This is a genomic window from Oerskovia sp. USHLN155 (assembly GCF_037145535.1).
Taxonomy (GTDB): Bacteria; Actinomycetota; Actinomycetes; order Actinomycetales; family Cellulomonadaceae; genus Oerskovia; species Oerskovia rustica.
Window position 1 is genome coordinate 1 of the sequence record NZ_JBBCXG010000003.1, and the last position, 54,954, is coordinate 54,954.

Genomic DNA, 54,954 nt, shown 5'->3' on the forward strand with positions numbered 1-54,954 from the left:
CCCGCGCCCCCCCGCCGCGGCCCCCCCCCCCTCGTCCCCCCCCCCCCCCCCCCCCCCCCCCCCCGGGGCCCCCCCCCCACTTCTGGGCGGACGCGCTCGGCCGATGCGGCTCGGCAGAGGTATGACACGCGGTAACTCACTCTGGCCGGTAGTGCGGGTTGCGTAGTAGTGTCTGGCGCACAGGAGCAGGGCGAGCAGGGAGTCAGGGTGGACACCACACAGCTGTTGAAGGGCGTCCTCGACGCGGCGGTCCTCGCCGTCGTCGCGGACGAGGACGGGTACGGCTACGACGTCGTGCGACGCCTGCGGGCCGCAGGCCTCCAGGAGGTCGGCGACGCGTCGGTCTACGGCACGCTGCGCCGCCTGTACGCGGGCGGGATGCTCACGAGCTACGTCGTCCCCTCGGACGAGGGCCCGCACCGCAAGTACTACGGCATCAACGCTCAGGGCCGGGCCATGCTCGACACCCAGCGCAAGGAGTGGCAGGAGTTCTCCGGCACGCTGACCGGCCTCCTCATGACCTCGGAAGGAGCTGCGTGATGTCCACGACCCTGAGCCCCGAGGCCGTGATCCTCGACCAGGTCCGCCGCTACGCCGCGGACGTCCGCGCACACCTCGCCGACCTCTCGCCCGAGCAGGTCGACGACCTCACCGACGGCCTCGAGGCGGACCTCGCGGAGGCGCTCGCCGACATGCCGGGCACGCTGCGCCCCCTCCCGCAGGGAAGCGAGGTGCCCGACGGCGGTGCGACCGCCCTCCTCGACGTCGCCGCGCGCTTCGGTCCGGCCGGCGAGTACGCCGCCGAGCTCCGGTCGGCCGCGGGCCTGGACCCCGCAGCACCGGGGCCGCTCCCGCGGCGCAGCCTGGGGGACCGCCTGGCCGCGGACGGCAGGAGGTTCGTGTCGGAGTGGAGGTCCCTGTGGGCCCCCGTGACGTCCTCCCCGCAGTGGGCCGCGTTCCTCGAGTTCGCCGCGGTGCTGCAGCCGGTGTGGTGGGTGCTGCGGGCATGGGTCGTGGTGCTCGTCCTGTACGGCTGGTTCAACATGCCCCAGAACTTCGAGCTCGTGCCCCGGGCCCCGTTCTGGCGGTTCCTGCTGCTGGCCGCGATCGTCGTGAGCGTGCAGTGGGGTCGTGGCCGGTGGCTGCGCCGGCGCGGTCTTGGCACCCTGCGCACGGTCGTCGACGTCGTCGCGGTCCTCGTGACCGTGCCGTTCTTCGTGAGCGCAGCCTTCGGCACCAACGCGGAGCTCAACGGTCTCTCCACGAGTTCGTCGGGGTCGTACGAGCAGGGGTACCAGCAGGGCGTCAGCGATGCCTCGAACGGCTACGGCGCGAGCGGCGTGAGCGCGGGCGGGTCCGGGAGCGGTGTGTTCGTCGACGGCTCGCCGGTCAGCAACCTGTTCGTGTACGACGCGAGCGGCCGTGCCCTCCAGGACGTCCAGATCTTCGACGACCAGGGGCGCCCCGTCCGGACCATCACGGCCGAGGGCGCCACGCAGCCCTGGACGCTGCCGGACGTCGAGCAGGGGTGGTACTTCCAGCCGTCGTTCTCGACCGACGGTCGCGAGCGCTGGAACGTCTACCCGTTGCGCGGTCTGCCCGAGGACGCGGTCGAGTGGGACGGCTCCGAGCGTCCCGTCCCGCTCGAGGGCGAGCAGCCGCGGTCCATGCCGTCGCCCTTCCTCCAGGCGCAGCCGCTCCTGGTGCCCTCGACGACCGGCGGCACGCCGGCTCCCGCGCCCGACGCGGCACCGGACGCAGGAACGGCCCCGGCCGGCCCCGGGGCGCCGGCCACCCCGCAGGCTCCGACGAGCGACGAGCCACCCGCGGACCAGGCGGTCGACGGCACGACCGCACCCTCCGCGCGCGTCCCGGGGACGCCCTCCCCGGCCACCGCGACGCCGGTGCTCGAGGCCTCGACGGGAGCTGCGCCGTCGGGCGGCTGACCGTTTCTCCCAGAACCGAGGGGGGCCAGGCGCCCCGGCCCCCCTCGGGTCCAGCACCTCCCAAACCGCAGGAACACCCCAAAAAGGCGACCCACGGGGCGCTTGTGAAGGTTGTCACGCCCACCAATCGGACAGATTTTCACCAAGAAGTTGAAGACAGTAATACTCTGGTTTCATGCCTCTGAATGACCAGACCTCGGTCGCCCCTGCCCAGAACGCGGACAGCGCTGCGTCGCCGCGTCCCCGCAAGGTCCCCCGCATCATCGTCCTGGGTGGCGGCTCTGTCGGTCTCTACTCGGCTCGCCGCCTCCGCAAGAAGCTCGGCAAGCGCGAAGCGGCCATCGTGGTCGTCGACCCGCGCCCGTACATGACGTACGCGCCCTTCCTGCCGGAAGCCGCCGCGGGCTCGATCGACGCACGCGACGTCGTCGCCCCTCACCGTCGCGCCCTCAAGGGCGTCGACGTGCTGCAGGGCAAGGTCGTGGAGATCAACCACGCCGGCCGCAGCATCACGATCCGCCCCGAGGAGGGTGACGACTACTCGGTCTCCTACGACCACCTGATCGTCGGCCTCGGCTCGGTCTCGCGCACGCTGCCCATCCCGGGCCTGGCGGAGAACGCGATCGGCTTCAAGAACGTCGAAGAGGCCATCGCGGTCCGCAACCACGTCATCAACCGGATGGACGTCGCGTCGTCCACCTGGGACCAGGACCTGCGCAAGCGCATGCTCACGTTCGCGTTCATCGGCGGCGGCTTCGCCGGCATGGAGGCGATCGCCGAGATCGAGGACATGGCGCGCTACGCGGCCCGCAACTACCCGACGATCGAGCCCGAGGACCTGCGCTTCGTGATGATCGAGGGCTCCGGGCGCATCCTGCCCGAGGTCTCCGAGCCCATGGGCCAGTACGCGCTCGAGGAGCTCAAGAAGCGCGGCATCGAGTTCCACCTCAACACGTTCCTGTCGTCGTGCGTCGACGGCCACGTCGTGACCTCGACGGGCGTCGAGTTCGACACCGACACCATCGTGTGGACCGCGGGCGTCAAGGCGAACCCGGTCCTCAAGGAGAGCTCGGACCTGCCCGTCGACAAGCTCGGCCGCGTCATCGTGCTCCCGACGCTCCAGGTCGCGGACGAGGACGGCAACGTCGTCCCCGACGCCTGGGCCGCGGGCGACTGCGCCGCCGTCCCGGACCTGCTGAACCCCGGCAAGTTCTGCCCGCCGAACGCGCAGCACGCGATCCGTGAGGCCACGCGCCTCGCCGACAACCTGGTCGCGATCCTGCACAGCGACGAGCCCGTCGAGTACAAGCACAAGAGCGTCGGTACGGTCGCCTCGCTCGGCCTGTACAAGGGTGTCGCGGAGCTGTTCGGCATCTTCAAGCTCAAGGGCTTCCTCGCCTGGGCCATGCACCGCAGCTACCACGTGATGGCGATGCCTACGGGCAACCGCAAGATCCGCATCGCGATCGGCTGGATGGGCCAGTTCCTGATGGGCCGCGAGATCATCTCGCTCGGTTCGCTGCACGACCCGCGCGCGGAGTTCCGCCAGGCGTCCGTGCCGCCGGCCGCAGCGGGCGAGAAGGTCAAGCAGGAGGCCGTGTCCTCGGCCGCCGAGGCCGAGCACGGTGGTGCCGAGGCCGGTGCCGACAAGGCTGCTCCGGCTGAGGCCGCGGGCGCCGACGCGAACCACGGTCCTGCCAAGAAGACGACCAAGAAGGCCGCGACCAAGGCCTGAGCCTGATCGCAGCTCTGTGCACGCCGTGAGGGCGGTCCCAGACGGGGCCGCCCTCACGGCGTTCTGCTGTTCGCGGCGGGGCCGACGTGGCGTGACCCGCGAGAGGGCACCCCGTGACGACCACCCGTTTCACGTGAATCCTCCGCGGCGCACAATGGACGGATGAGCACTCGCGTGGTCGACGACCTGCGGTCCCGGGCGGGCCGAGCCCTGTTCGAGCGCGTCGCGGGCCCCGACGGCCCCGCCGAGCGGTCCCGCATCCACGACACCCCGGGTCCGCGCTGGTTCGCGCCCGACTCCGCGATCGCGCGCGTGCACGGCGACGCGTCGATGTTCGTCGGCGGCCTGCGCGCCCTGCTGCTCCAGTCGTTGCACCCGCTCGCGATGGCTGCGGTCGCGGCCCACTCGGGGTACCGCGGCGACCCGTGGGGGCGCCTGGCCCGCACGAGCACGTTCCTCGCGGTCACCACCTTCGGCACGGTCGAGCACGCGCAGCAGGCGATCGACGTCGTCCGTTCGGTGCACGTCCGCGTGCGCGGCACGGCCTCCGACGGGCGCCCGTACGCGGCCGACGACCCCTGGCTGCTGCGCTGGGTACACGTCGCCGAGGCCGACAGCTTCCTCGCCGCGCACCAGCGCTACGGCGAGCGACCGCTCGACGCCGCGGGCTGCGACGAGTACCTGGCCCAGGCCGCGACGATCGCGGACCGGCTCGGGGCGGTGGACCCGCCGCGGTCGCGTGCCGAGCTGGCGAGGGCTTTCGAGGAGTTCCGCCCGCAGCTCGCGAGGACCACCGAGTCCGACGACGTCGCTCGCTTCCTGCTGTCCGAGCCGCCTCTCCCGTTCCTGGCCCGGGGTCCCTACGCGGCGTTGGGGGCGGCGTCGGTCGCGTCGCTGCCGCCGTGGTCGCGGCGCATGATCCCGGTGCAGTGGCCGATGCGGGGCGAGTCGGTGCTGGTGCGGGCCGGCGGTCGGACGGTCACGAAGGCGATCCGCTGGGCGCTGGCGGGGTCGCGGTAGGGGCCCGGGGCACTACCCAGAGCGTCGAAGACAGGGACCGGCATCCTGGTCCCGCCTGTCGGCCCGACCTCGGCCGGGATATCCTCACCCCCGGCCCCCATAGCCCAATCGGCAGAGGCATCCGACTTAAAATCGGCGCAGTCTGGGTTCGAGTCCCAGTGGGGGCACCGCGACGTGGGGGCCCTACGACAACCCCGTCGGCCCGTCCGGCTCCGGGTCCTCGGCTGCTTCCTGCCCGAGCGACACCTGGTTCCCGTCGGGGTCGAGCACGCGGGCGACGCGCTCGCCCCACGGCTGGTCGGCGGGCGGCGACACCACGACGACCCCGGCTGCGGCCAGGTGGGAGACGGCCTGGTCGCAGTCGTCGACCGTGACCCACAGGTGCGCGTGCCCGACGTCGGGGCTCTCGCGGTCGACCCCGATCCCGAGCGACGCGTCGCCCACGGCGACCGAGACGTAGACGGGTGGGCCGTCGTCGGGGAACTGGTACGTCACGGTGCCGCGCAGGAGGTCGCGGTAGAAGACGAGCGACCGGTCGAGGTCGGTCGTGGTGAGGATGGGGAAGAGCGTGCGGAACATCGGTGGGCCGCCTCTCGCGAAGGTCTCCTCGGAGCCGTTCCCACGTTACGCCAGCAGCAGACGAGCCTCTTCCGCTGGCGTCCGTGGGCGCGGGCGGCGCTAGTTTGAGGGGACGGCGCACCCGCGCCCCACGACCCGCGACGAGGGAGCACGCGATGGCAGCCGCAGGCCAGGTGGTGCTCTTCGAGCGCCGGACCGCCGAGCCGTTGCTGCGCCACGTCGTCGGCGGGATCCTGCGTGCCGAACGCACCGTGCAGGCGCGCACGCTCCTCGACGTCGCCCTCGCGGCGCAGGTCTCGACGGCGTACCTCTCGGAGGTCGAGCGCGGTCGCAAGGAGGCGTCGTCCGAGGTCCTGGCCGCGATCTGCCGCGCTCTCGGCCTGCGCGTGGTCGATCTGCTGGCGCGCAGCCAGGACGAGTTCGACGCGGAGGCGAGCCGCCGGGCGGGTGCCGAGCGCCGCAGCCTCTCCTCGCAGCCGCGGGCGGTGCGCGAGCTGCATGCGCTCGCGGCGTCGCCGCGCCGGTCCGCTCCACCGGCCCGCTCCGTGACCAGCGGTACGCCCACGACGACGGTCCTGCTGCTCGCTGCCTGAGCGGCCGGTCGGCCCTGGGTTCCGCCCAGGGTGAATCCCTGCGCTCACGGCGGCGATCTGTCCGTTTCGCCGCGCGCCGCGCGCCCGTCGGTGGTGTGCTGTCAGGATGTCGCAGACGAACCCGGCGCCCACCCTCCAGGACCTCGTCGACCGCGCCGTGATCCTGTCCGCCGAGCACCAGGCGCACTTCGCCGACCTGGGCGGCGAGTCGGCGTGGGACGCGGACCTCGAGGCGGGCACGCTGACGTTCCACAGCGAGATCCCGCTCGTGTGCGGGGCGCACTTCCTGGGGACGGCAGCACCCGCGACGCAGAGCTGGCTGTGGGGCTGGCACAACGTGAACCACTTCCCGGAGGGCGTCGTCGCGGCGGCCGAGCACGTCCACCAGCGGGGGGTGACGGGCGGCATCTTCGAGCTGAGCACGCCGGAGATCCTCCTGACGGACGCCGTCCCGTACCGGCTCGCGCTCGCGGCCAAGGCCGTGACGGGGCACTTCACGCACTTCGCGGGTCCGACGGGCGGTGGCACGTGCGCGTGGTTCCTCGTGACGCACCCACGGTTCGAGCTGCCGCCCGCGACGGTCGCGCGGGTCGCGCGCGTGGTCCCGGAGGGGATCGGCAGCACGGCCGTGGCCGACCACCGCCGGGCCGTGCGGGCCTACGCGGTCCTGCGCGGGCTCGACATCCGGTGGCAGGACGAGCAGACCGCGCTCGTGGGCGCGAGCGACGGCGAGGTGACCGTGTCGTTCGACGAGCGCGGTCGCCTGAGGGACCTGTCGGTGTCGCTCGCGGCCGCGCCGGAGCCGGTCCCTGCGCCGCCGCCCGCGCCTGAGCAGCCCGAGCGCCGCGGCTGGTTCGGCCGCAAGAAGTAGGGCGCACCCGGGTACGGGAGGTGAGCGGCGCCGTCGGGCAGGAGAAGGCCCGACGGCGCCGCTCGCCTATGCGGCCACGGCCAGCTTGCGGGAGGTCACGACCGCGTCGGCGAGCCCGTACTCCACGGCCTGGTGCGCGGTGAAGATGCGGTCGCGGTCGGTGTCGGCGCGCAGCCGCTCGACGGTCTGGCCCGTGTGCCGGGCGAGGACGAGCTCGGTCTCCTCGCGCAGGCGCAGGATCTCCTGGGCCTGGAGCGTCAGGTCGGAGATGGTGCCCTCGGCGCCGCCCGACGGTTGGTGCAGCAGGACGCGCGAGTGCTCGAGCACGAAGCGCTTGCCGGGCGTGCCCGCGGCGAGCAGCACCGCGGCGGCCGACGCGGCCTGCCCCATGCAGATCGTCGAGACGTCGCAGCGGATGAACTGGAGCGTGTCGTAGATGGCCATGAGCGCGGTGATCGAGCCGCCGGGGGAGTTGATGTAGAGGCCGATCTCCTGGTCGGGGGCGTCCGACTCGAGGTGCAGGAGCTGGGCCATGACGACGTTCGCGACGCCGTCGTCGATCTCGGTGCCGAGGAAGACGATGCGCTCCGAGAGGAGGCGGCTGAAGACGTCGAACGCGCGCTCGCCGAGCGGGGTGCGTTCGACGACGGTGGGGATCGTGTAGCTGGACATCAGAGTCCGACCTTCCGGGAGCGGGCGGTGGGGCGGACGTCGTCGACCGACGTGACGATGTGGTCGACCATGCCGTAGGCGAGGGCCTGGGAGGCCGTGAACCAGCGGTCGCGGTCGCTGTCCGCGGTCACGGTCTCGGTGGTCTGGCCCGTGTGCTCGGCCGTGAGCCGGTGCATGAGTCCCTTGGTGTACTCGAGGTTCTCGGCCTGGATCGCGATGTCGACCGCGGTGCCACCGATCCCCGCCGACGGCTGGTGCATCATGATGCGCGCGTGGGGGAGCGAGTACCGCTTGCCGGCGGTGCCCGTGCAGAGCAGGAACTGCCCCATGCTCGCGGCGAAGCCCATCGCGAGCGTGCTGACGTCGTTGGGGACGAGGCGGATCGTGTCGTAGATCGCGAGGCCCGCGCTCACCGAGCCGCCGGGGGAGTTGATGTAGAGCGCGATGTCGGCGCGCGGGTCCTCCGCCGAGAGCAGGAGGAGCTGCGCGCACACGCGGTTCGCGACGGCGTCGTCGACGGCCGTGCCGAGGACGACGATGCGCTGGTGCAGCAGGCGGGACGCGAGCTGGTCGTCGAACGGGGAGGTGGGCGGCGGGGCCGCCTCGGACCGCAGGAGCGGTGGCTGGTTCGTCATCTCTCGACCCTGCCTCCGGGGAGGGGGCCGGGGCACCGGTATCTGCCCGGGGCGGATCTGCCGAGGGCAGACGGCTCCGCCGTGGTCGGGCGCGGCGACCGTGGTCGGGCGAGGCGACGGACCGCGGAAGCCGGTCAGGCGATCGGGCGGCCAGAGTGCAGGCGGGCGGCGAGGCGGGCGCGGTCCTCGGCGGCGGCGTCGAGCCCGGCGTGACGGGCGGTCCGCAGCGTGTGCGCGGCGGCCCGGCGCTCACCCCATGTCGTGAGCCGGGCGCCGGCGGCGACGAGGAACCGGTCGCTCGGCCGCAGGGCGCGCAGCGACGGTGAACGGAGGTCTGGACGGGTCGGGGCGTAGGTGCTCATGAGGGGTTCTCCTTGCCGTTGATCAGGGGGAACGCGTTGAAGTGGACCTGGACGGGGCGGGCCCCCGGGGTGTCCTGCTGGCCGGCGAACCGGTCGAGGACTGTCTCGCTGAAGCGCTGCCACTCGGCCTGCACCTCCGCGAGCTGTTCCTTGGTGAGCCACATGTTGATCGTGGCGAGCGTCGCGCCGGACTCGAGCCAGGCGTGGTCGAGGGAGCGGGCGCCGTCGAGGAAGTCCATGATCTTGCGCTGGCGCATGGCCTCGAACTCGCGGTTGACGGTGACCGTCGCGGTGAGGGTGCCGTCCCCGGCCTCCTCGTCGGGCAGCTCGATCGTGAACCCGCCAGGAGTCCTCTCCCACCAGCGCTCGCGCGCTGTGCCGCGGCCCGGGACCTCCTGGACGAACCCGTGGCGCTCGAGCTGGCGCAGGTGGTAGCTCGTGGCGCCGCTCGTCTCGCCGAGCAGCTCGGCGAGACCGCTCGCGGTCAGGGCGCTGTGGTGCCCCAGCAGATCGAGGATCTGGATCCGCAGCGGGTGCGAGAGCGCCTTGAGGGCCGCGGGTCCGACAGCCCGCTGGGTGCGGGGGTCGGGTGCCTGCTCGGGGTCGTGGTTCGTGGGCATGCCACCACCGTAGTGATGCAAAGGTCTCTTTGCAAGAGTTTCTTTGCAACGAGTTCTTTGGAAGTGGTGCCCGGTCTGGGGAGCGCCTCAGTCCGCCGCGCCGCGCCCCCTGCGCTTGTACGTGTCCAGGTCGTCGTTCAGTCGTTCGAGCAGCTCGCCCAGGAGCGCCCTGTCGAGGCGTGACCAGTCGGCCAGGACCTCGGCGTAGAGCTCGCTGCGCATCTCGCGATGGCGGGCGAGGTCCTCGAGCCCCTGCGGCGTGGCCTCGACCAGGACGGCGCGCCCGTCGGCGGGGTCCCGTGTGCGGCGCGCGTGCCCGGCCTTCTCCAGGGCGACGACCTGCCGGGTCACGGTCGAGGCGTCGAGACCCAGGTGGTCGGCCAGGGTGTTGACGTTCTCGGCGCCGTTGACGAGGAGGTCGTGGAGCAGGAGGTACGCCGAGCGGTCGAGCGTGCCGCTCGGGGGCCCGCCTGCACGGGCGGCCTTGGCTCGCCCGGCGGCCGTGGTGCGCTCGGCCCGGCGCAGGAGCTGGGCGAGCTCGAGCTCGATGGTCGACAGGACTTCTCGCGTGGCGGGGTCGGGCCCGTCGTCAGGGCCGTCCGTCGGTCGGTTCGCAGAACTGTTACCCCGAGCAACTGTCATAGGTGTATTCTACAGAGAGTTATCTGCATGATGCAGGTAAATCTCGAACCGGCCCGCAGGGCCCGGCGTCTCGCCGGCTGCGGCCCGTGCGCCAGCACCCATCAGCACCCATGACTACCTACGAGACCCGGGGGACGTGTGTCCAGAACCACCAGGAACGAGCCCAACAAGACCGCGATCTACGCGACCGCCCTCACCGCCTTCTTCGCCATCGCCGGCATCGCCGTGGTCGACCCGATCCTGCCGATCATCGGCCAGGAGATCGGCGCGAGCACCTGGCAGATCGAGCTCCTGTTCACGGCGTACATCGCGGTCATGGCGATCGGCATGATCCCGGCCGTCCTCGCGACGGGGAGGTTCGGCTACAAGAAGGTCCTCGGCGCGGGCGTGAGCCTCGTCGCGGTCGCGGCGATCCTCGCGGCGCTCTCGCAGAACATCGGGCAGCTCGCAGCGCTGCGCGGCCTGTGGGGGCTGGGCAACGCGATGTTCTTCGCCACCGCGATGGTCCTGCTCGTCTCGCTCGCCAACGACCGTGAGTGGGTCGTGGGACTGTTCGAGACGTGCGTGGGCCTGGGCTTCGCGGTCGGTCCGCTCATCGGAGGCCTGCTGGGGCAGTTCTCGTGGCGCATCCCGTTCCTCGCGTGCGGCCTGTTCATGATCGTGGCGCTCGCGCTGTCGATCACGCGCCTCAAGGACCCGGCCGAGAAGCCCGTGCCGCTCCGCGTGGGCCAGGTCTTCGCGCTCTTCCGCAAGCCGGGCTTCCGGGCGCTGTGCATCGTGACCGCGGCGTACAACTTCGTGTTCTTCATCATCCTCGGCTACACCCCGGTGTTCCTGGGGCTCGACGTCATCCCGCTCGGACTCGTCTTCACGGCCTGGGGCATCGGTCTCGCGTTCGGCATCCTGGTCGTGGGGCACAGGCTCGCGCACACGGTCGGTGCGGTCCAGACCATGGGGATCGCGGTCGTCGGGGTGCTCCTCGCCACGGTCGCGCTCGCGCTCGACCTCGGCACGGCCGGCTCGATCGTCGTCCTGGTCGTCGCGGGCGTGTTCATGGGGATCGCCAACGCGAACCTCACGGACCTCTCGCTCGCGCTCGGCAGCCCGGACCGCCGCGTGACGACGGGCGCCTTCAACCTGGTCCGGTGGGGCTTCGCGGCCCCGGCCCCCGTGATCGCGGGCCTGCTCCACCCGGTCGGCCTCACGGTCCCGTACTGGGTCGGTGCCGGAGTGCTGCTCGTCGGGGTGGTCGCGTTCCTCGCGACGGCGCACGGGATGGCGGGCGAGCTGGGGGAGTCGGTCCTGTGGTCGCGCTGGAACCGTCGGGCCCGGGCGGTCGAGGGGACGCCCGAGGAGGCGTTGGGCGAGGTCTGAGCGGGCGGTGAGCGGCGTCGTCGGGCAGGTGTGCGCAGGCCCGACGACGCCGCTCGCACCCCGCCTACGCCTCGCCCGAGGTCGCCGCGGCGGGGCCGCCCTCGGTGCTTGTGCTGCCCTCGATCTCGTCGCCGCTCTCGCGCACGACGCGCAGCAGCCCCGCGAGCCCGAGCCGGAGCCCTTCGAGCTCGTCGAGCGTGAGGCGTTCGAGCGTCTCGGGTCCGGCCGGTGCGTCGCTCGCGACGATGCTGCGCACGGCCTCCGCCCCGCGCTCGGTCGCGGCGACGAGCCGGACCCGACCGTCCTCGGGGTCGGGGCGCCGGGAGGCCATGCCCGCGGCCTCCAGTCGGTCGACGATCCCGGAGATCGTGGCGGGGCTGACGCCCAGGACGTCGCCCAGGTGGGCCGTGCTGCGTTCGCCGTCGATGAGCAGGATCCCCAGGGCGCGCATCTGCTGAGCGGTCAGGCGGGTGCGCATGAGCGGTTCGAGGCGCCGTGCGAGCACGAGCTCCTGGAGGGCGTGCTGCGCGTCGATCAGCTCGCGCTGGAGCCGGGCGCGATCGCCAGGGGGGTCCGATGTCACGGCGAGACTCTATCGGAGGGGTCCTCGGAGGCGGTCGACGGGCTGGGGGAGGCCAGACCGGTCCGCGAGACGTGGGAACTCTCCCGTTTTGCTTAGCGTTAGGCTAACGACTCTGCGACGACGACGTCGTGACCATCCACCGTGCCCTGGAGGCCCCGTGTTCCGTCTCGCCCGAACGTCGTTGGCGAACCGCGCCGTCGTCGCGCTCGCCACGATCGCGATAGCCGTGTTCGGCATCGTCAGCATGGGATCGCTCAAGCAGGAGCTCATCCCGAGCCTGCAGATCCCCACCGCTGCCGTCGTCGCCGTGTACCCCGGATCCGCCCCCGCGATCGTCGAGCAGCAGGTCACCGCACCGCTCGAGACCGCCGCGCGCGGGGTCGACGGCGTCGAGGACGTCACGTCGAGCTCGTCGACCGGCATGTCCGTGACGACCGTCCAGTTCACGTACGGCACCGACATGGACCTCGCCGCGCAGCAGCTCCAGACCGCGGTCACGCGTGTGAGCAGCCAGCTGCCCGCCGACGTCGACCCGACCGTCGTGACCGGTTCGGTCGACGACCTCCCCGTCGTCCAGCTCGCGGTCTCGGGCGGCGCCGACGAGACCGCGCTCGCGGACACCGTCAACAGCGTCGTCGTGCCCGCCCTCGAAGAGGTCACCGACGTGCGCAGCGTCGCGGTCAGCGGCATCGCCGACCAGCAGGTCACGATCGACCTCGACGTCGCGGCCCTCGCCGCGGCAGGGCTCAGCCCGGCCCAGGTCACCACGATCCTCCAGGACAACGGCGTCGTGATCCCCGCCGGCACGGTCGCCGCGGGCGACCGCACGCTGTCCGTCCAGGTCGGCACGGCCGTCACGAGCACCGACGACCTGATCAACCTCCCGCTCGTCGCGGCGCCGTCCGCTGGCGCGCCCGGTGCGGCACCCGTGACCCTCGGCGACGTCGCCACGGTCACCGTGGCCCCGCAGCCCGCGACCTCCTACTCGCGCCTCGACGGCGAGCCCGCGCTCGCGGTCGCGATCACCAAGACCCCGGCGGGCAACACGGTCGAGGTCTCGCACGCCGTCCAGAACGCGATCGAGGACATGAACGGCGCTCTCGAGGCCAAGGACGTGCGCGTCGAGGTCGTGTTCGACCAGGCGCCGTTCATCGAGGAGTCCATCGAGGGCCTCGCGACCGAGGGTCTGCTCGGCCTGGTCTTCGCGGTCGTCGTGATCCTGCTGTTCCTCACGTCGCTGCGCTCGACGCTCGTCTCCGCCGTCTCGATCCCGCTCTCGCTGTTCGTGACGTTCATCGTCATGAACGCGACCGGCTACACCCTGAACATCCTCACGCTCGGTGCCATGACCGTCGCGATCGGGCGCGTGGTCGACGACTCGATCGTCGTCATCGAGAACATCAAGCGGCACCTGTCCTACGGCGAGCAGAAGACCGCCGCGATCCTCAAGGCGGTCAAGGAGGTCGGCGGCGCGATCACGGCCTCGACGGTCTGCACCGTCGCGGTCTTCCTGCCCATCGCGCTGGTGGGCGGCATGGTCGGCGAGCTGTTCCGCCCGTTCGCCATGACCGTCGCGATCGCCATGGCCGCGTCGCTGTTCGTCGCCCTGACGATCGTGCCCGTGCTGGCCTACTGGTTCATCAAGGCGCCCGTCGTCCCGGCCGACCCCGAGCAGGCCAAGGTCCTCGCGGACCAGGCGCGCGAGGTCGCCGAGGCGAAGGAGCGTCGCGGGCTGTGGCAGCGGGGCTACCTGCCGACGCTGCGCGCCGCGCTGCGCCACCCCGCGATCACCCTCACCATCGCGGTCGCGGTCCTCGCTGGCACCGTCGCGCTCGTGCCGCGCCTCGAGACCAACTTCCTGGGCGACTCGGGCCAGGACACCCTGACGGTCACCGAGACCTTCGCCCCCGGCACGTCGCTCGCGACGCAGGACACCGCGGCCCGCGAGGTCGAGGAGACGCTCCTCGACCTCGACGTGGTCGACACGGTCCAGACGACCGTGGGCTCGGCGGGCGGTCCCGAGGCCGCGTTCTTCGGTGGCGGCGGCTCGCCCCAGGCCACCTTCTCGCTCACGCTCGACGCGGACGCCGACGGCGTGGCGGCGCAGCAGCAGGTCCGGGACGCGGTCGCGGACCTCGGCGGCGAGGACTCCGAGGGCATCACGGTCGCCGGGGCCGACGCCGCGTTCGGCAGCTCGACGGTCGACCTGGTCGTCCGCGCGCCCGACACCGAGACGCTCGCCGCCGCGGCCGACCAGGTCCAGCAGATCGCCGAGGACACCGAGGGTGCGTCCGAGGTCACCAACAACCTCGCGAGCGCCCAGTCCACGATCCAGGTGACGGTCGACCGGGACGCGGCAGCCGCCGTCGGGCTCACCGAGACCCAGGTCGCGGGCACCGTCGCGAGCCTCATGTCGCCCTCGCCCGTGGGCACCGTGAACCTCGGCGACGGGCCCGTGCAGGTGCGCGTCGCCGTCGGGCAGGCCCCGACCACGGTCGACGAGCTCCAGGCGCTCGTCGTGCCCACGGCCGCGGGCGTCGTCCCGCTCACGCAGATCGCGAGCATCGAGGAGGTCGACGTACCCACCTCGATCTCGCGGGTCAACGGCGAGCGCAGCGCGACCATCGCGGTGACGCCCGCGGGCCAGGACCTCGGCACGCTCACGACCGCGCTCACGGCCGCGATCGACGACCTCGAGCTGCCGGGCGGCGCGACCGTCGAGCTCGGCGGCGTCGCGACCCAGCAGGCCGACGCGTTCGCCGACCTGGGCCTCGCGCTCCTGGTCGCGATCGCGATCGTCTACCTCGTCATGGTCGCGACGTTCCGCAGCCTGCTGCAGCCGTTCATCCTGCTCGTGTCGATCCCGTTCGCCGCGACGGGCGCGCTGCTCCTGCTGCTCGCGACCGGCACACCGCTCGGGGTGCCCGCCCTGATCGGCATGCTCATGCTCGTCGGGATCGTGGTGTCGAACGCGATCGTCCTGATCGACCTCATCAACCAGTACCGCGCGCAGGGTCGCGGGCTGGACGAGGCCGTGACGGAGGGCTCGCGCAAGCGACTGCGGCCCATCGTCATGACGGCCGCGGCGACGATCTTCGCGCTCACGCCCATGGCGATCGGGATCACGGGCGGCGGCTCGTTCATCTCGCAGCCGCTCGCGCTCGTCGTCATCGGCGGCCTCCTGTCCTCGACACTGCTCACGCTCGTCGTCGTACCCGTGCTCTACACGCTCGCCGAGCGTGCGGGGGAGAAGCGGGCGGCCCGGCGCGAGGCGAAGCACGAGGCGAAGGCGGCCGAGCTCGTGGGCCGGCACGCTGCGGAGGAGCCGGCGGAGCCTGCCGCGCGCGGCTGACCCGACCCGCTCCGGGACGTGAGAGGCCCGCCCGTTCGTCGAACGGGCGGGCCTCTCGTCAGTCGTCCTCCCCGACGAGCCGGGGCGCGAGCGTCTCGTCGAGCCAGTCGAACACGCGCTGCTCGGTCAGGGCTCGCCCGAGGGGCTGGCAGTGGAGGTTCGCGCCCTCGGCGGCGGTGAACCGCACCAGGCTCGACACGTCGGGCGTGAGCCGGACGAGCTCCTCGGACTGGCCGGGCCAGAACTGCTCGCCCTCGGGCGAGGTGACGAGCAGGGGAGTGGTGACCTGTGCGACGACGTCCCGTGCGTCGTACCTCTGGACCTCGCGGAGCGTCGCGGCGTAGCCCTCGACGCCGTACGGGCGGGCGCGGAAGCGCCACGTGGCCGCGGTGGCCTTCGACAGACGCAGGCCCAGGTCCATGTCGCGGTCGAACGCGTGGTCCTTGCCCTCCTGCAGCAGCTTGAGCAGGCTCTTGGGCATGGAACTGGTCCACGAGGCCGAGACGTCGACGACTCCCGGGTCGACGACCGCCGCGGCCGGTCGGTGCTCGAACGCGAGCGCGCGAGGCACCCAGTACCCGGCCTGGCTCGACCCGTAGACCGCGACCCGTCCCTCGTCGACGTCGGGGCGGCCCACGAGCGCGTCGAGCACAGGGGTCAGGACGGCCTCGAAGTCGGGCCGGAAGGGTACGCCGTGCTCGAACAGCATCGACTGCTGCCCAGGGCCGTCGAACACGAACGCGTGGTATCCCCGGCGCAGCGCGCCCGCGACGCACGCGGTCCACATCGACGTCAGCGAGCCGTCCGACCCGTTGACGGCGACGAGCGTCGACCTCGGCCGGACCTGTCCCGGGTCCGCCGCGATCGCCGCGGTCGACGCGGCGTCGGACGCGCTGAAGAAGTACCCCGGCAGCGTCGTCCCCTCGTACGGGACCGCGAGGCGCTCGACGACGAGCCCGCTCGTGTCGACCCACCGGTCCCACGCGGCGCGGTGCTTGCGGAACGTGGGCAGGAGGTCGTCGTCGACCTCGAGCGCCGCGACCGCGTTGACCGCGGCCGCGTAGTACGCGGACGCCCGCAGGTACGCGGCCGCGGCGCTCGTCCCGTGCCCGGCCGCGGCGGCGTCGTCGGCGACCTGCGCGACGCGGTCGCCGAGCGTGTGCCACGCGTCGAACCAGCCCTGGTGGTCCCTGTCGCGCACGTGCGCGACGGCAGCGAGGACCTCGCCCACGTCCGCCGTGCCGCTGTACGCGCCACCCAGGACGCTGCGGATCTCGAAGTCGCGCCCGTGGTCGCCGGAGAAGCCGGCGGAGAACGGGTCGTGGTGGTCGGGCATGATGGCTGCCTCCCGCGTCGTGGACGACGGAGCCGAAACGCTCCCCTCCACGACCATGCCCGCGCGGGGCGGCCCGCACCACTCGAGGCCCGACGACGCCGCTCAGCTCGGGCGCGCGACGCCCGTCTCGTAGGCCAGCACCACGGCCTGGACCCGGTCGCGGAGGCCGAGCTTGCCGAGCACGCGCCCGACGTGCGTCTTGACCGTGGCCTCGGAGACCACGAACCGTCCCGCGATCTCGGCGTTGGACAGCCCCTCGCCGAGCGCCGCGAAGACCTCGAGCTCACGGGCCGTGAGCTCGCGCAGCCGTGGGTCGTCGACCCCGTGGCCGGGCGCCGCCGCCCCCTGCGACTGCGGGTCCTCCGGCAGGTAGCCCGCGAACATCTCGAGCATGCGGCGCGTGACGCGCGGGGAGACGGCCGCGTCGCCGCTCGCGACGTTGCGGATCGCGCCGACCAGGTCGGCCGGGCGGGCGTCCTTGAGCAGGAAACCGCTCGCGCCCACGCGCAGCGCAGCGAACGCGTACTCGTCGAGGTCGAACGTCGTGAGGATGATGACCCGGCTGGCGGGCAGCGCGGACACGATCCGTTCGGTCGCGTCGATCCCGTTGACGCCCGGCATGCGCACGTCCATGAGGATCACGTCGGGGCGCAGTGCCGTGGCCTGCGCGAACGCGGTCTCACCGTCGCTCGCCTCGCCCACGACCTCGATGTCGTCCTCGGCCGCGAGGATCATGCGGAAACCCATGCGCAGCAGGGACTGGTCGTCGACGAGCAGCACACGGATCGGGTGGGCGGGGCCGTGGGGCACGGCCTCGTGACCGGCCACACCGCCCGCCGTCTCGTCCGGGAAGGGGAGGGTCACAGCGCGACCCCGGCTCCGCCGTCGGGCCTGGGCTGCGTGGCGCCGTCGAGGCGCATCCGCGCCACGACCTCCCAGCCCGAGCTCGTGGGCCCGGCCGTGACCGTGCCCCCGTAGACGGCCGCACGTTCGCGCATCCCGATGATCCCTCTTCCTGTGCCGATGGGCTGGTCGCCCGTGATGCCCGGAGGCAGCGGGCGGGCGTCCGCCCCGTCGCGGGCCGTGCCGCCCGGGGCCCGACCCGCCTTGTTCGTGACCGTGATCTCGAGCCAGTCTCCACCGTCGGGCGTGCCCGCGTCACGCCGGGCGATCTCGACCACGACCACGGGGGTCAGCGGCGCGTACCGCAGGACGTTCGTCAGGGACTCCTGCACGATCCGGTGCGCCGCCTGACGCAGGCCCGGGTCCGGGTCGGGCTGGACGCCCACGCGCACCAGACGCACGGGCAGGCCCGCGTGCCGGAACCGCTCGGCGATGTCCTCCATGCTCGGCACGTCCGCGGTCGGGGTCAGCGGGGCGACCGTGCCGTCGGGGTCGCGCAGGACCCCCAGGACGCGGCGCATGTCGGCGAGGGCCGCGCGCCCCGTCTCGGTGAGCTCGTCGAGCGCCTGCCCCGCGAGCTCGGGGTCCTTCGCGCCCAGCGCCTTGGCGCCGTCCGCGAGCGCGACCATGACGGTCAGGGAGTGCGCGACGACGTCGTGCATCTCGCGCGAGATGCGCGCGCGCTCGGCCGCGGCCGCGAGCTGTGCCTGCTGGTCGCGGTCGCGCGCGATCGCGTTCGCGCGGCCCACGAGGTCGGCGACGTGCAGGCGTCGACCGCGCACGCTGGACCCGATCGCGATGCCCAGCAGGGCGAAGGTGATCGTGATCGCGATCGTGGCGACGCGCTGCCCCGTGAGCTCGCCGCTGCCGACCTCGGCACGCACCATCGCGCCCGTCTCGCTCACCGTGAAGTCGTACCAGAGCATCTCCGCGGTGCACACCGTCAGGACCAGGACACCCAGCACGCTCCATGCCACGGCCGGCCGGTAGGTCGTCGCGACGGCGTAGACGGCGAACGCGGTGGCCAGCTCGAAGCCCGCGGAGTCGCCCGTCAGTGCGAGCGTCAGGATCGCGAGGGCACCGATGGCCGCGGCGGTCCACAGCGGGTAGCGGCGGCGCCACAGCAGTGCCGCGCCGCCCGCGAGGGTCGCGACCGCGACGCCGTAGCGCGGCTCCGGGTACAGCAGCGCCACCAGCAGGCCGGGTACGGCGAACCAGGCCGCGACGAACCAGTCCATGACGACCGGGTGGCGCACGAAGTACCGGCGTACCGGCCCGAGCTTGCGCGCGTCGAGCTCGGTGAACACCGCGGCGCTGCCGGGCCGAGGTTTGAGGGTGACCCGGGGCGCTGTGGCCGCCCCCGTGGTGCCGCCGGCGCCACCCGGGGCGACGCCCCCCTCAGGACGCACAGCGCCCGACGCCGGACCACGGGTCTCGTGGTCCGGCGCCGGGCTGTGCGCGGTGCGAGGAATGGTCAGGCGTCCCGACGCTTGATGACCACGGCCGCCGCTGCCCAGACGACCGCGACCCAGGCGACGAGCACGCCGTAGCCCTGCCAGGGGCTCAGGTCGCCGCCACCGAAGTCGCCGAGGATCAGGACCTCACCCGCGGCGCTCGGCAGGTACTGCGCCAGGTTCTGCACCCACTCGACCGGGAGGGCGCCGAGGATGCTGGGGAGCACCAGGATGAGCGCGACGAGCGAGAAGATCGTCCCGGCGGAGTTGCGGATCAGCGCCCCGAGCGCGATCGCCAGCACGGCGATCGCCATGAGGTAGAGCGGGACGCCGATCAGCGAACGGAGCGTGCCGTCCGCCGACAGGTCGACCTCGAGCGAGGTGCCCGAGATGAAGGGCAGCGCCACCACGTACGACAGGGCGACACCGACCGCGGAGATCACGAACGTCACCACGGCCAGGACGATCGACTTCGCGGCCAGCGAGGGCACGCGCGTCGGGACCGCGCTGAACGTGGAACGGATCATGCCCGTCGAGTACTCACCCGTGATCGTCAGCGCGCCCAGGACGGCGACCGCGAGCTGGGCGAAGCTGTACCCGAACGTGACGATCATGACGCCGGGCAGCAGGCCGCCGTTCGCCTCGGCCTGGGCGTCGCCCAGGAGCGAGGACATCAGGGCCGCGAACATCAGGGCGATGCCGACCATGACCACGACCGTGATCGACACGGTCCAGACGGTCGAGCGCAAGGTGCGGAACTTGATCCACTCCGACCTGAGGATCCCGCCGAACGTGAGGCGGGCCGACGAGGCGCGCTGCGCCGTCGGGCGTGCGGCGGAGACGGTTGCGGCGGTCATCGCTTGGCTCCTTCGGAGATCTGGGCGCCGGACGCGGCGTCCACGCCGTGGCCGATGTGCTGGGCGGCGGACTCGGTCTGGTACTCGACCGAGTCGGCCGTGAGGAGCATGTACGCCTCCTCCAGGGTGGAGGTGACGGGCGTGAGCTCGTGCAGGACGATGCCCGAGGCGGCGGCCAGCTCGCCGATCCCGGCGGCCTCGGCCCCCGTGATCTGGAGCAGGCTCGGCTCGTCGGACGTGACGGTCGCGCCGTCACGCGTCAGCAGCTCGGCGAGCTGCGTGGCCTGCGGCGTCCGGACACGGACCGTGTGCTGCGCGCCGCCGTCGACGATGTCCTTGACGGGTGCGTTGGCGATGATGCGGCCCTTGCCGATCACGATGATGTGGTCCGCGGTCAGCGCGACCTCGCTCATGAGGTGGCTCGACAGGAAGACCGTGCGGCCCTCCGAGGCGAGGTAGCGCGCCAGGTTGCGGACCCACAGGACGCCCTCGGGGTCCAGACCGTTGACCGGCTCGTCGAGGATGAGCGTCTTGGGGTCGCCGAGCAGCGCGGACGCGATGCCCAGGCGCTGGCCCATGCCCAGCGAGAAGCCGCCGACGCGCTTCTTCGCGACCGACTGCAGGCCGGTCATCTCGATGACCTCGTGCACGCGCTTCGTCGGGATGTTGTGCGTCGCCGCCATCGCCAGAAGGTGGTTGTAGGCGCTGCGGCCCGTGTGCACGGCCTTCGCGTCGAGAAGGGCCCCGACCTCGGTCAGGGGCGAACGGTGCGCGGCGTACGGCTGGCCGTTCACGGTCACGGAACCGGCCGTCGGACGGTCCAGCCCCATGATCATGCGCATCGTGGTCGACTTGCCGGCGCCGTTCGGGCCCAGGAAGCCCGTCACCTGGCCGGGCTGGACGGTGAAGGAGATCCCGTCGACAGCGGTCTTGGGCCCGTACCGCTTGGTCAGGCCTCGTGCTTCGATCATGCTCGCCCCTCGGGTGGGTTGCGGATGGTGGCTGGGTACGTCCCCAGCCTAGAGAGGGGGCCGTCCGGGCGATGCCCCCTCATGGTCGATCTTCTCGGGGCGTCTCCGTACGCCGCAAGGATGACGCCCGTCGGCCGGTCGAGCGATCTTGGTCCGCGAGGGGCGGAAAAGTCGGATGAAACCCCCGGGAACACCGGCGCGAACCCGCTCGTTGCATAGGATGGAAACACGGCCAGCGACACCCGCCTCGACAGAGGGCACTGGACGCCGCGACCAGGAGGAAGCATGAGCAACCCCGTCTTCAACAACAGCGCCATCTTCGGCGAGCCGAAGCGCGCGCGCACCGGCCAGGGGGCTGCGGGCACCGTCCAGCAGAACCCCGCGTACGGCACCGCGCCCCAGCAGGCGCAGTACGGCAGCTACGGCGCGCAGACCGCCGACGCCGCGACGCTCGACGCCATGTACAACGCGCCGACCGCGACCACCGCGGACACCAAGCGCCTCACGTACGACGACGTCATCATCAAGACCGGCGGCCTGCTCGCCCTGCTCGTCGTCGTCGCGGCCGGCAGCTGGCAGCTCGTCGACACCATGCCGTTCATCTGGATCGGCGGCGCGATCGTCGGCCTGGTCCTGGGCCTGGTCAACGCGTTCAAGAAGAGCCCGAGCCCCGCGCTCATCGTGGCCTACACGATCGCGCAGGGTGCGTTCCTCGGCGGCATCAGCAAGTACTACGACTCCATGGTCATCAACGGCGTCCAGCTCAACGGCGTGGTCCTTCAGGCCGTGCTCGCGACCGTCGTGACCTTCGCGGCGGCGCTGTTCCTCTTCAAGTCCGGCAAGGTGCGTGTCACGCCCAAGTTCACGCGCTGGCTGCTCATCGCGATGGTCGGCTACCTCGCCTTCTCGCTCGTCAACATGGTCCTCATCATGACGGGCGTGCTGGACGGCTGGGGCGCCCGCGGGGGTGGCTGGGGCATCGCGATCGGCCTGATCGCCGTCGGTCTCGCGGCCGCGTCGCTCATCGTCGACTTCGACTCGATCAAGCGCGGCGTCGAGGCGGGCGTGCCCGCCAAGTTCGCCTGGTCCGCCGCGTTCGGGCTCATGGTCACGCTCATCTGGCTGTACCTCGAGTTCCTGCGCCTGTTCGCGATCCTGCAGAGCAGCGACTGACCTTGGCCGACGCCCGGAAGAAGTCCCCGGCACCCGCATCGGAACCCGTTCCGACGCGGGTGCCGGTCTTTGCCGCCGGCCTCGCGCTGGCCGCCTTCACGCTGCTCGTCCTCCAGGTCCCCTATGGGCTCCTCGTCGGTCGGAGCGTCCCCAACGCCGTCGCGTGGGTCACGGTCTCCGCGGTCGTCATCCTGCTCGTGACCCTCACGGCCGGAGCCGTGGTCGCCTGGCTGGGGCACCGCATCTCGCGCGAGTGGGACGACCGTAGGGCCACGACCCTGTTCTTCGCGCTCGGGTTCGTGGGCGTCGGGATCTGGAGCTTCCTGGTGCTGGGCTCGCTGCTGAGCGCGGCCACCGGCGACCCGACCACCGCGACGAGCGGGATCGCGCTGGCGTCGGTGCTCTACCTGGCCGTCGCGGGCGGGCTGAGCGCCGCCGTCGGGCGGTACTTCGCACGCGACGCCGCGGACCGTCCGCTGCTCGTCGTGATCCTCGGTGTGAGCGTCGCATTGTGCGCCGTGCTCGGCGGAATGGCCCTCGGCAGCGCATGATCGGTGCATGAAGTTCGCACACCACATCTCTGACCTCGTCGGCGGGACACCCCTGGTCCGGCTCGGATCGGTGACCGACGGCCTCTCTGCGACGATCCTCGCCAAGGTCGAGTACCTCAACCCTGGCGGGTCCGTGAAGGACCGCATCGCGCTCAAGATGATCGAGGCGGCCGAGGCCTCCGGGGAGCTCGCGCCCGGCGGCACGATCGTCGAGCCGACCTCGGGGAACACCGGGGTCGGCCTCGCGCTCGTGGCGCAGCGCAAGGGGTACGACTGCGTGTTCGTCTGCCCCGACAAGGTGAGCCAGGACAAGCGCGACGTCCTGACCGCCTACGGGGCGCGCGTCGTCGTGACCCCCACCGCCGTGGCCCCCGACCACCCCGACTCCTACTACTCGGTCTCGGACCGGCTCGTCGCCGAGATCCCCGGGGCGTGGAAGCCCAACCAGTACGCCAACCCCAACGGTCCCGCGTCCCACTACGAGAGCACGGGCCCCGAGATCTGGGACGACACCGACGGTCTCGTCACGCACCTCGTGGCCGGGGTCGGGACCGGTGGCACCATCACCGGGACCGGGCGGTACCTCAAGGACGTGTCGGCCTCGCGTCCGGCCGGTGGCCGGGTGCACGTCGTGGGCGCCGACCCCGCCGGGTCCGTCTACTCGGGCGGCGACGGTCGCCCGTACCTCGTCGAGGGCGTGGGCGAGGACTTCTGGCCCGCCGCCTACGACCCGACCGTGCCCGACGAGATCATCGCCGTGAGCGACGCCGACTCGTTCGAGATGACCCGCCGGCTCGCGCGCGAGGAGGGCCTGCTCGTCGGCGGCTCGTGCGGCATGGCGGTCGTCGCGGCACTGCGTCTGGCCCGCCGACTCCAGGACGAGGACCCCGAGGCCGCGGCGCGCGCCGTGATCGTCGTGATCCTGCCCGACGGCGGGCGGGGCTACCTGTCCAAGATCTTCAACGACTCCTGGATGCGGTCGTACGGGTTCCTCGACGCCGAGGAGGGCGTGACCGCGGGAGACATGCTGCGTTCCAAGAGCGGTCAGCTGCCCAGCCTCGTCCACACCCACCCGGGAGAGACCGTGCGCGACGCGATCGAGATCCTGCGCGAGTACGGCGTCTCCCAGATGCCGGTCGTCGGGGCCGAGCCGCCCGTCAAGATCGGCGAGGTCGCGGGGGCCGTGAGCGAGCGGGAGCTGCTCGACGCCGTGTTCTCCGGGCGCGCCTCCCTCGCCGACCGCGTGGACAAGCACATGGAGGCGCGGTTCCCCCTCATCGGGGCGGGCGAGGGGGTCGCGGCGATCCGGGCCGCGCTGCACGACGCCGACGCGCTGCTCGTGATCGACGACGGCGACCCGGTCGGGGTGCTCACGCGTCACGACCTGCTGGGCTTCCTGGCGCACTGACGCGGCTGGTACGCCGGCCCGCCGAGGGTGACGGACACGCCCGCCGAGGGTGACAGACACGCCCGCCGAGGGCGACATCGGATGTCACCCTCGGCGTTGGTGGCGGTCACCCTCGGCGGACGGGCGTCACCGGCCGATCCAGGTCACCCTCGGCGTCGGGGCGCACGGCCCACGCCACGAGCCAGCAGCCCACGGCCAGCAGCACGCCGTGCACGATCCGCCCCGCCGGCGGCGTGAAGAACTGCGGCAGGTACAGCACGAGGCCCGCGGCGAGCGGGATCCCGGTCCACCGTGGAACCAGCCCGCCGCGCCACACCGCCACGGAGGCGAGCACCCCGCTCGCGCCGACCGCGAGCAGCCCCAGACCGAACAGCGTCATCGCGACGGGCTGCATCCGGACCGCGTCGATCGTCGGCAGGAAGTCGAGGGACCCCGTCGTCACCGCGTCGCGCGCGATCGCGTGGACCCCGAAGATCTCCGCACCGAAGTACGGCAGGACGAGCCCGGCGCCGAGCCAGCCCGTGACGACCGCGCCCGACGCCGGAGCCCGGCCCCGCGTCCTGGCCAGCCGTCCGCGCAGCGCGACGAAGGCGGCGGGGAGCAGCCAGAACCCGGCCGCACCGCACAGGTGCGCCGCGATCCAGCGCCCCGAGGCGAACGCGGCCGCGAGCTCGGGGGTGGCGACGCCCTCGGGGACCCACGGGCGCAGGAGCGGGAAGGCGAGGAAGAGAACGCCCGCGACCGCGAGCAGGACGGCTCCGGTACGGGGACGGACGAGGCCCAGGTCTGGGCGGGTCCGGTCGATCGACGGTGCGTTCATGGCGGCTCTCCTTCGGTGGGTGGGACGGCGGTCGTGTCAGGACGGAGCAGGGTGGGCGAGGTCTTCGATCCCGGCCACGAGCAGACGGACGAGGACCTCGAAGCTGTGGTCGACGTCGTCGGGCAGGCCGAAGCCGCCCAGGAGCTCGAGCGAGACGAACCCGTGGACCGCGGACCGGACGGCGCGGATGGCGTCGACCGTGCGGGCCTCCGGGAGGTCGAAGCCGCGAAGCACCGCGACGATCACGGCGATCGTCTCGGCGCCCGCGAGCGAGAGCGGGTCGTCGTCGGCGGCGCCGAGGTCGGGCGAGAGCTGGATCGCGGCGTAGCGGCCCGGGTGCTCGCGCGCGAAGTCGCGGACGGCCCACGCGAGCGCTGACAGCGCGTCGGGGCCCGAGCGGCCGATCGTCGCGGCGGCGGTCGCGCGCGTCAGGTCGTTCACCGCCACGAGCGCGACGGACCGGCGCAGGTCCGCGAGCGAGCCCACGTGCTTGTAGAGGCTCGGGGTCGCGACCCCTGCCGCGGCCGCGACCTTCGCGAGGGTGAGGTCCGCGAACCCCTGCGCTCCGCCGTCGTCCACCACGCGCAGCGCGAGGGCCGTGACGCCCTCGCGGCTCAGCCCGGCCCTAGCCACGGGCGTTCCAGCCCTGGGCATCGGCGCGCAGGCCGGCGAGGAACGTGAGGGTCGCGGGCACGACGACGTCGGGCGCCTGGTGCTGCGGGTAGTGCCCGACGCCGGGGACCAGGTGCCCCTGGGCGCCGACGACCTCCTGGATCCAGGCGAGCTCGGCGCCCTGGTCGGCGAAGTCGGGGTCGAGCGAACCCATGAAGGCGATCGCGGGGGCGTCGACCTCGGGGAGGCGCGCCTCGACGGGTGCGTGCGTCAGGGTCAGGGCCAGGTCGCGAAAGCTCCGCAGACGGCCGGGCTCGCGCATCGAGGCGCGGATCGCGGCGACGTGGTCGGCGTGCCACGGTGCCCTGCGGCCCTTGGTCAGCATCGAGTAGAAGCCCGCCCAGGCGGCGGCCCCCCACGGGCGGGCGAGCGCGACGCGGTAGAGCAGCCGGCTCGCCGCGGCCTTCGCGGCGCCCGTGGCGGGGTCGCGCAGGAAGGGGCCGAGGAGGACGAGGCCCGCGACGGCGTCGGGCGCCTCGGCGGCTGCCCACGCGGCGGCACCTGCTCCCATCGAGTTCCCGACCAGCACGGCCGGACCGCCCAGGTGCTCGACGAGAGCCAGGAGGTCCTGGCCGGTCGCGACGTCGCCGTGCGTGCGGAAGGTGGTGTCGCTGTCGCCGTGACCGCGCAGGTCCAGGACGGCCACGCGGTAGCCGGCCTCGACGAGCGGGGGGACGAGGTCGCGGTAGGTCGAGCGCAGGTCGCCCATGCCGGGGACGGCGACGACGAGGGGGCCGGTGCCGGTCACGGTGTAGGCGAGGCGGCCCTCGGGGCGAGGAAGGAGTTCGACGATCTGGCGAGTACTCATAGCGTAGAGGCTAATACCATTAGCCAATGGAGGGCAAGGGGTGGGAGAGCGCGAGTTCTCGTCACCCTCGGTAGGCCGGCACGTCACCCTCAGCAGGTGGGTCCGTCACCCTCGGTGGGCCGCCTCGAAGTGGCCCGTCCCGTCCCGACGCTCCTCGGCCCGCACCACGTGCACCACCGCGTTGATGAGCGCCAGGTGCGTGAACGCCTGCGGGAAGTTCCCCAGGTGCCGCCCCGAGTGCGGGTCGATCTCCTCGGCGTACAGGTTGAGCTCGCTCGCGAACGACAGCAGCCGCTCGCACAACGCCCGCGCCCGGTCGAGCTCCCCGACCTCGACCAGCGCCGACACGAGCCAGAACGAGCAGATCGTGAACGTCCCCTCCTCGCCGGACAGCCCGTCGTCGGTCTCGTCGGTGCGGTAGCGCAGGACGAGGCCGTTGACCGTGAGCTCGTTCGCGATCGCGTCGACCGTCGCGACGACGCGCGGGTCGTCGGCCGGCAGGAACCGCAGGAGCGGCACGAGCAGGAGCGAGGCGTCGAGCGCGTCGGAGCCGTAGCGCTGGACGAAGATCCCGCGGGAGTCGACGCCGTGCTCCAGCACGTCGGCGTGGATCTCGTCGGCGATCTTCTGCCACTGCTCGGCGTAGTCCCCCTCGTCGTACATGCGGGCCAGGCGCGCGCCGCGGTCGAGCGCGACCCAGCACATGACCTTGGACGACGTGAAGTGCTGGGGTTCTCCGCGGACCTCCCACAGGCCGCGGTCGGGCTCGTGCCAGTGCCTCGCGGCCTCCTCGACCTGCGCCTTGAGGACGGGCCACAGGGACTCGGGGAGCTGCTCGCGCGACCGGGCGTGCAGGTACACCGAGTCGAGGACGGCGCCCCACATGTCGTGCTGCTGCTGGTCGTACGCGGCGTTGCCGATGCGCACGGGCCGCGCGCCCTCGTGTCCCGAGAGGTGGTCGAGCGTGCTCTCCTCGAGCCGGTCCTCGCCGCCGACGCCGTACATGATCTGCAGCTCGCGGTCGTCGCGGCACACGTCGTGCACGAACGCGAAGAAGTCGTTCGCCTCGCGGTCGAGGCCCAGGGTGTAGAGCCCCCAGAGGGCGAACGTCGAATCGCGCACCCACGCGTACCGGTAGTCCCAGTTGCGCTCGCCGTGCGGGGTCTCGGGCAGCGAGGTGGTCGCGGCGGCGAGCAGCGCTCCCGTGGGGGCGTAGGTCAGGCCCTTGAGGGTGAGGGCGCTGCGCTGGAGGTAGGAGCGCCACGGGTGGTCGGGGAAGACGCCCTGCGTGATCCAGTCGCGCCAGTACTGCTCGGTGCGTCCCATGGCGTCGGCGGCGTCGGGCCACGTGCCGGGCGCGGGCCGGTCCGACCACGACAGCGCGACGTACGCCTTGTCGCCCGCGGCCATGCGCGTGCGGCCCTGCGCGCGGCGGTCCTCGACGCCGAGGCGCAGGCTGCTGCTCAGGCGCAGGTCGGGCGTCGTGGGGTGCGCGACGCGCGTCACGAGGCTCTGGTAGGTCTGTCCGTCGTACTCCCACCGGGCGGCCTCGCGCCCGTAGTCGGGCAGCGGTTCGCACACGACCTCGACGTCGACGGTCCCGTTGACGCACAGGATCGTGCGCAGCAGCATGTGCTCGGCGTCGAAGTCGGTGGGGGTGCGCCGGTGCGTCTGGGAGCGCTGGTCGACGTTGTGCCACGGTCCCATGAGCATCGCGTCGCGCACCACGAGCCAGCCCGTGGGCGTCTGCCACGTGGTCTCGAGCACGAGCGTCCCGGGGATGTAGCGCCGCGCCACGGGCACGCGCGCGCCGTACGGCCCGACGCGGAACGAGCCCGCGCCCCGGTCGAGGACCGCCGCGAAGATGCTGGGCGAGTCGGGCCGCGGGACGCACATCCACTCGATCGCGCCGCTCGGCGCGACGAGCGCGTTGCACTCGCAGTCCGACAGGAACGCGTACTCCGCGATCCCGGGGAACGCCGAGCGCCTGCCCGTCGGCACCTGTGCCCCGCCCGCGTGCGTCACGGGTGCGTCGAGGTCGGTCGTGTCGACGGGGCGGGCGGTGTCGGGCTCGTCGTCGAAGGAGTCCATCCGTCCAGCGTGCGCCTGTGCGCTGCGGTTGTCAGGCGGGAAGGTGCCCGACGGTGGAGCGCACCCGGCGCGGTGCGGTGCGCTCCGCCGTCGGGCAGGGAGGGGGCGGCAGGGCCGGGCGTGTGCCGCACGCTTAGGCTTGTCCTCGAACCCCGCAACTCCATCCGAGAGGTAGCACCATGAGCACGCAGCTCCCCACCGCGTCCGGCTCGTTCGGCGACAAGCCGGTCCTGACGTTCCCCGAGGGCGGCGCTCCCGCCGGCCTCCAGGTCCAGGTCCTCGAGGAGGGCAGCGGCCCGGTCGTGACGGCCGGCCGCACGATCGTCGTGCACTACCTGGGTCAGGTCTGGGACGGCGGCATCTTCGACACGTCGTACGACCGTGGCGAGACCATCAGCTTCCCCATCGGGACCGGTGCGGTCATCGGTGGCTGGGACAAGGGCCTCGTGGGCCAGAACGTCGGCTCGCGCGTCCTGCTCTCGATCCCGCCGGAGCACGGCTACGGCATGCGCGGTGTCCCGCAGGCGGGCATCGGCGGCACGGACACGCTGGTCTTCGTGGTGGACGTCGTCGGGGTCCAGTGACCTCGACCCCTCGCGCCTGACGGGCCGGGGCCCCGGGTTCTCAGCGGGCGACGCTGCGCGTCACCGTGAACCTCGGGTCCCGGCCCTCCTGCGTCGTGGGCCCGACCGCGCGCTCGAGCGCGGGCCGGTAGCGCAGGTGCGAGTTGTACACGGTCCACAGCTCGCCGCCGGGGCGCAGCACGCGGCCCGCGGCCGCGAACATGCGGTGCGCCGCATCGGTGCTCAGGGCGGCGCCCTGGTGGAAGGGCGGGTTGCACAGCACGACGTCGGCGCTGCGGTCAGCGAGCGAGGACCCGACGTCGTCGCGCACCACCCGGACCCGGTCACCCGCACCGGCGGCGACCGCGGTGGCCTGGGCCGAGCGGACGGCCGCCTCGGACTGGTCGGTCGCGACGACCAGGGCACCCGGACGCGCGCGGGCGAACGACACGGCGAGGATGCCCGTGCCGCAGCCCAGGTCCACGGCGTCACGCGCCCCCAGCGAGACCCGGTCGAGGAACCCCAGCAGGAAGCGCGTCCCGAGGTCGAGGCTCGCACCTGCGAACGCCGCGCCGTACGCGACCACGTCGAGGTCGAGCTCCGTCAGGTGCTCGGTGACCGGGTAGGTGAGGTCGGTGCCGGGCCGGGGACCGCGGGCCACGAGCACGCGGGACTTCTGCCGCGCGAGGCTCGCCCGCACGTCCGTGAAGGACTCCGCCAGGACGTCGTTCATGGCCGTCGTCATGTGCTTGACCCGGCCCCCCGCGAGCAGGACCACGTCAGGGGCCGCGAAACGCGCGACGTGCTCCGCGACGTCGCGCAGCGCCGCGAGCGAGCGCGGGAGCTGGAGCAGCACGACGCGCGCGCCGCGCAGCAGGTCCTCGCCCAGCGGCAGGTGCGTGAACGTGTCGGCCAGTCCCTGGAAGGCACGGCGTGCGGCCTGCCGGGCGTTCCGGTCGAGCGCGACCTCGCCCGTGACGGCGTCCTGGTGCACGCGGATGCCGGTCAGCCCGTGCGCCACCGCGGCGCCCAGCGTCAGCGCCCCGAACCGGTCGTCGATCACGACGACCTCGCCCGGCCCGGCGCTCCTGAGGGCGCTCGCGGCCTCGTCGAGGAGCAGGCGGTCGGTCGCGTCGACCGCGACGAGCGTCGGGTCGGCGTCGCGCGTGGCGCTGCCGGGGCGGCGCTCTGGGCCGGAGGGGGCGTCGGGCGAGAAGCGTTCGAGCCCGGCGAGGAGGAGGTTCCGGGCGGCGAGCGCAGGGGTGGCCGATGCGTCGGGGTGGGCGACGTCGTCGGGCAGGGAGGCGTCGCAGGGGAGAGGGGGCACGGGACAAGTCTGCCCTGCTCGGGCGCCCCGGGCGGGGTGCCCGAGGTCACCGCAGGTGGGCGGCTGCCGCCTCGCGGACGGCGGCGGCCACCCGGTCGAGCGTGGGGGAGTGCAGGCGCCACTGCTGCCAGTACTGCGGCACGGTCAGGCTCGCGGCGTCGTCGAACCCGACGAGCCGGCCGGCGACCTCGGCGTCGTGGCTCTGGAGGTCGGGCAGCATGCCCCAGCCCATGCCGAGCCCGACCGCGCGCAGGAACTCGTGCGAGGCCGGGACGTAGTGGCGGGGGCCGCCCCGGCGGCGACCCAGGTAGCGGTCCTGGAGGTCGTCCTTGCGGTCGAAGACGAGCACGGGCGCGACGGCGAGGGCCGCCGCCGTGGGACCGCCCGGGAACCACCGTTCGACGAACGCGGGGCTCGCCATGGGGCGGTAGCGCATGCGGCCGAGGGGGGTCGAGCGGCAGCCCGGCACGGCCGTCGGGACCGAGGTGATCGCCGCGACGGCCGTCCCGTCGCGCAGCAGGTCGATCGAGTGGTCCTGGTCCTCGCGCAGGATCTCGAGCCGCGCCCACGACGACGCCTCGGCGAGCACGGGCAGCGCCCACGTGGTCAGGGCGTCGCCCGTGATGACGAGCGTGACCTCAGGGGTGCTGCCCGAGGTCAGGTCGAGCTCGGCCAGGACCTCGGCGTGCTGGAGCGCGAGGTGGCGCGCGTGCCGGACGAGCACCTCGCCCGGGGCGGTGAGCGTCGCCGGCCGACCGCGGCGCACGAGCACCTGGCCCACGGACGTCTCGAGCGCGCGCATGCGCTGGCTGATCGCCGACGGGGTCACGCCGAGGTGCTGGGCGGCGGCGTCGAACGTGCCGGTGGTCGCGATCGCGTCGAGCGCGCGGAGCTGGTCGGGCTGAAGATCCACCATGAGCAGATCTTATGGTTCGACAGAATCATTCGCTGGACTGTCGAATCTCTCGTGCCTACCGTCGAAGGCGTGACCTCCCTCGCTCCTCTCCTCGCCGGCCTCGGCACCGGGCTGTCCCTCATCGTCGCGATCGGCTCCCAGAACGCCTTCGTGCTGCGCCAGGGCCTGCGCCGCGAGCACGTCCTGCCCGTGGTGCTGGTGTGCGCGCTCTCGGACCTCGTGCTCATCGCGGCCGGGGTCGCTGGCCTGGGGGTGCTGGTCTCGCGTGCCCCCGTGCTGCTCGCGGTCGTGCGCTGGGGCGGGGCCGTGTTCCTGCTGGTCCTGGCGGCGCAGGCGGCCCGGCGCGCGCTGCGCCCCGCGACCCTCGAAGCAGCCGAGGGGGGCTTGAGGATGGCGGTGGGGGCCGCCGTCGGGACGGCCCTCGCCCTGACCTGGCTCAACCCGCACGTCTACCTCGACACGGTCCTGCTGCTCGGCTCGGTCGCGGCCGGGTACGGCCACGACGGGCGCTGGGTCTTCGGCGTCGGGGCGGGGATCGCGAGCATCGTGTGGTTCACGACGCTCGGCTTCGGGGCGCGTGTGCTCGCGCCGGTCTTCGCGCGACCCGTCGCGTGGCGCGTGCTCGACGGCGTCATCGCGCTCGTCATGGCCGTCCTCGCGGTGATGCTCGTGGTCAGGTGACGCGAGGTCGGTGCCGCCTCTGGCACGCTGGGCCCGTGGACGAACAGACCGACGTGACCCCGGCCCGCGTGACCGTCACCTACTGCACGCAGTGCAACTGGATGCTGCGCGCCGCCTGGCTCGCGCAGGAGCTCCTCACGACCTTCGGCACGAGGCTGACCGAGGTCGCCCTGGTGCCCGGGACGGGCGGGATCTTCCAGGTGCACGTGGGCGACGAGCTCGTGTGGGACCGCAAGGAGCGCAAGGGCTTCCCGGAGGTGCCCGTCCTCAAGCGGATCGTGCGCGACCGCGTCGCCCCCGGCCTCTCGCTCGGCCACACCGACCGTGTCGGTGGTGCCTCCTAGCATCGGCGCCATGCTCGCCGACGACGCCCACGCGTTCCTCACCCGCGCCCGCGCCCGGACCTACGCCGCAGGGGAGGGGAAGACGACCGCGATCCTCGCGGGGTCGGTGCAGTACGAGCTCGCCGAGGGGCCCTGGCTCTACCGCGACGTGTACTACATCGGCAACGGGATCTTCCCCGGCATCGAGGTGGTCCACCACGACGGCGTGCCCGTGTGGTCGGTGTCCTACTCGGGCGACTTCTCCTCGATGAGCGAGGGGCAGGCGGACCTCATGCTCCAGCCCGCGCTCGTCGAGCACGCGGCCACGACGCGCACGCACGAGTCCGTCGACGCCGACTACGGGGCGTTCCGGTACACGTGCCGGGGCGAGGGGACCCGGGACGCGTTCCTGGGCCGGGAGGAGATCACCGCGGGCGGCGAGCTCGTCTACTGGCTCCAGTACGCGGGCGGCTTCATCGGGTGAGGCGCCCGGGGTGGCCTGGGGCGTCTGGCCGGGCGGGTGGTCCGGCGTTGGCGTGGCGCCCCACCGGGCGCCACGCGATGTCACTCGGCCGACGACGCCTTCTGCTCGGCCTCGCGGTTGGCGCGGGCGACCTTCTTGGCCTTCTTGAGGTCGCGCGCTTTGATGCGCTCCTCCTCCGCCCGGACCTCGGCCTGGATCTCGCGCTCGCGCACGAGCCACGCGGGCGGGTCCTCGCGCAGCTCGTTGATCTGCTCGGTGGTCAGCGCTTCCTCGACGCCGCCGCGGGCGAGGCCCGCGATCGAGACGTTGAGGCGGCCGGCCACGACGGGGCGCGGGTGGGGGCCGTTGCGGCGCAGGTCGACGAGCCACTCGGGCGGGTTGGTCTCGAGCTCCTCGAGCCGGCCGCGCGTGATGGTCCCCTCCTGGAACTCCGGGGGAGTGGCGGGAAGGTACACCCCGAGCTTCTTCGCCGCGGTCGCGGGCTTCATGGTCTGGGAGGAGTGCGGGGTGCTCATGGTCCCAGGGTATCGGTCCCGGCCCGGGTTCCTTGTCCTGGGGCGGCTAGGGTTGTGGGGTGGAAGAGACTGCGCGCAGCGCCGAGCACGACGCCGACCGACCGGCCGAGGACGTCACCGACGCGCAGGCCCCCGGGTTCCGCCTCGCGTACGTCCCCGGCGTGACGCCCTCGAAGTGGGTGCGGACGTGGATCGACCGGGTCCCCGACGTGCGCCTGGAGGCGCTCGCCGTCCCGGCTTCGCAGGTGGAGGCCCTCCTGCACGACGGCGGAGCGGACGTCGCGATCCTGCGTCGCCCTGTGCGCAGCGAGGGACTGAGCCACATCGCGATGTACACCGAGGTGCCGGTCGTCGTGGTCCCGCGCGACCACGTGTTCGCGGCCCTCGAGAGTGACGAAGCGCTCACCACGGCGGACCTCGCGGACGAGGTCGTCCTGCATCCGCTCGACGACGTGCTCGGCTGGGCCACCTCTGCCGCTGCTTCGGGTGCTGACGACGAGGTGTCCCCTGTGCTGCCCGGCAAGCCGGCCCTGGAGCGCCCGGCGACGACGGCCGACGCGATCGAGCTCGTCGCGGCGGGGATCGGGCTGCTCGTCGTGCCGCAGTCCCTCGCGCGCCTGCACCACCGCAAGGACCTGACGTACCGGCCCCTCGACGGGGGGCCCGAGGCGCCCGTCGCGCTCGGCTGGGTGACCGAGGAGAAGTCCGACCTCGTCGAGGAGTTCATCGGGATCGTGCGCGGCCGTACGGCCAACAGCTCGCGCGGCGTCGCGGGCCCCACCCCGCCCACGCCGGAGGCGAGCAAGAAGACGGACGGGCGTTCGTCGTCGGGCGCCAAGAGCGGCGGGAAGGCCGGGCAGACCGCCAAGGGGGCGAGGACGGCGAGTGCGGCGCGCAGCGGCGCCAAGCAGGCGCCCAAGGGCGGCAAGAAGTCGGGCAAGTCCGTCGCGAAGCGGCTCGGGAAGTCGCAGTCGATGAAGGGTCGCAAGAAGGGGCGCTGAGTCCATCGCCCTTGACTTATATAAGTCACAGGTGAAAGATCGACGGATGGAAGCGTTCGACGTCCTCGGCGACCCCGTCCGGCGACGGATCCTCGAGCTGCTGTCCGGCGGCGAGACGTCCGCCGGCGACCTCGCAGCCGTGATCCGCGACGAGTTCGGGATCAGCCAGCCCGCGGTCTCCCAGCACCTCAAGGTGCTGCGCGACAACGGGTTCGCGACCGTCCAGGCAGCCGGCACCCGCAGGCTCTACGCCCTGGACCCCGGCGCGCTCGACGAGGTCGACACCTGGCTCGACGGCCTCCGGCAGCTCTGGGACCAGCGCCTCGACGCGCTCGGCACCGAGCTCGCGCGAGGGCGCCGCGCCCGCCGTCGGGCCGCGTCGCCCCCGGACGCCTCCCGCACCGCCCCGGCCGCGGACCCGCGACCGGACCCCGCGAAGGAGGCCACGAGATGACGTTCGACCTGAGCACCGAGATCGACAGGGCCCGCCGCACCGTCGGCGAGCGCGACGACGCCCGCGTCGTGCTGCTGAGCCGCACCTACGACGCCCCGGTCGAGGACGTGTGGGACGCGTGCACCGACGCCGAGCGCATCGCGCGGTGGTTCCTGCCCGTGACCGGCGAGCTGCGCCTGGGTGGGCGCTACCAGCTCCAGGGCAACGCGGGCGGCGAGGTGCGCGAGTGCGAACCGCCGCGCCGGTTCCTCGTGACCTGGGGCATGAGCGAGGAGGACCGGAGCACGGTCGAGCTCCGCCTCGCCCCTGCCGACGGCGGGGCCACCGAGCTCACGCTCGAGCACGTCGCGGTCGTGCCACCCGAGTTCTGGGACCAGTTCGGCCCCGGGGCCGTGGGCGTCGGCTGGGACCTCGCTCTCCTCGGTCTCGCCGCGCACGTCGCGGGCGTCGACCTGGGCGACCCGGCCACGCTCGAGACGAGCCCCGAGATGCGTGCGCTCCAGACCGCCAGCGCCCAGCTCTGGCGCGGCGCGCACGAGACGTCGGGCGCAGAACCGGCGGCGGCCGAGGCGGCCGCCGCCGCGACGACCGCGTTCTACGTCCCGCCGCTCGACGGGGATGCGACACCCTGACCCGCGCGACGTCGGGCGGGCTGGGGCTGCCCGCGTCGCGGGTGGGTGACGACCCCGCCGTGGGTGCCTCAGCGCCCGCCCGTGACGAACACGTCGAACAGCTCGGGATGGTGCGCGTGCACCAGGACCGCGAACACGATCGCGTCGAACAGCAGGTGCACGCACACCACGTACGTGAGCGACTTGGTGCGCGCGAAGATCCACCCCTGGACCAGCGCGAACGGGATCGTCAGGAGCGGCCCCCAGCTCCGGTAGCCGAGCTCCCACAGGAACGACACGAACACCGTCGCCTGCAGGAGGTTCGCAGGCCACAGCGCGAAGTGGCGGCGCAGCAGCGCGAACACGACGCACACGAAGAACAGCTCGTCCCAGATCCCCACGGCGTTGACGCCCACGAAGAGTCGCGCGATCTCCTGCGGTGTCTCGATCGCGGGCCAGTTCTGGTACGAGCCGGACCCGATGAAGTACGCCGGCAGGATCAGGTAGCCCGCGACGAGCACGACCAGCAGGTACACGATCTGGGTGCGGTTCCACCGTCTGCCCGTGCGGACCGGGAACCGGATCGCGTCGTCGCGGTAGACGTAGCGCGAGACGGCCCACGGGACCAGCACCGCCAGCGAGAGCACGACGGCGAACCGGGCGATCCCGGCATCGCTCAGGTCCGCCGCGAGCGGGATGGTGCTGATGATGCCCATGCCGAGCGCGATCAGCAGCAGGTCGCGCCCGAGCCGCCGGTCGACGAGGAGCCCCAGCAGGACGCCCGCGACGAGCGGCACGTACCCGAGCGGCCGGACGTGCACCGCGAACAGGAGCACCGCCGACCCGCAGACCAACGCCGCGGCGAGCAGGCGTGCGGCGGTGAGCAGGGCGGTGTCGGGCGTCGCGGCGGTGCGGGCGTCGGTCACGCGCCCCACGATGCCACGGGCACGGACGTGAAGGCGGGGTGTGGGCCGCGAGGGGGACGGCAGGAGGTGTCCGGGTCCGACCGCGGTCTGATGTTCATCGGCCGTTCACCTCCGTACCATTCCGGGGTGAAGTCCCCCAGATCGCCCCTGCTCCTGGCCCTGCTCTGGCTGCTCGCGGCCGCCGTGGTCGTGCCGTCGCTGCTGCTCCTGCGCGGGCCCAGCACCGAGCTCTACCTCGCCGTGACGGCCCGCACCGCGGACCTGCCCGGCGTCGAGCTGGTCGCCGAGGGCGGTGTGATCGCACTCGCCCTGCTGTGGCTGCTCGCCGCCTGGCAGGCACGCGGGGCCGGGCTCGGTGCGGTCGCGACGGCGCTCGTCGGAGGCGCCGGGGCCGTGGTCGCGTACGCGACGTCCGAGGTCGCCAAGACGATCGTCCAGCAGCCCCGCGGGTGCTGGGACCTCATCGAGATCGCGCACTGCCCCGCGGCGGGGGACTGGTCCTTCCCGAGCAACCACACGACCATCGCGTTCGCGCTCGCGACGTCCGTGGTGCTCACGGCGCTCGCCACGGGCCGCCCGCGGGACTCCCTCGGCACGACGACGGCGCTCCGGTTCCGGCGCGCACGTCGCCTCCCGCCCTACCGGGTCATGGTCGTCGCGCCCGCGGTCCTCGCGATCGTGACGGGCGCGGCGCGCCTGGTGCAGGGGGTCCACTTCCCGCACGACGTCGTCGCGGGCGCGACGGTCGGTGTGTGCGTCGTGGTGGCGCTCGTCCTGGCGCTGCGCGGGCCGGTCGCCGCGGTCCTGGCGACGTTGTGCCGCAACGAGGCCGTGGGCCGGCTGCTGCTCGCGCCGGAGGTGCGGGCCGGGGCCGATGACAGGACGCTGGTCCGGCGCTGAGAGTGACGCGACGACCTGCCGCGGGTGACTCCTTCAGTCGTCGACGGCGTCACCGTCGGTAGTCGCGCGCGTCACCCTCGGGGGTCGAGTCGGGCACCCTCGGCGGGCCCGCGTCCACTCGGAGTGCCTAGGCGCGCCCAGGCATGCCCAGGTATGCCCGCGGGGGAGGCGCAGCGCAATCAGGTGGTTTGTTCGAGTTGCTGACATTTGTGCGCATCGCTACCTTGTGACCGCGGCGCCAGCCGTTCACAAGGATTGTTCAACGATGAGCAAATGGGGGCTCGATGTTTGGCAAGAGAACTGTCACCGGCATGCGCCGAGGAGCCGCGATCGTGGCTGCCGGCCTCGTGAGCGCGGTCGTCGCGACCGCCGCCGCCGCGCCGGCGACCGCGGTCGATGCACCGGCCACGGCACCGCTCACGGTCGCCACCGCGGCGCCCGCGAACCCCTGCGCCGCGACGTGGAGCGAGACCACCGCGTACCAGGGCGGGGCCACGGTCTCGCACCACGGCCGCAACTTCACCGCGAAGTGGTGGACGCAGCGCGAGAACCCGGGGGCCACCACCGTCTGGGCGGACAAGGGGGCCTGCCAGGGTGGCGCGTCCGACTTCGTGATCAGCGAGGCCGAGTTCGACGCGATCTTCCCGAAGCGCAACGCGTTCTACACCTACCAGGGCCTCGTCGACGCCCTCGCGGCGTACCCGAGGTTCGCGAACACGGGGACCGAGACGACCCGGACCCAGGAGGCTGCGGCCTTCCTGACCCACGCCGACTTCGAGTCGGTCGGTCTGCGGTACGTCAAGGAGATCAACGAGGCGAACTACTGGATCAAGTGCGACTACTCGCAGCCGTTCGGCTGCCCGGCCGGGCAGAAGGCCTACTACGGCCGCGGCCCGATCATGTTCAGCTGGAACTTCAACTACAAGGCGGCCGGTGACGCGCTCGGCATCGACCTGCTCAACAACCCGTGGCTCGTCGAGCAGGACCCGTCGATCGCCTGGCAGACGGCCCTCTGGTACTGGAACACGCAGAACGGTCCGGGCGTCATGACGTCGCACGAGGCGATGATCGGCGGCGCCGGATTCGGTCAGACGATCAACTCGCTCAACGGGGCGCTCGAGTGCGACGGCGGCAACCCGGCCTCGGTCCAGAGCAGGGTCGACCGCTACCAGAAGATCACGGCGATCCTGGGCGTCGCGCCGGGCTCGGGCCTGACCTGCTGAGCAGCTGAGACGTGCCGAACCCGGGGTTCGTCAGGCAGCCGGGGCGGGCTGCCTGACGAACCTGGGGTTCTGCACCGACGCTCAGCCCGGCATCACGCCGCGTCGGGGAACGGGATCCCCGTCGTCGCGTGGCAGCGGTACCCGTTGGGGTTCTTGTCGAGGTACTGCTGGTGGTAGTCCTCGGCGTAGTAGAACGTGCGCCCCTCGGCCGGTGCGACCTCGGTGGTGATGGGGTCCAGGCCACGTGCGGTCAGGACCTTCTGGTACCGCTCCTCGGTCTCGCGGACCGCGGCCTCCTGCTCGGGCGTCGTCCAGTAGACCGCCGAGCGGTACTGGGTGCCGACGTCGTTGCCCTGTCGGTAGCCCTGGGTCGGGTCGTGGCGCTCCCAGAAGATCTTGAGCAGCTCCTCCTCGCTCACGACCGACGGGTCGTACGCGACGAGCGCGGTCTCGGTGTGCCCGGTCCGCGCGGTGCAGACCTCCTCGTACGTGGGGTTGGGGGTGGTGCCGCCCATGTAGCCGACGGCGGTCGAGATCACTCCCGGCACCTGCCAGAAGATCTCCTCGGCGCCCCAGAAACAGCCCATCGCGAGGTACAGCACGCGCGTGCCCTCGGGCCAGGGACCGGTGATCGGCGTCCCCAGCACGGTGTGCGGGCGGGCGGTGGGGAGCACGGGCTGGTCCCGCCCGGCGAGCGCCTTCTCGGGCGCGACCATCTGGGTCTTCATCGAGGACCCGAACAACGACTCGAACATCTTTACCTCCACCTGTAGCCGACACCTGGGCAACACCTCGTCGTCGTCGCCTGTTCCCCGGACGCCTCGGAACCGTCCCGTCCCGACGGTCCGCGCGAAATGTCCACATCCGCTCTGCGAGAACCGTCGTGTTCCGCAGGAACACGCGGCCCCCGGGCACGTAGGCTCACAGGATGAGCAGCGCGAGCACTCCCTCCCACCCCGACTGGTCGAGCACCGGCTTCGCGACCCGCGCCATCCACGCGGGACAGGACCCGGACGCGACGACGGGGGCCGTCGTGCCCCCGATCTACCAGGTCTCCACCTACAAGCAGGACGGCGTCGGCGGTCTGCGCGGGGGGTACGAGTACTCCCGGTCCGCGAACCCCACCCGCACGGCGCTCGAGGAGGCGCTCGGCGCCGTCGAGACGCCTGCCGGGGCCGCGCAGGCGCGCGGGTTCGCGTTCTCCTCGGGCCTCGCGGCGGAGGACACGCTGCTGCGCGCGACGCTGCGCCCGGGCGACCACGTCCTGGTGCCCGACGACGCGTACGGAGGCACGTACCGCCTGGTGGCGCGGGCGTTCGGGCCATGGGGCATCGAGCACACGGCCGTGGACCTGACGGACCTGGACGCCGTGCGGGCAGCGGTCCAGCCGGGCCGCACGAGGGTCCTGTGGGTCGAGACCCCGACCAACCCGCTGCTGGGCGTGAGCGACATCGCCGCCCTCGCGCGGATCGCGCACGAGCACGGCGCGACCCTCGTGGTCGACAACACGTTCGCGACGCCCTACCTGCAGCAGCCGATCGGCCTGGGCGCCGACGTCGTCGTGCACTCGACGACCAAGTACATCGGCGGGCACAGCGACGTCGTCGGGGGAGCGCTCGTCGTGGCCGACGGCGCGGAGCTCCCGGGCGACCTCGTCTCGCCCGCGGGGACGCGCGGCCTGGCTGACGCGGTCGGCTTCCACCAGAACTCCTCGGGTGCGGTCGCGGGGCCGTTCGACGCGTGGCTCACGCTGCGCGGTCTCAAGACGCTCGCGGTGCGCATGGACCGGCACTCGGCCAACGCGGCCGCGGTCGCGGAGTTCCTCGCGTCGCACCCCGCGGTGACCGAGGTCGTCTACCCGGGCCTCGCGTCGCACCCCGGTCACGAGCTCGCGAAGCGCCAGATGCGCGGCTTCGGCGGCATGGTGTCCTTCCGCGCGGGGAGCGAGGAGAAGGCGCTCGCGGTCTGCGCGCGCACCCAGGTGTTCACGCTCGCCGAGTCGCTCGGCGGGGTCGAGTCGTTGATCGAGCACCCGGGGCGCATGACGCACGCGTCGGTCGCGGGTTCTGCGCTCGAGGTCCCGGACGACCTCGTGCGACTGTCGGTCGGCATCGAGGACGCGGCGGACCTGATCGCGGACCTCACGCGGGCTCTCGCGTGAGCGCGGCACCGCGCAAGGGCCGCGCCCAGAAGGCACAGGGCCCGACGACGGCGCCCGCCTCGGCAGGAACGGTCGCCACCGCAGTGGTCCCCACGTCCGCGGCGACCACGAAGGTACGAGCCGGCAGGCCGCACGGTGCCGACGCCGTCCCGCCCTCGATCCAGACCGCCGCGGCCTGGTCGTGGCGCCTGCTCCTGATCGGCGCGCTCGTCACGGCGAGCCTGTACGTCACGGCGCTGTTCAAGGTCATCGTGGTCCCGGTCGCGATCGCGCTGCTCCTCACGGTGCTGCTGACACCGGTTCGACGCTTCCTCGAGAAGCGGCTGCGGTTCTCCCGCGGCCTGGCCTCCATCTCGGCGCTGCTGGGGCTTCTCCTGGTCGTGGGCGGGCTCATCACGGTGGCGGGCAGCACGATCGTGAGCGGGATCTCGGAGCTCCGGGAGAAGGCGATCGACGGCTTCAACGAGTTCATGGACTGGCTGCAGGCCGGTCCGTTCGGGATCGGCGTCGAGCAGGTCGACGGCTACCTCAAGGAGCTCGAGAAGTTCATCAGCTCGAGCCAGGACAGCATCGTGTCCGGGGCGCTGGGCGCGGCGACGACCGTGGGCCACGTGGCCGCGGGCGCCGTGATCGCGCTGTTCTGCACGTTCTTCTTCCTGCTCGACGGCCGGACCATCTGGTCCTGGTGCGTGGGCCTGTTCCCGGCGCGGTCGCGCGACACGATCCACCAGGCGGGGCGTCGCGGCATCGTCACGCTGTCCGCCTACACGCGCACCCAGATCCTCGTGGCGCTCGTCGACGCGGTCGGTATCGGTGTCGGTGCCGCGTTCTTCGTGCCGTCGCTCGCGCTGCCCCTCGGCATCCTGGTGTTCGTGGGGTCGTTCATCCCGATCGTGGGTGCCGTCGTCACGGGCGCGGTCGCGGTGCTCGTCGTGCTGGTCGCGAACGGGTGGGTCGCGGCGCTCATCATGCTGGGCATCGTGCTCGCGGTCCAGCAGATCGAGAGCCACGCGCTCCAGCCGTTCCTCATGGGGCACGCGGTCTCGCTGCACCCCGTCGCGGTGCTGCTCGTGGTCGCGGCCGGCGGGTTCGCTGCCGGCATCGTGGGGGCCCTGTTCGCGGTGCCGCTCGCCGCACTGATCAACACCGTGGTGCTCTACTTCAACGGGCACGACAAGTTCCCCGACCTCGGCACCGACGACACCCTCGTGATACGCGGCAAGCCCGCGCTCCCGGTCATGGTCCGGCGTGCCGAGGAAGACCTCGCCGACGACGAGAAGGTGCCCGCCTCGGCGCGCACCGCCGGGCGCAGGGCGTCGCGCCGAGCGGGAGCGCCGTCGTCGGGCGCCGGGGCGAGCGCGGGCGAGGACGCGTGACCCTCGCTCAGCCCGGCGTGACGCTCGACAGCATCCGCGACGCCGCCCGCATGCTCGACGGCGTCGCCTACCGGACCCCCGTCCAGACGAGCCGCGCGCTCAGCCAGGTCACGGGCGTGCCCGTGGCGCTCAAGTGCGAGAACCTCCAGCGCGCCGGGTCGTTCAAGATCCGCGGCGCGTACATCCGCATGGCCCGGCTCTCGGCCGAGGAGAAGGCGCGCGGCGTCGTCGCGGCGAGCGCCGGGAACCACGCCCAGGGCGTCGCGTTCGCGGCGGGGCTGCTCGGTATCCAGGCCGTCGTCTACATGCCGGTCGACGCCGCGCTGCCCAAGGTCGCCGCGACCCGGGAGTACGGGGCCGAGGTGCGCCTGGTCGGCGTCGACGTCGACGAGACGCTCGCGGCTGCGAAGGCCGAGGCCGAGCGCACGGGCGCGGTGTTCATCCACCCGTTCGACCACCCTGACGTCGTCGCGGGCCAGGGCACGATCGCGCTCGAGATCCTCGAGCAGGTCCCCGACGTCCGCACGGTCGTCATGCCGCTCGGCGGCGGCGGCCTGGTCGCGGGGGTCGCGGCGGCCATGGCCGAGGTCGCACCGCACGTCAAGGTCGTCGGGGTCCAGGCCGCGCGGGCGGCGGCGTACCCGGGCTCGCTCGCCGCAGGCGTCCCGACGACGTCGCTCGCCCGCTCGACCATGGCCGACGGCATCGCGGTGGGCACCCCGGGCCCAGTGCCGTTCTCGATCGTGTCCGAGCTGGGCGCCGAGGTGCGGACGGTGACCGAGGACGAGCTGTCGCGCGCGCTCCTGATGATCACCGAGCGGGCCAAGCTCGTCGTCGAGCCGGCGGGGGCCGCCGGGGTCGCGGCCTTGCTCGCCGACCCGACCGGGTGGGAAGGCCCGGTCGTGGTGATCCTGTCCGGGGGGAACATCGACCCCCTGGTGCTGCTGCGCGTGCTGCGGCACGGGCTCGCGGCTGCGGGCCGGTACATGCAGATGCAGGTCCTGCTCGACGACCGGCCCGGGGCGCTCGCGCAGATGCTCGACGTCATCGCGGGGGTCGGCGGCTCGATCATGCACATCGACCACGACCGCACGGACGTGCACCTCGCGATCGGCGAGGCGTGGGTGCGCATGCAGGTCGAGACCAAGGGGCAGGAGCACTGCGAGGCGCTCGTCGCGCAGCTACGGGGCGCGGGGTACCGGGTCCTGACGGGCTGAGGCTCGTCCGCCGTCTCGACGAGCGGAGTCGGACGCGAGATGCTGCCCGTTGTCGCTTCCGGGGTGCGTGGGACGACAACTTGCAGCATCTCGGTAGGTGAACGGGGCGGACGGAGGGGCCCCTCCGGTCGGCGTCATGCGACCTCGACGATGCGGGGCCGGACTACGACGTCCGGTGCGTCTGCGAGGTTGCCCGGGTCCACCCCACGGTCGGCAAAGGCCTGCATGACCCGTCCCGTCGTGGCGGGCCAGCGGCGCAGGACGTCGTCCGCGTACAGCACGAGGACCCGCCAACCCAGGCGCTCCAGCTCCTCTCGGCGCGCGACGTCGTCGAGCATCTGTTGCCTGTCCGTGAGGTGGTGGATCCCGTCGTACTCGATCGCGATGCGTAGCCCGGGCCAGCACAGGTCGGGGCGTGCGACCCAGCGGTCCCGGTCGTACACGTCGGCTCCGACGACAGGGCACGGGAACCCGGACGCAACCAGCAGGAGCCGGAGCCGGGTCTCCATGGGCGAGTCGACGAACGCCCGGGTGGCGGCCAACGCTCTCCGGAGCGCACGAGCCCCGCGTCGGGAGCCGTGCCAGGCCAGGGCGCTGGCGAGCTCCTCCCGGGGAACCGCGGGCCAGCGTCTGCCGACGATCGCGTCGGTGACGCAGACGAGATCCATGAACGACAGCTCGTGCGTGGACGAGAGCGACGGCATCGTGGCGCGACGAGCGTCGACCCGCCCCTGGTCGGGACCGGTCAGCGCGGCGGGTCGGACGAGGCCGGCGAGGTCGAGCCACGTCCGGGCGAGGGTCGTGACGGGGCGCCCATGGTGACGGGTGACGTGGTTGGTCCGGGGGCGGACGTGTCCCGTGATCCCCGCGGCCTCGCTCGGGAACTTCCCGGGGCTCCGGGAGACGTGCAGGGTCGCGGTGCGGTCGATTCCGGACGGGAGCGGAAGACCCCACAGGGCCGCGGCCGTCGTGTGCGACCAGGCATCACCGTCGGAGAACGTGAGCTCGACGGCTTCGCAGAGCGCTCCGAGGTCGTGCATCCGGGACCTGTCCATCCGGATCCCGGGCAACGGCGAGTGGAGCTTCGTGGACCGTACCTGCCGTCGGGTGCATCCGGCCGCGATCGCGTCGGTGACGAGGAACGGTGCGGGTGGGAGGGGGATCACGAGATGCTGCCCGTTGTCGCCCCGAGAGGTGGGCACCCGACAACCGCGAGCATCTCGGGTGCGGGTGCGGGTGCGGGTGCGGGTGCGGGTGCGGGTGCGGGTGCGGGTGACCGCTGGGACAGGGGAGGGCTCGGGGAGTCGTCCGTCATGGCGTGATCCTGCCTGAGAGCGACCGGGTGCGTGGCGGGTCTGGGGCGGCCTGTGGACAGACGCCGACGTCGTGTGAGCCGCGCCCTTCCGCCCCGGCGGCGAGATGCTGCTCGTTGTCGCACCACGCGCGGGGGACCCGACAACCGGCAGCATCTCGCCGACCGTCGCGAGCGGGCTGAAGAGTCCAGGCTGGCCCGGCCGGCAGCCTGCGCAGGCACCCGGACGCACGCAGGCCCGGGAACCCTGAGGTTCCCGGGCCTGCGTGGTCGCGATGCGCGTGCCCTGGGGCGGCCACCGTCGGTGGTGGCTCGGCGCGTCAGCGGTGGGTCACGCCTCGAACGGCTTGGCCGCGAGGATCTCCACCTGGATCTGGTTCCCGTTGGGGGCGGCGTACGAGACCTTGTCGCCGATCGAGGTGCCGTTGATGGCCTCGCCGAGCGGGGACGTCGGGGAGTAGACGCGGATGTCCGTGCCGCCGGCGATCTCGCGCGAGCCGAGCAGGAACGCCATCTCCTCGCCGGCCACGAGGGCCGTGACGACCATGCCGGGCTCGACCTTGCCGTCGTCCGGCGGCGTGCCGATCTGCACGTTGCGGAGCTTCGCGGTCAGCTCGCGGATGCGCGCCTCGTTCTTGGCCTGCTCCTCGCGGGCGGCGTGGTAGCCGCCGTTCTCCTTGAGGTCACCCTCGTCGCGGGCAGCAGCGATGCGCTCGGCGATGTCGGTGCGGCCGGCACCGGACAGGTGAGCCAACTCGGCCTGAAGCCTGTCGTGTGCCTCCTGGGTCAGCCAGGTGACGCTGGTCTCGGTCACGGTTCGCTCCTTCCTTTCCTTGCGTTCCTGCGGTCGACGTCGGTGGACGCGACCGCACAGGGTGAGGCAGTGGGTGCGGGTGAGAGCGACTCCGCTGCCTGCCCGGGGTGGTGACGTCGGCCGGTCGCCGACGCCGCGTGGCGGGTTTCGCTGGACCTGATGCTTCTGGGGCAGCGTGAATCCCTCAGGATACCAAATGTCCGCTGCATCACACCGCCGTTCCCCCGTCAGGGCAGTGCGCGGCAGCTCTCGACGATGCCGGTCGTGGCGAGCTCGGACGTCGCGACGCTCACGGTGTAGCGCCCCTCGAGCTGGTCGCTCGGTCCGACGACGACGTCGACCGTCCCGACCTGCGCGTAGCTCTCCGCGAGGGCGTCGATCGTGCACTCGGCCTGGGTGCCGGGCTTCATCGAGACCTGGAACGTCACGTCGATCTGCTCGGAGCTGATGACCTTGAACCCGAAGTCGTCGTAGCGCACCGGGGTCGAGGCCTGCCCGAGCCCGATCCAGATCGTGATCCCGACGCCGACGACCGCGGCGGCGACGATGCCCGCGATCGTGAGGCGGCGGCGGGCGGGCGTCGACGGGGGTCCGTAGCGCCCTGCGGGCGGCTGCGGTCCCGGGGTCCGCGGCGCGAGCCCGATCGGGTTCTCGTGCTCGTCGAGCGCGTCGGGGCCGACCTGCGGGGTTGTTCCCGACGGGGGAGTGCTGTTCGTCATGGTGAATCGAGGTCCAGGGGTTGGGTGGACTACCTGCTCATGAGACATCATTGTCTCTGAACTTCTTCGCCCCGGAGTACCCCCTGGAGGACCTGTGACCGAATCGACGGCGCGCCCGCGGACTGCAACGGCGCCCGGGACGGTCGACGGCGCACCGTTGCGCCTCATGGCCGTCCATGCGCACCCTGACGACGAGTCGAGCAAGGGCGCCGCGACGTCGGCCCGCTACGCCGCGGAGGGCGTCGAGGTGCTCGTCGTGAGCTGCACGGGCGGTGAGCGCGGCGACGTGCTCAACCCGAGCTTCGGTGAGGTCCCCTCGACCCCCGAGGGCATGGCCGAGCTGCGCCGCGCGGAGATGGCGGCGGCGGCCAGGGCGCTCGGTGTGAGCCATCGCTGGCTGGGGTTCGTCGACTCGGGGCTGCCCGAGGGCGACCCGCTGCCTCCGCTGCCGGAGGGCTGCTTCGCGCTCGTCCCGCTCGAGGAGGCGGCGGCGCCGCTCGTCGAGCTGGTGCGTGAGTTCCGCCCGCACGTCATCACGACGTACGACCCGAGCGGGGGCTACCCGCACCCGGACCACATCATGTGCCACAGGGTCGCGTTCGAGGCGTTCCACGCCGCGGGCGACCCGGAGCGCTACCAGGTCGAGGGCGGCGCGCCCGTGTGGGAGCCGCTCAAGCTGTACTACAACCACGACTTCTCGATGAACCGCATCCGCACGATCCACGAGGCCGTCGTGGACGCCGGTCTCGAGTCGCCGTTCAGCGACTGGGTCGAGTCGCGGGCGGCGCGCGAGATCCCCGAGCGCGAGGTCACGACGCGCGTCGAGGTCGCCCCGTACTTCCCGCAGCGCGACGCGGCGCTCATCGCGCACGCGACGCAGATCGACCCGGACGGCTTCTTCTTCGCGATTCCGCGCGACCTCGAGGTCGCGGTGTGGCCGATCGAGGAGTTCGAGCTCGCCGAGTCGCGCGTCCCGACCACGCTTCCGGAGGACGACCTGTTCGCCGGTATCCGCACCGAGGAAGGCCACGCATGAGCCCGACGCCGCAGCTCGCGGTCGACCTGTCGTCCCACCTCGCGGGAGGGCCCGGTTGGGCCGTCGGCGTGACGGCCGAGACCACGCCGTCCCCCGCCCCGACGGGCGGTGAGCTGCGCCCGGGCCTCGAGCCGACCGACGTGTCTCCCGGCCTGCCGGGGTTCCTCACGATCTTCGCGGTCGCGCTCGCGTGCGTCGCGCTGTTCCTGTCGATGAACAAGCAGCTCCGCAAGGTCCGGCACGACGAGCGGTCGGTCCGTTCCGGCAACGGCGGCGGGTCTGGTGCGTCTTCGGACGGCGGTTCCTCGGGCGGCGGCTCGCGCTCGAACGACGGTCCGAGCGACAGCTCGAGCGACTCGGGCAGCTCGGGCGGCGACTCCGGTGGCGGCGGCGACTGACATGGCACGGACGTCGCGTGGTCCGGTGCGGGTCACGATCGCCCAGATCGAGGTCTCGAACGACCACGCGGCGAACCTGCTCGTGGTGCGCTCGGCCTTCACGGAGGCTCAGCGGCTCCAGGCCGACCTCCTGGTGCTCCCCGAGTACGCCTCGGGCTTCGATCCGCGAGGGGTCGGGATCGAGCACGCCGAGCCGCTCGACGGCCCGTTCGTCACGACCCTCCAGCGCTGGGCGGCGGAGACCGGGGTCGCGGTGATCGCGGGCACGACGCTCCCGGGCAGCGGCAGCGGCAGCGGCACGACCCGTGCCGTCAACGCCGTCGTCGCGATCGACGGGGGCGGGCACCTGGTCGGGGTGTACCGCAAGGTGCACCTCTACGACGCGTTCGGGCACCGTGAGTCGGACCGGCTGGAGCCGGGCCCGGTCGACGCGGCCCCGACCACGATGACCGTGGGCGGCCTGACGTTCGGCGTCATGACGTGCTACGACCTGCGGTTTCCCGAGTCGGCGCGCCGGCTGGTCGACGCCGGCGCCGACGTCCTGGTCGTGCCCGCTGCCTGGGCCGCGGGCGACCTCAAGGCCGACCACTGGCGCACCCTGGCCCGTGCCCGGGCGATCGAGAACACGTCGGTGGTGCTCGCCGTCGGGCAGGCGGGGAAGGGCGTGACCGGGAGGTCGCTGCTCGTGGGGCCCGACGGGCAGGTCGGGCTCGAGCTCGACGAGCGCGCGGGCCTGCGGACCGCGGACGTCGACCCCGGCGCCCTGGGGGCCGTGCGGGAGGCGAACCCGTCGCTCGTGAACCGGCGCTACGCCGTCGTGCCCAAGGACCAGCAGCAACGCTGAGTGCGAAGTGGTCGTCGCAGATCGAGGCCGTCCGCGACAGCTGCTCCGCACTCAGCGGGTGCAGGAAGGCTCAGGCGTTGAGCGCCGCGATCATGATCGCCGCGTAGTGGCACCCGAAACCCACGACCGTCAGCACGTGGAAGATCTCGTGGAAGCCGAACCAGCGCGGGCTCGGGTTGGGGCGCTTGAGCCCGTAGACGACCGCGCCGAGCGTGTACGCCAGGCCGCCGATCGCGACGAGCCACACGATCGCCGGGCCGGACGGCGTCGTCCAGAACTGGGGCATGTACCCGACCGCGACCCAGCCGAGCGCGACGTAGATCGGCACGTAGACCCAGCGCGGGGCGTTGAGCCAGATGATGCGCGCGGCGAGCCCCAGCAGGGCGCCCGCCCACACGATGACGAGCAGGATCGTCGCGGTCCTCTGCGGCAGGAGCAGCACCGCGAGCGGTGTGTACGTGCCCGCGATGATGAGGAAGATGTTCGAGTGGTCGGCCCGGCGCAGGATCCCCGCGACCTTCGGTGACCAGGTGCCGCGGTGGTAGACGGCGCTCGTGCCGAACAGCAGGCACGCGCTCAGGCCGAAGACGGCGCACGAGACCTTGCCCGCGACGGGGGGCGCGAGGATCACGAGGACGATGCTCGCGACGAGGGCGACGGGGAACGTGCCGGCGTGGATCCAGCCCCGCAGCCGGGGCTTGATGGCTTCCGCGACCTTCGCGCTCGCGCTCGACACGGCGTCTGCTGCCGAGTCGAGGGCGTTCTCGACGGTGTCGCCCGAGGTCGGGCGGTCGGAGGGTCGTGCCACGGAGGTGCTCCTACTCGTTCGGCGGGCGGGGGACGAGGCGTCCCTGGCCCGGGGGGACTGCGCGTGAGTCGACGTGCGTGGCTCAGGAACAACCTACGCCATCGTAAGTTACGTCACCGTAGGTTGCTGCGGGGGACTGTGAAGATCCTGCGTAAAGGCGTCTCCCGGGCCGGACCTCGGGACATATCGACTGTTGCCTCCGGTACCGTTTGGCGAGCGACGCCCCCGAGCGCTCCTCGGTGCCCGTGTCGTCCGTGCGACGCTCCCGGGCCCTGCCCGGCCCCGTCGCCGCTCATCCATTACACACCGCGAAGGACCCCACGTGCGCATGCCCCACCTGCTCTACGGGCTGTACGAACGACGGCTCGCGAGCTCCCTGCCCCGTGAGGCGATGCCGCGTCACGTCGGCGTCATCCTCGACGGGAACCGGCGCTGGGCGAAGTCCTTCGGCGAGACCGCCGCGACCGGTCACCGTCGCGGTGCCGACAAGATCGCCGAGTTCCTCACCTGGAGCGAGGACCTCGGGATCGAGGTCGTCACGCTCTGGATGCTCTCCACGGACAACCTCTCGCGCTCGCGCGAGGAGCTCAGCGCCCTGCTCGACATCATCGAGGACGCCGTGTGCGACCTCGCCGAGACGGGCCGCTGGCGCCTGCGCGTCATGGGCCGACTCGACCTCCTGCCCGAGCGCCTCGCCAAGGCGCTGCGCGACGCGGAGGACCAGACCGCCGGGGTCGACGGGCTCCAGGTCAACGTCGCGATCGGGTACGGCGGCCGGCACGAGATCGCCGACGCCGTGCGCTCCTACCTGAGCGAGCAGGCCGCGAGCGGCGCCTCGCTCCAGGACCTCGCCGAGAACCTCGACGTCGAGCACATCGAGGAGCACCTCTACACCAAGGGCCAGCCGGACCCCGAGCTCGTGATCCGCACGTCGGGCGAGCAGCGCCTGGGCGGGTTCCTGCTGTGGCAGAGCGCGCACGCCGAGTTCTACTTCTGCGAGGCGTACTGGCCGAGCTTCCGCCGGGTCGACTACCTGCGTGCCCTGCGGTCGTACTCGCAGCGCGAACGGCGGCTCGGCAGGTAGGCCGCTCCTCGCGCTCCAGTGCGTCCGGAATACACCTCTCGCCCCGTCGGTTGTACCGCTCGAGTTCATACGAACGCATCTACCCGGGGGACGTGCGCCGACGAGGCGAGCACCGCCGTCGGGCCGGTGCACCCCGCAGGATCGAGAGACACATGACCAGCAGCACCGCCGCGCCCCCCACCGTCCACGACCGAGCCACCACGCGAGAGGCCGCCGAGACGTGGGAGTCGCTCTTCCGCACCCAGGTCGCCCTCATGCGCCGCTTCCAGGCCGACGACATCTGGGAAGAGCTGACGATGCGCGAGTACGACGTGCTCTTCACGCTCGCCGGCTGCCCCGAGGGCGGCACCCGCCTGCGCGACCTCAACGAGTACGTCCTCATCAGCCAGCCCTCGCTCAGCCGCATGGCCGAGCGCCTCGAGCAGCGCGGCCTCGTCGAACGCGTCCCCGCGCCCGACGACGCACGCGGCACGATCGTCCGCCTCACCCCCGAGGGGGCGCGCCTCCAGAAGGAGATCGGGCGCAAGCACGTCCGCACCATCGGCGCCTACGTGGGTGGCGCGCTCGACGCCGACGAGCTGGCGACCCTCAAGGGCCTGCTCGACAAGCTCCGCGGCGCCCAGGGCGACATCCCCGCACGCGACGGGAGCAAGGCGTGAGCGCCGGACCCCGGGACGCCGGAGCGTCCGCACCCCGCCCGCTGAGCGTCGTCGCCGTGACCGGCGGGGTGAGCTTCCCCTCGACCACGCGCGCCCTGACCGACCTCCTGCTCGACAAGACCGTCGCACGGCTGGCGGCCAGCGGCACCCAGGTCGACGCCCGCACGATCGAGGTCCGCGACCACGCGCAGGACGTCGCGACCGCGACCGTGATCGGGATGCGCAGCGAGGAGCTCGAGCTCGCGCTCAAGACCGTCGAGGAGGCCGACCTACTGATCGTCGCGACCCCCGTGTTCCGCGGCTCCTACTCCGGGATCTTCAAGGCCTTCTTCGACCTCGTCGACTCGCTCCCGATGGCTGACAAGCCCGTGCTGCTCGCCGCGACGGGCGGCACGGCCCGGCACACCCTCGTGATCGACCAGGCGCTGCGACCCCTGTTCGCGTTCATGGGCGACCTGATCGTGCCCACGGGCGTGTTCGCGTCCAAGGAGGACTGGACGATCGAGCTCTTCCCCATGCCGTGGCTCGACGAGCGCGCCGAGCGGGCCGTGGGGCAGCTCGTGCGGTTCGCGGACCTCCCCGCGCCGGGCTGAGGCGGCGCGCCCGCCCGCGGCGCGCTCCGCCTCCCGCGCGCCTTCCCGCGACTCGCCGGGCGGGACGGACATTTACCCCATCCGTCCCCGCGCGGCCCTTCGCCGTTCACCCCCTCGCCACCTCTGACCGCTTGGCTCTGACGTGCCGGCCGGAACTCGACTCCGGACCGGACCAGACCTCGACAGGGAAGAGACCATGACTTCACGTGTACCGATGAAGTGGCTGCGGGTCGCCGGCACGGGCGTCCTCGCGGCGGGTATCGCGATCTCCTCGACCACGCCGGCGCTCGCCGCGCCGTCCGCCGACCCGGGGGCGCCGGGACCGAAGAACATCATCCACCTCATCGGTGACGGGATGGGGTTCAACCAGGTCGACCTCGGCAGCCAGTTCGAGCACGGCCGCACGGCCTACCAGACCACCGTGAAGCCCGGCGGCGTCTCGACGCCGGTCCCCGGTCAGGCCGGCACGCAGGTGTACCAGGAGTTCCCGGTCGCCCTCGCGATGTCCACGTACCAGTTCGGCAACACGTACGACCCTGCCCAGAACTGGAGCAGCTTCGCGGCGCCGCTGAAGAACTCGACCGACTCCGCAGCGGCGGCCACGACCCTCGCGACGGGCGTCAAGACGCTCAACAACGTGATCGGCCAGGACGAGAACCACGAGGACCTCAGGACGGTCGCCGAGCGCGCGCTCGAGCTGGGCAAGGCCACGGGCGTCGTCACGTCGGTGCCGTGGACCCACGCGACGCCCGCGTCCTACCTGGCGCACAACGAGCACCGCAACAACTACCACGACATCGCGGCCGACATGATGGACTCGGGCGCCAACGTGATCTTCGGTGCGGGCAACCCTTGGTACGACGACAACGGCGACAAGCGCTCGACCCCGAAGTACGACTACATCGGCGAGACCGAGTGGAACACGCTGGTCGACGGCCAGTCGGCGTTCGACCTGGTCGAGTCGAAGGACGACTTCCTCGCGCTCGCCGAGGGCGACACGCCCACGCACGTGCTGGGTACCGCGCAGGTCGCGGGCACGCTCCAGGCCGACCGCACGTCCCTGAAGCCGGGCGGCGTACCGTTCACCGCCCCGCAGAACGACAACGTCCCCTCGCTCCCGCAGATGACGGACGCCGCGCTCAACGTGCTGTCCAACGCCTCCGACGAGGGCTTCTTCGTCATGATCGAGGGCGGCGCGATCGACTGGGCCTCGCACGACAACAACACCGCGGGCGCGGTCGAGGAGCAGGTCGACTTCAACCGGACCATCGAGACGGTCGTCGACTGGGTCGAGGAGAACTCGAGCTGGGACGAGACCCTCGTCGTCATCACCGCCGACCACGAGTGCGGCTACCTCTCCGGTCCCGCGGCGAACCCGGCCTGGACCCCGGTCCAGGGCGTGCAGGGCGGCGCCCCGCAGGTCAGCTGGAACAGTGGCGGCCACACCAACCACCTCGTGCCCGTGTACGCCAAGGGCCCGGGCTCCGAGCTGCTCGCGGCCGCCGCGACGGGCACCGACCCGGTGCGCGGCGCGTACCTCGACAACGCCGACGTGGGCCGCGTCTCGAACGAGCTGTGGGCCGCGAACGACGCGGACGGCATCCCGCTGGTCGCGACCGTGCCCGAGGCCGGCGAGGTGGGCGGCAAGCTCACGCTGTCGGTCTCGGACGCTGGTGCGGGCGTCGCGCTCACGGGCGGCGAGAACGTGGGGGACCGCCTGCGCTTCGCGGGACGGCTTCCCGAGGTCTCGGTGACCGACTCGCGCGCGGCCGCCACGGTCGGCGCGGGCGGCTGGACCGCCTCGGGCCAGTCGAGCGACCTGACGTCGGGCCCGCGCACGCTGCGCGCCCAGAACCTCGGCTGGACCCCGGGCCTGGTCTCGGCCAAGGACGGCGTGAGCGCAGGCTCGCCCGTCGCGTCGCTCCTGGGTGGCGGCACGGGCCTCGCGGCACCGGCCACGCTCGCGACCGCGACGGCGGACGGGCGTCTGGGCACCACGACGGTCTCGGCCGACCTGGCGCTCGAGGTCCCGGTCGACACCCGCGCGGGCGACTACGCGGGCGCCCTGACGGTCTCGCTCTTCCCGGTCGACTGACCGTCGCCTGACGAACCCTCGGGCCCCGGTGCGCTCTCGTGGCGCCGGGGCCCGGCGGGTCGTCTCCCGGCGGCGCACCCGTCCGCCCCCGTCCGTCCGTCCGCCCGACGGCGTCGCGCGCCCCGTGCGCGCGGGTCGCCGACCGGAGCGGGTCGTGCACCTTCCCCGCTCGGAGCCCATCGATGATCGTCCTCTCTCGCGCCGTCCGGCCCGTAGCCGTCCTCGCGCTCGCTCTTGCGTCACTGTCCGGACTACCCGGCCCGTCCGCGACCGCGGCGTCCGACCCGGGCCCCGCGAGGACCACGTGGGCCGTCGAGCCCGCGACGGCCGACGGGCCCGACGGGCGCGTCTCGTTCCGCCTGACCGTCGACCCCGGCGGGCAGGCGAGCGACCACGTGACCGTGACCAACTTCAGCGCCCACCCCGCGACGTTCGACGTGTACGCGAGCGACGGCGTCGTGACCGCGGACGGGCAGTTCGACCTGCTCCCCGCGGGCACCGCCCCGGTCGACGGCGGCGCGTGGATCACCCTCGGTGAGGGACAGGCCGCCGGGCCGACCCAGCGCGTCGAGGTCGCCGCGGAGTCGTCGGTGACCGTGCCGTTCACGGTCTCGGTCCCCGCCGACGCGACGCCCGGGGACCACCCGGCCGGGGTCGTCGCAGCCCTGGCTCGCCCCGAGGGCGACGGGTCGGCCGTCACGTTCGACACGCGCGTGGGCGCCCGCGTGCACCTGCGCGTAGGGGGCGACCTGGCCCCGGCGCTCGCGCTCACGGACGTCCGCGCGACCTACGAGCCGAGCTGGAACCCTTTCGCGCCCGGCGCGGTGCGCGTCGACTACACGGTCGCGAACGAGGGCAACGTCCGACTCGGCGCGGACACCCAGGTCGTGGGATCCGGTCTCTTCGGCTGGAACGCCCGCGACGTCGTGGCCCCCGCCCAGCGCGAGGTGCTGCCCGGCCAGGAGGCGAGCGGGAGCGTCGTGCTCGACGGCGTCTGGCCGCTGGGCAAGGTCTCGGGCGACCTGACCACGACCCCGCTCGTCGTGGGCGACGACGTGGTCGAGGTCGCGCTCGCCCCCGTGACCGGTACCTACGCGGCGTGGACCCTGCCGTGGGTCCAGCTCGGGACGCTGCTCGTCCTCGTCGGTGCGGTGCTCGCGGTCCTGCGCGCACGCCGGCGTCGCGAGGCGCGCACGCAGGCGCGGATCGACGCTGCGGTCGCGGCGCGGACAGGGACGGCCGGTGCCGCGGATCCCACGAGCGCGACGGCACCCTCCTGACCAGGTCCCCCACACGGCGCGGGCCGGACCCGCTGGCTACGATCGGGGCGTGCCTCCGACGACGAACGCCGCACCGACCGTCGACCCCGCGCGCACCGGCCCGCGACCGCTGCGCGTCGTGATCGCGCCCGACTCGTTCAAGGGCTCCGCGACGGCCACGGACGTGGCCCGGCACCTCGCCGACGGCGTCCTGGCCGCGGCACCGGACTCCGAGGTCAGGCTCCTGCCCATGGCCGACGGCGGCGAGGGCACGCTCGACGCGCTCCTGTCCGTGTGGGGGGTCGAGGCGCGCGAGGTCGAGACGGTGGACGCGATCGGGCGCCCGCGCCGGGCACGCTACGGGGTGTCGGCCGACCGCCGCATCGGCGTGGTCGAGCTCGCCGCGGCGAGCGGCCTGCCGGCTGTGAGCGACGTCGTCCTCCAGCCGCTCCACGCGCACACGCGCGGCACGGGAGAGGCGTGCGCGGCGGTCCTGGACGCCGGGGTCGAGGAGGTCGTCCTGTGCCTCGGCGGTTCCGCCTCGACGGACGGCGGCGCAGGAGTCCTCACCGGTCTCGGCGCCCGGCTCCTCGCGCACTCGGTCGCGACGGTCGCCTCGTCGGCGGA

57 protein-coding genes and 1 tRNA gene (1 of these 58 only partly in view) are annotated in these 54,954 nt (G+C 72.7%); 33 read left to right on the forward strand and 25 right to left on the reverse strand.

What is annotated here, in order from left to right; all coding sequences use genetic code 11:
• The first annotated feature begins 207 nt into the window (after positions 1-207).
• From WFH32_RS04865 to WFH32_RS04885, 5 genes are all read left to right on the forward strand, one after another.
• The gene (locus WFH32_RS04865) at positions 208-540 is read left to right on the forward strand and encodes a PadR family transcriptional regulator (protein ID WP_138823190.1); all 333 of its coding nucleotides are present in this window, start codon (positions 208-210) and stop codon (positions 538-540) included.
• Positions 540-1,946: a hypothetical protein gene (locus WFH32_RS04870; protein WP_336706376.1), complete on the forward strand. Its 1,407-nt coding sequence runs from the start codon at positions 540-542 to the stop codon at positions 1,944-1,946. Before WFH32_RS04865 ends, WFH32_RS04870 begins: the two co-directional genes overlap by 1 nt.
• 175 nt (positions 1,947-2,121) lie before the next feature.
• Complete coding sequence (locus WFH32_RS04875) at positions 2,122-3,681, forward strand: NAD(P)/FAD-dependent oxidoreductase (protein ID WP_336706377.1); 1,560 nt, start codon at positions 2,122-2,124, stop codon at positions 3,679-3,681.
• A 162-nt stretch (positions 3,682-3,843) separates the two neighbouring features.
• Positions 3,844-4,701 carry an oxygenase MpaB family protein gene (locus WFH32_RS04880; protein WP_336706378.1) on the forward strand — a complete coding sequence of 286 codons (858 nt, stop codon included), beginning with the start codon at positions 3,844-3,846 and terminating at the stop codon, positions 4,699-4,701.
• A gap of 93 nt (positions 4,702-4,794) precedes the next feature.
• A tRNA-Leu gene (locus tag WFH32_RS04885) sits at positions 4,795-4,868 on the forward strand.
• 16 nt (positions 4,869-4,884) lie between these two features.
• Here WFH32_RS04885 and WFH32_RS04890 read toward each other — a convergent pair.
• Positions 4,885-5,280 carry a VOC family protein gene (locus WFH32_RS04890; protein WP_336706379.1) on the reverse strand — a complete coding sequence of 132 codons (396 nt, stop codon included), beginning with the start codon at positions 5,278-5,280 and terminating at the stop codon, positions 4,885-4,887.
• Between the two features lie 155 nt (positions 5,281-5,435).
• Between WFH32_RS04890 and WFH32_RS04895 the strand changes: the two genes are divergently transcribed.
• On the forward strand, positions 5,436-5,873 hold the full coding sequence (locus WFH32_RS04895; protein ID WP_336706380.1) for a helix-turn-helix domain-containing protein: 438 nt from the start codon (positions 5,436-5,438) through the stop codon (positions 5,871-5,873).
• A gap of 106 nt (positions 5,874-5,979) precedes the next feature.
• On the forward strand, positions 5,980-6,744 hold the full coding sequence (locus WFH32_RS04900; protein ID WP_191795131.1) for a DUF6882 domain-containing protein: 765 nt from the start codon (positions 5,980-5,982) through the stop codon (positions 6,742-6,744).
• A 66-nt stretch (positions 6,745-6,810) separates the two neighbouring features.
• Here the strand turns inward: WFH32_RS04900 and WFH32_RS04905 are convergent, their stop codons facing one another.
• The 5 genes from WFH32_RS04905 to WFH32_RS04925 form a co-directional block, all read right to left on the reverse strand.
• On the reverse strand, positions 6,811-7,416 hold the full coding sequence (locus tag WFH32_RS04905) for an ATP-dependent Clp protease proteolytic subunit (RefSeq protein WP_191790971.1): 606 nt from the start codon (positions 7,414-7,416) through the stop codon (positions 6,811-6,813).
• Positions 7,416-8,051 (reverse strand): ClpP family protease, encoded by a 636-nt coding sequence (locus tag WFH32_RS04910; protein ID WP_191794254.1) that lies wholly within the window; start codon positions 8,049-8,051, stop codon positions 7,416-7,418. Before WFH32_RS04910 ends, WFH32_RS04905 begins: the two co-directional genes overlap by 1 nt.
• A gap of 134 nt (positions 8,052-8,185) precedes the next feature.
• Positions 8,186-8,413 carry a hypothetical protein gene (locus WFH32_RS04915; RefSeq protein WP_191794253.1) on the reverse strand — a complete coding sequence of 76 codons (228 nt, stop codon included), beginning with the start codon at positions 8,411-8,413 and terminating at the stop codon, positions 8,186-8,188.
• A complete protein-coding gene (locus WFH32_RS04920; protein ID WP_191794252.1) occupies positions 8,410-9,033 on the reverse strand; it encodes an ArsR/SmtB family transcription factor in 624 nt (207 codons plus the stop codon). The genes WFH32_RS04915 and WFH32_RS04920 overlap by 4 nt, the downstream gene beginning before the upstream one ends.
• 87 nt (positions 9,034-9,120) lie before the next feature.
• Positions 9,121-9,675, reverse strand: coding sequence for a MarR family winged helix-turn-helix transcriptional regulator (locus WFH32_RS04925; protein ID WP_191794251.1), 555 nt, complete (start codon positions 9,673-9,675; stop codon positions 9,121-9,123).
• Between the two features lie 138 nt (positions 9,676-9,813).
• Between WFH32_RS04925 and WFH32_RS04930 the strand changes: the two genes are divergently transcribed.
• The gene (locus WFH32_RS04930; protein WP_191794250.1) at positions 9,814-11,049 is read left to right on the forward strand and encodes an MFS transporter; all 1,236 of its coding nucleotides are present in this window, start codon (positions 9,814-9,816) and stop codon (positions 11,047-11,049) included.
• Between the two features lie 64 nt (positions 11,050-11,113).
• Here the strand turns inward: WFH32_RS04930 and WFH32_RS04935 are convergent, their stop codons facing one another.
• Complete coding sequence (locus WFH32_RS04935) at positions 11,114-11,632, reverse strand: MarR family winged helix-turn-helix transcriptional regulator (RefSeq protein ID WP_191794249.1); 519 nt, start codon at positions 11,630-11,632, stop codon at positions 11,114-11,116.
• A gap of 157 nt (positions 11,633-11,789) precedes the next feature.
• Here WFH32_RS04935 and WFH32_RS04940 point away from each other — a divergent pair, with 157 nt between their 5' ends.
• Positions 11,790-14,984 (forward strand): efflux RND transporter permease subunit, encoded by a 3,195-nt coding sequence (locus WFH32_RS04940; RefSeq protein ID WP_191794248.1) that lies wholly within the window; start codon positions 11,790-11,792, stop codon positions 14,982-14,984.
• Between the two features lie 58 nt (positions 14,985-15,042).
• Here the strand turns inward: WFH32_RS04940 and WFH32_RS04945 are convergent, their stop codons facing one another.
• The 5 genes from WFH32_RS04945 to WFH32_RS04965 all read right to left on the reverse strand — a co-directional run bounded on the left by WFH32_RS04945 (position 15,043) and on the right by WFH32_RS04965 (position 20,505).
• On the reverse strand, positions 15,043-16,320 hold the full coding sequence (locus WFH32_RS04945; RefSeq protein WP_336706381.1) for an alpha/beta hydrolase family protein: 1,278 nt from the start codon (positions 16,318-16,320) through the stop codon (positions 15,043-15,045).
• Positions 16,321-16,422: 102 nt separating this feature from the next.
• Positions 16,423-17,067 (reverse strand): response regulator, encoded by a 645-nt coding sequence (locus WFH32_RS04950; protein WP_191794282.1) that lies wholly within the window; start codon positions 17,065-17,067, stop codon positions 16,423-16,425.
• Positions 17,068-17,180: 113 nt separating this feature from the next.
• Positions 17,181-18,530: a sensor histidine kinase gene (locus tag WFH32_RS04955; RefSeq protein ID WP_336706382.1), complete on the reverse strand. Its 1,350-nt coding sequence runs from the start codon at positions 18,528-18,530 to the stop codon at positions 17,181-17,183.
• A gap of 167 nt (positions 18,531-18,697) precedes the next feature.
• Positions 18,698-19,534 (reverse strand): ABC transporter permease subunit, encoded by an 837-nt coding sequence (locus WFH32_RS04960; RefSeq protein WP_191794245.1) that lies wholly within the window; start codon positions 19,532-19,534, stop codon positions 18,698-18,700.
• Positions 19,531-20,505: an ABC transporter ATP-binding protein gene (locus WFH32_RS04965; protein WP_191794244.1), complete on the reverse strand. Its 975-nt coding sequence runs from the start codon at positions 20,503-20,505 to the stop codon at positions 19,531-19,533. Before WFH32_RS04965 ends, WFH32_RS04960 begins: the two co-directional genes overlap by 4 nt.
• A gap of 285 nt (positions 20,506-20,790) precedes the next feature.
• Between WFH32_RS04965 and WFH32_RS04970 the strand changes: the two genes are divergently transcribed.
• From WFH32_RS04970 to WFH32_RS04980, 3 genes are read left to right on the forward strand one after another with little or no spacing between them, the layout of a single operon-like run.
• Entirely contained in the window at positions 20,791-21,678 is an 888-nt protein-coding gene (locus tag WFH32_RS04970; protein ID WP_191794243.1) for a Bax inhibitor-1/YccA family protein, read from the forward strand.
• A gap of 59 nt (positions 21,679-21,737) precedes the next feature.
• Positions 21,738-22,229 (forward strand): hypothetical protein, encoded by a 492-nt coding sequence (locus WFH32_RS04975; protein ID WP_191794242.1) that lies wholly within the window; start codon positions 21,738-21,740, stop codon positions 22,227-22,229.
• A gap of 7 nt (positions 22,230-22,236) precedes the next feature.
• Positions 22,237-23,637: a cystathionine beta-synthase gene (locus tag WFH32_RS04980; RefSeq protein ID WP_336706383.1), complete on the forward strand. Its 1,401-nt coding sequence runs from the start codon at positions 22,237-22,239 to the stop codon at positions 23,635-23,637.
• A gap of 106 nt (positions 23,638-23,743) precedes the next feature.
• On the opposite strand, the gene WFH32_RS04985 is transcribed toward WFH32_RS04980, so the two are convergent.
• The 4 genes from WFH32_RS04985 to WFH32_RS05000 form a co-directional block, all read right to left on the reverse strand.
• A complete protein-coding gene (locus tag WFH32_RS04985; protein WP_336706384.1) occupies positions 23,744-24,457 on the reverse strand; it encodes a hypothetical protein in 714 nt (237 codons plus the stop codon).
• A 36-nt stretch (positions 24,458-24,493) separates the two neighbouring features.
• Positions 24,494-25,090: a TetR-like C-terminal domain-containing protein gene (locus WFH32_RS04990; RefSeq protein WP_318243926.1), complete on the reverse strand. Its 597-nt coding sequence runs from the start codon at positions 25,088-25,090 to the stop codon at positions 24,494-24,496.
• Positions 25,083-25,937, reverse strand: coding sequence for an alpha/beta fold hydrolase (locus tag WFH32_RS04995; RefSeq protein ID WP_336706385.1), 855 nt, complete (start codon positions 25,935-25,937; stop codon positions 25,083-25,085). Before WFH32_RS04995 ends, WFH32_RS04990 begins: the two co-directional genes overlap by 8 nt.
• A 105-nt stretch (positions 25,938-26,042) precedes the next feature.
• Complete coding sequence (locus WFH32_RS05000) at positions 26,043-28,028, reverse strand: glycoside hydrolase family 15 protein (protein ID WP_191794237.1); 1,986 nt, start codon at positions 28,026-28,028, stop codon at positions 26,043-26,045.
• 179 nt (positions 28,029-28,207) lie between these two features.
• Here WFH32_RS05000 and WFH32_RS05005 point away from each other — a divergent pair, with 179 nt between their 5' ends.
• Positions 28,208-28,612 carry an FKBP-type peptidyl-prolyl cis-trans isomerase gene (locus tag WFH32_RS05005; protein WP_030150127.1) on the forward strand — a complete coding sequence of 135 codons (405 nt, stop codon included), beginning with the start codon at positions 28,208-28,210 and terminating at the stop codon, positions 28,610-28,612.
• A 40-nt stretch (positions 28,613-28,652) separates the two neighbouring features.
• On the opposite strand, the gene WFH32_RS05010 is transcribed toward WFH32_RS05005, so the two are convergent.
• Together WFH32_RS05010 and WFH32_RS05015 are read right to left on the reverse strand one after the other, a co-directional pair.
• Entirely contained in the window at positions 28,653-29,918 is a 1,266-nt protein-coding gene (locus tag WFH32_RS05010; RefSeq protein WP_442946304.1) for a class I SAM-dependent methyltransferase, read from the reverse strand.
• 46 nt (positions 29,919-29,964) lie between these two features.
• On the reverse strand, positions 29,965-30,834 hold the full coding sequence (locus WFH32_RS05015) for a LysR family transcriptional regulator ArgP (protein ID WP_336706386.1): 870 nt from the start codon (positions 30,832-30,834) through the stop codon (positions 29,965-29,967).
• Positions 30,835-30,903: 69 nt separating this feature from the next.
• On the opposite strand from WFH32_RS05015, the gene WFH32_RS05020 reads away from it, so the two are divergent.
• Genes WFH32_RS05020 through WFH32_RS05030 form a run of 3 tightly spaced genes read left to right on the forward strand, consistent with a single transcriptional unit; the run spans position 30,904 to position 32,322 of the window.
• Positions 30,904-31,515 carry a LysE/ArgO family amino acid transporter gene (locus WFH32_RS05020; protein WP_191794235.1) on the forward strand — a complete coding sequence of 204 codons (612 nt, stop codon included), beginning with the start codon at positions 30,904-30,906 and terminating at the stop codon, positions 31,513-31,515.
• 35 nt (positions 31,516-31,550) lie between these two features.
• On the forward strand, positions 31,551-31,859 hold the full coding sequence (locus tag WFH32_RS05025; protein ID WP_318243924.1) for a SelT/SelW/SelH family protein: 309 nt from the start codon (positions 31,551-31,553) through the stop codon (positions 31,857-31,859).
• A gap of 10 nt (positions 31,860-31,869) precedes the next feature.
• Complete coding sequence (locus WFH32_RS05030; protein ID WP_191794234.1) at positions 31,870-32,322, forward strand: DUF5680 domain-containing protein; 453 nt, start codon at positions 31,870-31,872, stop codon at positions 32,320-32,322.
• An 80-nt stretch (positions 32,323-32,402) separates the two neighbouring features.
• On the opposite strand, the gene WFH32_RS05035 is transcribed toward WFH32_RS05030, so the two are convergent.
• On the reverse strand, positions 32,403-32,837 hold the full coding sequence (locus WFH32_RS05035) for a DUF5997 family protein (RefSeq protein ID WP_138823248.1): 435 nt from the start codon (positions 32,835-32,837) through the stop codon (positions 32,403-32,405).
• 59 nt (positions 32,838-32,896) lie between these two features.
• Between WFH32_RS05035 and WFH32_RS05040 the strand changes: the two genes are divergently transcribed.
• The 3 genes from WFH32_RS05040 to WFH32_RS05050 are packed head-to-tail and all read left to right on the forward strand — an operon-like array spanning position 32,897 to position 34,924.
• Complete coding sequence (locus WFH32_RS05040) at positions 32,897-33,838, forward strand: LysR family substrate-binding domain-containing protein (protein ID WP_191794233.1); 942 nt, start codon at positions 32,897-32,899, stop codon at positions 33,836-33,838.
• 46 nt (positions 33,839-33,884) lie between these two features.
• Positions 33,885-34,292: an ArsR/SmtB family transcription factor gene (locus WFH32_RS05045; protein ID WP_191794232.1), complete on the forward strand. Its 408-nt coding sequence runs from the start codon at positions 33,885-33,887 to the stop codon at positions 34,290-34,292.
• Positions 34,289-34,924: an SRPBCC family protein gene (locus WFH32_RS05050; RefSeq protein ID WP_336706387.1), complete on the forward strand. Its 636-nt coding sequence runs from the start codon at positions 34,289-34,291 to the stop codon at positions 34,922-34,924. Before WFH32_RS05045 ends, WFH32_RS05050 begins: the two co-directional genes overlap by 4 nt.
• Before the next feature lie 68 nt (positions 34,925-34,992).
• Here WFH32_RS05050 and WFH32_RS05055 read toward each other — a convergent pair whose 3' ends face one another.
• Positions 34,993-35,829 carry a type II CAAX endopeptidase family protein gene (locus tag WFH32_RS05055; RefSeq protein WP_318243923.1) on the reverse strand — a complete coding sequence of 279 codons (837 nt, stop codon included), beginning with the start codon at positions 35,827-35,829 and terminating at the stop codon, positions 34,993-34,995.
• A gap of 126 nt (positions 35,830-35,955) precedes the next feature.
• On the opposite strand from WFH32_RS05055, the gene WFH32_RS05060 reads away from it, so the two are divergent.
• Positions 35,956-36,729, forward strand: coding sequence for a phosphatase PAP2 family protein (locus WFH32_RS05060; protein ID WP_336706388.1), 774 nt, complete (start codon positions 35,956-35,958; stop codon positions 36,727-36,729).
• Positions 36,730-37,061: 332 nt separating this feature from the next.
• Positions 37,062-37,952 carry a glycoside hydrolase family 19 protein gene (locus WFH32_RS05065; protein ID WP_318243922.1) on the forward strand — a complete coding sequence of 297 codons (891 nt, stop codon included), beginning with the start codon at positions 37,062-37,064 and terminating at the stop codon, positions 37,950-37,952.
• Between the two features lie 92 nt (positions 37,953-38,044).
• Here WFH32_RS05065 and msrA read toward each other — a convergent pair whose 3' ends face one another.
• Positions 38,045-38,707 (reverse strand): peptide-methionine (S)-S-oxide reductase MsrA, encoded by a 663-nt coding sequence (gene msrA / locus WFH32_RS05070; protein ID WP_191794229.1) that lies wholly within the window; start codon positions 38,705-38,707, stop codon positions 38,045-38,047.
• A 173-nt stretch (positions 38,708-38,880) separates the two neighbouring features.
• On the opposite strand from msrA, the gene WFH32_RS05075 reads away from it, so the two are divergent.
• From WFH32_RS05075 to ilvA, 3 genes are read left to right on the forward strand one after another with little or no spacing between them, the layout of a single operon-like run.
• Positions 38,881-40,113, forward strand: coding sequence for a cystathionine gamma-synthase (locus WFH32_RS05075; protein ID WP_336706389.1), 1,233 nt, complete (start codon positions 38,881-38,883; stop codon positions 40,111-40,113).
• Entirely contained in the window at positions 40,110-41,489 is a 1,380-nt protein-coding gene (locus WFH32_RS05080) for an AI-2E family transporter (protein WP_318243921.1), read from the forward strand. The genes WFH32_RS05075 and WFH32_RS05080 overlap by 4 nt, the downstream gene beginning before the upstream one ends.
• 50 nt (positions 41,490-41,539) lie before the next feature.
• Positions 41,540-42,706, forward strand: coding sequence for a threonine ammonia-lyase (gene ilvA / locus WFH32_RS05085; RefSeq protein ID WP_336706566.1), 1,167 nt, complete (start codon positions 41,540-41,542; stop codon positions 42,704-42,706).
• 134 nt (positions 42,707-42,840) lie between these two features.
• Here the strand turns inward: ilvA and WFH32_RS05090 are convergent, their stop codons facing one another.
• From WFH32_RS05090 to WFH32_RS05100, 3 genes are all read right to left on the reverse strand, one after another.
• Entirely contained in the window at positions 42,841-43,746 is a 906-nt protein-coding gene (locus tag WFH32_RS05090) for an endonuclease domain-containing protein (protein ID WP_336706390.1), read from the reverse strand.
• Positions 43,747-44,349: 603 nt separating this feature from the next.
• On the reverse strand, positions 44,350-44,832 hold the full coding sequence (greA, locus tag WFH32_RS05095; protein ID WP_030150112.1) for a transcription elongation factor GreA: 483 nt from the start codon (positions 44,830-44,832) through the stop codon (positions 44,350-44,352).
• A 227-nt stretch (positions 44,833-45,059) separates the two neighbouring features.
• A complete protein-coding gene (locus tag WFH32_RS05100) occupies positions 45,060-45,551 on the reverse strand; it encodes a DUF4307 domain-containing protein (protein WP_191794226.1) in 492 nt (163 codons plus the stop codon).
• 166 nt (positions 45,552-45,717) lie between these two features.
• Between WFH32_RS05100 and mca the strand changes: the two genes are divergently transcribed.
• Genes mca through WFH32_RS05115 form a run of 3 tightly spaced genes read left to right on the forward strand, consistent with a single transcriptional unit; the run spans position 45,718 to position 47,829 of the window.
• Entirely contained in the window at positions 45,718-46,587 is an 870-nt protein-coding gene (gene mca / locus WFH32_RS05105; protein ID WP_191794275.1) for a mycothiol conjugate amidase Mca, read from the forward strand.
• Positions 46,584-46,985 (forward strand): hypothetical protein, encoded by a 402-nt coding sequence (locus WFH32_RS05110; protein WP_336706391.1) that lies wholly within the window; start codon positions 46,584-46,586, stop codon positions 46,983-46,985. The genes mca and WFH32_RS05110 overlap by 4 nt, the downstream gene beginning before the upstream one ends.
• Before the next feature lies 1 nt (position 46,986).
• On the forward strand, positions 46,987-47,829 hold the full coding sequence (locus WFH32_RS05115; protein WP_336706392.1) for a carbon-nitrogen hydrolase family protein: 843 nt from the start codon (positions 46,987-46,989) through the stop codon (positions 47,827-47,829).
• Positions 47,830-47,899: 70 nt separating this feature from the next.
• On the opposite strand, the gene trhA is transcribed toward WFH32_RS05115, so the two are convergent.
• Positions 47,900-48,637 carry a PAQR family membrane homeostasis protein TrhA gene (gene trhA / locus WFH32_RS05120; RefSeq protein ID WP_191794223.1) on the reverse strand — a complete coding sequence of 246 codons (738 nt, stop codon included), beginning with the start codon at positions 48,635-48,637 and terminating at the stop codon, positions 47,900-47,902.
• A 322-nt stretch (positions 48,638-48,959) separates the two neighbouring features.
• On the opposite strand from trhA, the gene WFH32_RS05125 reads away from it, so the two are divergent.
• The 6 genes from WFH32_RS05125 to WFH32_RS05150 all read left to right on the forward strand — a co-directional run.
• On the forward strand, positions 48,960-49,721 hold the full coding sequence (locus tag WFH32_RS05125) for an isoprenyl transferase (protein ID WP_191794222.1): 762 nt from the start codon (positions 48,960-48,962) through the stop codon (positions 49,719-49,721).
• Positions 49,722-49,873: 152 nt separating this feature from the next.
• Complete coding sequence (locus tag WFH32_RS05130) at positions 49,874-50,380, forward strand: MarR family winged helix-turn-helix transcriptional regulator (RefSeq protein ID WP_191794221.1); 507 nt, start codon at positions 49,874-49,876, stop codon at positions 50,378-50,380.
• Positions 50,377-50,973: a CE1759 family FMN reductase gene (locus WFH32_RS05135; RefSeq protein ID WP_336706393.1), complete on the forward strand. Its 597-nt coding sequence runs from the start codon at positions 50,377-50,379 to the stop codon at positions 50,971-50,973. Before WFH32_RS05130 ends, WFH32_RS05135 begins: the two co-directional genes overlap by 4 nt.
• A gap of 196 nt (positions 50,974-51,169) precedes the next feature.
• Positions 51,170-53,068 carry an alkaline phosphatase gene (locus WFH32_RS05140; protein WP_336706394.1) on the forward strand — a complete coding sequence of 633 codons (1,899 nt, stop codon included), beginning with the start codon at positions 51,170-51,172 and terminating at the stop codon, positions 53,066-53,068.
• Between the two features lie 182 nt (positions 53,069-53,250).
• Positions 53,251-54,348 (forward strand): COG1470 family protein, encoded by a 1,098-nt coding sequence (locus tag WFH32_RS05145; protein ID WP_336706395.1) that lies wholly within the window; start codon positions 53,251-53,253, stop codon positions 54,346-54,348.
• A 49-nt stretch (positions 54,349-54,397) separates the two neighbouring features.
• Positions 54,398-54,954, forward strand: the start of a protein-coding gene (locus tag WFH32_RS05150) for a glycerate kinase (protein ID WP_191794217.1). The gene runs 688 nt beyond the window's last position; 557 of the gene's 1,245 nt are visible here — the first part of the coding sequence; its start codon is at positions 54,398-54,400; its stop codon lies off the right edge, out of view.

Bases quoted from the DNA above. Each gene is read 5' to 3' on its own strand.
- WFH32_RS04870 (WP_336706376.1), top strand. From the start codon at position 540: ATGTCCACGACCCTGAGCCCCGAGGCCGTGATCCTCGACCAGGTCCGC.
- WFH32_RS04875 (WP_336706377.1), top strand. From the start codon at position 2,122: ATGCCTCTGAATGACCAGACCTCGGTCGCCCCTGCCCAGAACGCGGAC.
- WFH32_RS04880 (WP_336706378.1), top strand. From the start codon at position 3,844: ATGAGCACTCGCGTGGTCGACGACCTGCGGTCCCGGGCGGGCCGAGCC.
- WFH32_RS04890 (WP_336706379.1), bottom strand. From the start codon at position 5,280: ATGTTCCGCACGCTCTTCCCCATCCTCACCACGACCGACCTCGACCGG.
- WFH32_RS04895 (WP_336706380.1), top strand. From the start codon at position 5,436: ATGGCAGCCGCAGGCCAGGTGGTGCTCTTCGAGCGCCGGACCGCCGAG.
- WFH32_RS04900 (WP_191795131.1), top strand. From the start codon at position 5,980: ATGTCGCAGACGAACCCGGCGCCCACCCTCCAGGACCTCGTCGACCGC.
- WFH32_RS04905 (WP_191790971.1), bottom strand. From the start codon at position 7,416: ATGTCCAGCTACACGATCCCCACCGTCGTCGAACGCACCCCGCTCGGC.
- WFH32_RS04910 (WP_191794254.1), bottom strand. From the start codon at position 8,051: ATGACGAACCAGCCACCGCTCCTGCGGTCCGAGGCGGCCCCGCCGCCC.
- WFH32_RS04915 (WP_191794253.1), bottom strand. From the start codon at position 8,413: ATGAGCACCTACGCCCCGACCCGTCCAGACCTCCGTTCACCGTCGCTG.
- WFH32_RS04920 (WP_191794252.1), bottom strand. From the start codon at position 9,033: ATGCCCACGAACCACGACCCCGAGCAGGCACCCGACCCCCGCACCCAG.
- WFH32_RS04925 (WP_191794251.1), bottom strand. From the start codon at position 9,675: ATGACAGTTGCTCGGGGTAACAGTTCTGCGAACCGACCGACGGACGGC.
- WFH32_RS04945 (WP_336706381.1), bottom strand. From the start codon at position 16,320: ATGCCCGACCACCACGACCCGTTCTCCGCCGGCTTCTCCGGCGACCAC.
- WFH32_RS04950 (WP_191794282.1), bottom strand. From the start codon at position 17,067: ATGGGTTTCCGCATGATCCTCGCGGCCGAGGACGACATCGAGGTCGTG.
- WFH32_RS04960 (WP_191794245.1), bottom strand. From the start codon at position 19,534: ATGACCGCCGCAACCGTCTCCGCCGCACGCCCGACGGCGCAGCGCGCC.
- WFH32_RS04965 (WP_191794244.1), bottom strand. From the start codon at position 20,505: ATGATCGAAGCACGAGGCCTGACCAAGCGGTACGGGCCCAAGACCGCT.
- WFH32_RS04970 (WP_191794243.1), top strand. From the start codon at position 20,791: ATGAGCAACCCCGTCTTCAACAACAGCGCCATCTTCGGCGAGCCGAAG.
- WFH32_RS04980 (WP_336706383.1), top strand. From the start codon at position 22,237: ATGAAGTTCGCACACCACATCTCTGACCTCGTCGGCGGGACACCCCTG.
- WFH32_RS04985 (WP_336706384.1), bottom strand. From the start codon at position 24,457: ATGAACGCACCGTCGATCGACCGGACCCGCCCAGACCTGGGCCTCGTC.
- WFH32_RS04995 (WP_336706385.1), bottom strand. From the start codon at position 25,937: ATGAGTACTCGCCAGATCGTCGAACTCCTTCCTCGCCCCGAGGGCCGC.
- WFH32_RS05000 (WP_191794237.1), bottom strand. From the start codon at position 28,028: ATGGACTCCTTCGACGACGAGCCCGACACCGCCCGCCCCGTCGACACG.
- WFH32_RS05005 (WP_030150127.1), top strand. From the start codon at position 28,208: ATGAGCACGCAGCTCCCCACCGCGTCCGGCTCGTTCGGCGACAAGCCG.
- WFH32_RS05015 (WP_336706386.1), bottom strand. From the start codon at position 30,834: ATGGTGGATCTTCAGCCCGACCAGCTCCGCGCGCTCGACGCGATCGCG.
- WFH32_RS05030 (WP_191794234.1), top strand. From the start codon at position 31,870: ATGCTCGCCGACGACGCCCACGCGTTCCTCACCCGCGCCCGCGCCCGG.
- WFH32_RS05035 (WP_138823248.1), bottom strand. From the start codon at position 32,837: ATGAGCACCCCGCACTCCTCCCAGACCATGAAGCCCGCGACCGCGGCG.
- WFH32_RS05045 (WP_191794232.1), top strand. From the start codon at position 33,885: ATGGAAGCGTTCGACGTCCTCGGCGACCCCGTCCGGCGACGGATCCTC.
- WFH32_RS05050 (WP_336706387.1), top strand. From the start codon at position 34,289: ATGACGTTCGACCTGAGCACCGAGATCGACAGGGCCCGCCGCACCGTC.
- msrA (WP_191794229.1), bottom strand. From the start codon at position 38,707: ATGTTCGAGTCGTTGTTCGGGTCCTCGATGAAGACCCAGATGGTCGCG.
- WFH32_RS05075 (WP_336706389.1), top strand. From the start codon at position 38,881: ATGAGCAGCGCGAGCACTCCCTCCCACCCCGACTGGTCGAGCACCGGC.
- ilvA (WP_336706566.1), top strand. From the start codon at position 41,540: ATGCTCGACGGCGTCGCCTACCGGACCCCCGTCCAGACGAGCCGCGCG.
- WFH32_RS05090 (WP_336706390.1), bottom strand. From the start codon at position 43,746: ATGCACGACCTCGGAGCGCTCTGCGAAGCCGTCGAGCTCACGTTCTCC.
- WFH32_RS05100 (WP_191794226.1), bottom strand. From the start codon at position 45,551: ATGACGAACAGCACTCCCCCGTCGGGAACAACCCCGCAGGTCGGCCCC.
- mca (WP_191794275.1), top strand. From the start codon at position 45,718: ATGGCCGTCCATGCGCACCCTGACGACGAGTCGAGCAAGGGCGCCGCG.
- WFH32_RS05110 (WP_336706391.1), top strand. From the start codon at position 46,584: ATGAGCCCGACGCCGCAGCTCGCGGTCGACCTGTCGTCCCACCTCGCG.
- WFH32_RS05115 (WP_336706392.1), top strand. From the start codon at position 46,987: ATGGCACGGACGTCGCGTGGTCCGGTGCGGGTCACGATCGCCCAGATC.
- WFH32_RS05130 (WP_191794221.1), top strand. From the start codon at position 49,874: ATGACCAGCAGCACCGCCGCGCCCCCCACCGTCCACGACCGAGCCACC.
- WFH32_RS05140 (WP_336706394.1), top strand. From the start codon at position 51,170: ATGACTTCACGTGTACCGATGAAGTGGCTGCGGGTCGCCGGCACGGGC.
- WFH32_RS05145 (WP_336706395.1), top strand. From the start codon at position 53,251: ATGATCGTCCTCTCTCGCGCCGTCCGGCCCGTAGCCGTCCTCGCGCTC.